Raw genomic sequence first — 57,671 nt, forward strand, 5'->3', positions numbered from 1 at the left:
CCAATAAAGTTAGAGCAGCTAAATCTTTAAGAGAATGGATAAAAAGAGCTGAAGAATCTAATTTAAAAGAATTTAAATCTTGTATCACTGCTTTTAATAACTGGTTTGATGAAATATGTAATTCTTTTGACTATTCTTGGTCTAATGGTCCCCTTGAAGGTACTCATACTAAAATAAAGACTTTAAAGAGGAATTGTTTTGGTATGAAAAATTTCAATTTGTTTAGAAAAAGAATTATGTTTGCATGTAAGTAGTGATAGGAAAACGGGAAAATTTTGCAAAACCCCTAGGGGTTTTGTTTGCCATACCTTTTTTTAGTAATTTTTTTGTTATTTTAGTTTTGATATTCTATTAGCGTCTAAGTATGGATTTTTACATAAAGAAAGAGACTCGAATTAACGAGTCTCCCCAATATTTGACATAGAGCCAAAAAATAGTGCAAGCTAGGAATTGCTTCCTTTCTTACACTATTTTTGCTACTAAAAAGTAGCCGAAGCTACTCTTTTTCATATATAAACTTGGAAATCTTTATTTAAAATAAAATTTTAAATGGAAAGATTTGTTTTTTCCACTGCTGGACTAACATTAATCTCAAATTGACCTACTAAAACAGATGATATTGTTGTAGTAACTAGAGAATAAATTATTCTAGCAAGGGGAATATAAGTTAAGGACATTACTAAGACAATTACGTCCATTAGTAAGTAGGCATAAGAAATATTTATCTTACTCTTATTTGCTACTACAAGAGCCAAGGCGTCGTCTCCACCTGAGGCTCCTCCTTGAGATGCTACAAGTCCACAACCTAGTCCAATTCCAATGCCTCCAAATACAGCTGCCAAAAATGGATAGCTATAAAGATTAGGAATGATTGGTCCCATAAGGGAAAATATTTTATAGAAGATGGCAAAAAATAATGAAGCCAATAAAGTCTTTCTTAAAAAGGCCTTTCCAAAAATATTTATTCCCATAATGATACAAATCACATCCATTATTAAACTTAGAATTGATGGATTTATACCAAAGGTCTTATAAGATAATAATGCCAGGCCTAGGATTCCACCTTCTGTAATTTGAGATGGAATATGAATATTTACAAGTGTAAATGACTCAATCATAGATCCTAAGATAATATTAATTAGTTCTGTTCTTGTTAAATTAAACCAAGCCAGCTTTTGATTTAGCATTTTAACACCTCCTTAATATTTCGCAATATAAGAAGGGTATCCAACCAACAAAAAAAGACTGCTGTCGGTCGTAAGGATAACCCTTCGTACTTTTGCAATCTCGTGGTGTTGATGCTTTATTATTTGCTGATTTTTTCTTGTAAAAACTCTGAGCGTAATAGTTACTTTTTAGCTTTTTATCTACCACATCAGGCATATAGAAGGCTCTTAACTCGTAAACTTTAGCATCAGATAAAAACTACCTGAAAATTTCGGTAACCACCGTAAAATACTTAAATCAACATTTGATATTATAGCTTTTTATTTTTTTAATTTCAAGTTTTTTTCTTAAAAAAATTAAGATTTCATAAAATTGTCACAAAGTTAATTTTAAAAATTTCTCATAAAAAAGGACTTGAGTTTAAACTTAAGTCCATTAAAAAAACCCCTGCTTCATAAGAAGTTGAGGGGTTTATCTTAGGTGTTTTTATTTTTCCATTAATTTTTGTCCATTGATTTTAATTCCAGGACCCATTGTTGATGCAACTGTTACTGATTTTAAATAACGACCCTTTGCAGCTGCTGGTTTTGCTTTTATTATAGCCTCTGCAATTGTCTTAAAGTTTTCAGCAAGTTTATCAACTCCGAAAGAAACTTTTCCGATTGGAACATTAATGATTGCAGCCTTGTCTACTCTGTATTCAACTTTACCTGCTTTAGTTTCTTTTACGGCTTGTTCTACATCAAATGTAACTGTACCTGATTTAGGGTTTGGCATAAGTCCCTTTGGTCCAAGAACTCTACCGATTTTACCAACTACGCCCATCATGTCTGGAGTTGCAATAATTACATCAAAATCAAACCAGTTTTCGTGTTGGATTTTTTCAACTAATTCTTCTCCACCTGCATAGTCAGCACCTGCTGCTTCAGCTTCTTTAATTTTTTCTCCCTTTGCAAGAACAAGAACTCTAATTTGTTTACCTGTTCCGTTAGGAAGTACTACAGTACCTCTTACTTGTTGGTCAGCGTGTCTTGGGTCAACACCAAGTCTTACTGCAAGTTCTACTGTTTCGTCAAAGTTTGCCTTAGCAGTCTTTATAACTAAGTCAAGAGCTTCATTTACATCATATAAATTTGATTTATCTACTAGCTTTGCGCTATCTTGATATTTTTTACCTCTTTTTGGCATATTTACCTCCTTCGTGGTACTTGCGGCCTAGCCTCCCACTTATCTTTCTACTTCTATACCCATACTTCTAGCTGTACCTGCGATCATTTCCATAGCAGCTTCAACGCTTGCTGCGTTAAGATCAGGCATCTTTGTTTTAGCTATTTCTTCTACTTGAGCCTTTGTCAATTTTCCAACTTTTTTCTTGTTAGGTTCACCACTTGCCTTAGCCATATTAAGAGCTTTCTTAATAAGAACTGCAGCTGGTGGAGTCTTTGTGATAAAAGTGAAAGAACGATCTTGATAAACTGTTAGAACAACAGGGATAATCATACCTGCTTGATCTTGAGTCTTTGCGTTAAATTCCTTTGTGAACTGCATGATGTTTACACCATGTGGTCCTAGTGCAGTACCAACTGGTGGAGCTGGTGTAGCTTTTCCTGCAGGAATTTGTAATTTTACTAATGCTATGACTTTTTTTGCCATTTTATTTCCTCCTTGTGGTAATGCGGGTTTACCCTCCCACACATTCCTTACTCTTTAATAATCTGATTGAAATCCAATTCAACAATTGTATCTCTTCCAAACATTGAGATACATACCTTAACCTTAGCTTTGTCGTAATTGAAGCTGTCGATTTTACCTACCAAATCTTTAAATGGTCCATTAATAACTTTGACAACTTCTCCTACTTCGAAGTTATCGAATAACTCTTTGCTATCGGTAACTCCTAGTAGCAACACTTCTTCATCTGTTAGTGGCACAGGTTTTGAAGCTGGTCCAACGAAACCAGTTACTCCTCTTGTGTTTCTCACAAGATACCAAGTTTCGTCGTTCATAATCATGTTGACAAGGACATAAGATGGGAACATCTTTCTTTCCTTTGCCTTGGAAACTCCATCCTTAGTTTCAACATAGTCTTCCATAGGAATTCTAATGTCGAAGATGACATCTTCCATACCACGATTGTGAACCATAGCTTCCATGTTTGCCTTTACCTTTTTTTCATAACCTGAATAAGTGTGAATTACATACCATTTTGAAGCTTCATTGCTATTAAGTTCTTGTGTATCCAACTAAAACACTCCAATCAATAAATAAAACCAAATAAAAACATTATGATTTTATCATATGCTAATAGTAGTAATGATGACAAAATAACTGCAACAATTACTATTATAGAATATTTGATTACAGTATCCTTAGAAGGCCATACAACCTTTTTGAATTCAGATTTCACACCTCTAAAGTATCTACCTAGACCGCCTTTTTTTTCTTCAGTCTTAGGTGCTGTTTTAGTAGCCATAAATCCTCCTTACTTAGTTTCTTTGTGAGTCGTATGTTCTTTACAGAATTTACAATACTTCTTTAGTTCCAATCTTTCAGTAGTATTCTTCTTGTTTTTATATGTCACATAATTTCTGTTTTTACATTGTGTGCATTCAAGTACTACTCTATCTGCCATAAAAACACCTCCAGTGCTAAAAAAAAGAGCCGCCTTTGGCTCCTTCTAATTTACTAAGTAATACTATCACATAAGTCCCTATTTGTAAAGCTATTTGTGATAAATTTTCTCTATTTTTTCTGCTTTTAATTATTTTTTTCGTCATGAAAATTTTTTAAGATTTCACTTATTTCATCTGAGTCCATAAAATCATAAATTTTCCAGTGATTTGGCAGCAAAAATTTGTAGGGTTCAAGGGAAAATCTCTTGTCCATTAAAAGAATCTTGCCCCTGTCATCTTCAGTCCTTATGACGCGTCCTGCCGCTTGCACAACCTTTATCATGCCTGGATAAATGTAGGCGTATTCGTAACCTCTCTTGTACTTTTTTTGAAAGTGGCTCTTTAAAATATTTCTCTCATAGGAAAGTCCAGGTAGACCCACAGTTATTATGGCGACCCCTCTCAGTCTCTCGCCAATTAAGTCTATGCCTTCAGAAAAAACTCCACCCATAACTGCAAAGGCTCTTGTGCTAGAAGAAAAAGTAAACTGGTTTAAAAATTCTTGACGGTCAGCTTCTGTCATGTCCCTATCTTGCTTAACTGCCTCCTGGTCTATGTCAAGGTATCTTTCGTAGACACTTTCCATAAATGCATAGGATGGAAAGAAGAAAATATAATTTCCATCATCATCAGAAAAATTTTTAAGATTTTCAATTATTTCATCAATTGAATCTTCTCTATCCCTGTAAAGTGTGGAGATCTTATTATTTCTAAGGACCAGTAAATTTTCCGGGTCAAAGGGGGATTTTATCTTGTAATAGTTTGTCCCTTCATCTGCCCCTAAAAGTTTTCCGTAATATTTTATGGGGCTTAAGGTTGCTGAGAAAAAGACAGAAGACCTAGGTGTCCTCAAAATATTTTCAAAAATTGGTGCAATGTCAAGGGACTTTATTTTTACAAAGTCTTCGCCTTTTATTGATACAAAATCTTTATTGTAGTATTCCAAAATTTTGATGTACTTAAAAAGTTTAAAGTATATGTCAAGGGCATCTTCATAGCCATCAACATCCTTGTCCTTGGTCAAGAAGTCATTCATGGAAAAAACTGTCTTTTCCACTTCTCCATTAAAGGCTAAAAATTCATCATAGGAATAAAAAGTTTTTTGGCCAAGTTTTTTAAACTCTTCAAGGGCATTTGAGAGATGCTTTCTGACAGCCTTTCTCTTCTTGGGAAGAAGGTCTAAAAGTTTTTCCAAGTCGCCAATAAAAACTTCTGCCGAGTACATTTCTCTCCCCCTCTCCAAGAGGTTGTGGCTCTCGTCAACGAGGAGGGCGAACCTGAGCATGGAGTTTTCAAAAAATCTTTTGAGATATACTGTTGGGTCAAAGATGTAATTGTAGTCACAGACAATGAAGTCAGAGAAGTCCAATAAGTCCAATTGATATTCAAAGGGGCAGACCATGTGAAGTCTTGCAAATTTTTCAATGTTTTCCCTAGAAAAATTGTGGCAGGAGTCAAAAATATCTATTATGGCGTCGTTGACCCTGTCAAAGTGGCCCTTGGCATAGGGACAGTCCTTGGGATTGCAGGAAACTTTGTCATTTAAGCAAATTTTTTCCTTTGCCGTGACAATTGCAAGCTTTAATTTTAATTTTTTATTTAAAAGTCTTTCTAGGGCATCTTTGGCAGCATTTTTCCCCGTAGACCTTGCCACTAGATAAAAGGCCTTGTCGATTTTATCTTCTCCCATGGCTTTAATTGTTGGGAAAATCGTAGAAATTGACTTGCCAATGCCCGTTGGCGCCTCTACAAATAATTTATTTTCCTCATCAATGGTGTTATAAACTGCAACGGAAAGCTCTCTCTGTCCCTTCCTAAAGTTTTTAAAGGGAAAGATTAATTTTTTTATAGATTGGTCGCGAAGGTCCTTCCATTCAACAATTCTCTTGGAAAACTCCAAATATTCCATTAAAGTTCCCATGAAAAAGTCGCGAAGTTCTCCAAAGGAAAAAGTCTTTTTTATGTTTAAAGTTTCTTCTGTTTCAAGTTGGAAGTAGGTCAGCATTACATTTACCCTGTCAAGTTCATGATCTTTTGCATAAATATAGGCGTAGCACTTAGCCTGTGCCCAGTGCATAATATTTTCTTCCTTTTTAAGCTCTTCTAGGTCCCTTGTAGTTGATTTTATTTCGTCAACTGTAACTTCCTCGGAAACTTCAATGCCATCGGCGCGACCTTCCACAGTGAAATTTATGTCTTCAATTTCTTCTGTAGTTCTCAAAAAAACTTCTGTCAAAAAATCTTTGGAGTATTCCCTTTGGATTTTTTGGTGTGCTCTTATGCCCTGGACAGCCCTCTTGTTGGAAAAAAATCTCCTGTCGATGTCGCCAGACCTCTTGACGAATTCTATTAAATTTCTTACAGAGATTTTTACTTCCTTCACGCTAACCCTTCCTTATTTAAAATTATTTCTTAAAAATTATTCTAAATCTAAAAAATCAAGCTGTCTTAAAGCTTCAAACAAAATAATATTTGCAGAATTTGACAAGTTTAAACTTCTGCCATAATCCTTTAACATGGGAATTCTTATAGCCATGTCATAGTTTCCGAAGATCAAATCTTCTGGAAGACCTCGAGTTTCTGGTCCAAAAACTATAAAATCGCCATCCTTAAATTTCACATCAGAATATTTTTTCTTTGCCTTGGTGGAGGCGAGATAAAAATTGCTGTCTGGATATTTTTCCACAAGTTCATCATAGGAATCGTAATAATTTATGTCTACAAGGTGCCAATAATCAAGCCCTGCCCTCTTTAAATGTTTATCGTCAACTTCAAAACCAAGAGGCTTTATAAGGTGAAGCCTCGTCTTTGTAAGGCCGCAAGTCCTTGCAATTGCACCAGTGTTAAAGGGAATTTCTGGCTCATAAAATACTATATTTAACATTTTTTGTCTCCTTCTAAAATTTCTATGGCACATTTAAGTCCGTCAAGGGCAGAAGAAATTATTCCTCCAGAATAACCTGCACCTTCTCCTATGGGAAATAAATTTTCCACTTTTATGCTTCTATAATTTTCTCTCACTATCCTAACTGGCGAAGATGTCCTTGTCTCCACTCCCGTTAAGATTGCGTCGTCACTTGAAAATCCATGGACTCTTTTATCCATTACCCTTAGGGCATTTTTTATGGCGCGATTAATGGATTCTGGATAAATTTCATTTAAATCGGCAAAGACATAGCCTGGCTTAAAAGTTGGCTTCACCTGACCAAGTTTTTCAGTCACCCTATTTTCCATAAAGTCCTTCACTCTTTGGACAGGTGCCTTGCCCTGACCCATGTCATAGGCTTTCTTTTCGATTTCATTTTGAAAATCCATGCCAGCTAGGTTCCCAGCACCAAAAATTTTCTCATCAATAGTGGCAACTATTGCTGAATTTGAATTATCGCCAGACCTATCGTGATAGGACATGCCATTTACAACAAGCTCACCTTTTATTGAAGATGAGTTTACCACATAGCCACCTGGGCACATGCAGAAGGTGTAAACGGAGTGCGCCTGGTCTTTGTCTGTGACATTAAGCTGATAAGTTGCCGCTGGAAGTTTATCTGAGACCATGCCATACTGAGCCATCTCAATATTTTTTCTAAGATGCTCAATTCTAAAGCCTACAGCAAAGGGCTTTTGCTCAAGTAAATTATACTTATCAAGCATAGAAAAAGTATCTCTCGCAGAATTTCCTATAGCTAAGATGTAGGCATCAGCAACATATTCTCCCTTATCTGTTATAATTTTATTGATTTTTCCATTTTTTATGTCAAGATCTAAAAGTTTTTCGCTGAATTTATAAACTGCGCCCTGACTTTCAATCTCACTTCTCATATTTTTTATAACATGGCGCAAAATATCTGTGCCAATGTGAGGTTTTTGCTCGTATAAAATATCTTCTGGTGCGCCATTTTTCACAAAGATGTCAAAAACATGAGAAACCCTCTTATCTTTTGATCTGGATGTTAGTTTGCCGTCAGAAAAAGTTCCTGCGCCGCCTTCTCCAAATTGCACATTGGAATTTTCGTCCAGCTTTCCACTTTCGTGAAGTTCATCTATGTCCTTTACCCTCTCATCAACTGCCTTGCCCCTTTCAATTAGGGTAACCTTTACGCCCTTCTTTGAAAGCAAGTAGGCAGCAAAAAGTCCTGCAGGTCCAGTCCCAACTATGACTGCAGTTTTTATCTTGTTAAGATTATTAACTTCAAGCTTGTCTTCATGAAAGTCGTCAATATTATTTTTAAGTCTCTTGAGAGTTTTCTTGTCAATGTCCTTTAAATCAAGATCTACTAAAACTTGGTAGACATAATTAATTTCACGCCTGGCATCTAGGGATTTTTTGTAAATCTTATAGTCAAAGTCCTTTTTATTTAATTCCTTTTCGATTTTCCCTTTCAAAAATTTTTCGTCCTTGTCGTAGGGAACTTTAATATTTCTTAAAATAATCATATTTTCACCAAAAACATTATAACACGAAAAAATCCCATTTTACCAAATTGTGATTAATGCTATAATAAAAAAGGAGGTTATAATGAAAAAAGATTTATCTTACATAAAAGTTATAGTTATTGCAGTTATACTTGCACTTTTTATGAGAACTTTTCTCTTTAATATAGTTAGAGTTCAGCAAACTTCAATGTATCCAACTGTAAAACCCAATGATATAATTTTGTCATCTTCCCTCTACAGGTTCAAAAAAGATTTTAAAAGAGGCGACATTGTTGTTTTTAAATCTCCTTCAGAAAACAAAATGTTAATCAAAAGAATTGTAGGACTCCCTGGAGAAAAAGTTGAAATTTATGATGGCTCAATTTATATTGACGGGAAACTTTTAGAAGAAAAGTATTTTAAGGAAAAACCCTATACTCTATCTCCTACAATTGAATTTGAAGTCCAAGCCGATGAATTATTTGTGCTTGGTGACAACAGAAGTCCTGACGGATCTGTGGACTCGAGAATCTTTGGTCCAATTAAAATAAAAAACATAAGATCCCATCCTTTTTATAGGATCTTTCCAATAAATTCAAAAAAACTTATAAATGAAATTAACTAAAATAGAGACCTCATAGGGTCTCTTCTTTTATTTTTGGCAAAATTATTTCAAATTCTGTTCCTATAACTTCACCCTTTTCATTTTTGTTGTCTAAAATTTTTATGTCGCCCCTTAATTTTTCCATTATATTTTTCACAAGGTTTAAGCCAATGCCGTAGCCGCCGCTCTTTCGGTTTCTGGACTCATCAACCCTATAAAACAAATCAAAAACTTTATCCTTGTCTTCGTCGCTGATGCCCACGCCAGTATCTCTCACTTCTATAAAATAATTTTCTTCATCTTCTCTGAGGTCAAAGGAAAGACTGCCCCCATCAATGTTATAAAGTATTCCATTTTTGCCAAGGTTAAAGAGGACTCTCTCTAGCAAAATGTCATTGGAATAAATTATTTTATCTCCAAGCTTGGAAATAATCTTCACATTTTTTTCTTCTGCCAAGTCCTCCAAGTCAAAGGCAACTTCTTCCACTAAGTCTCTTAGGTTAAAATTTCTTAAAACTGCATTTTCCCTGCGATTTAAAAACAAAAGGGACTCAATGATTTTTGAAATTCTGTCTATGTTTTCGTCAAAATTATCTAGTAGGTCTTTTAAGTCCCCATCAGAAACTTTATTTTTCATTAGATAAATTTCAAGTGAGGACTTCATTATGGAAATTGGGGTATTTAACTCGTGAGCAATGGCTGATGAAAGGGCCTTTTCCCTGGCATAACTTGAATAAATTTTATCCAGAGACCTTTCAAAGGCAAGGGAAAGCTCTTCAATCTCTTGGGATTCTCCCGGCATATAAATATTTTCTTCACTTTTTATCTTGTCCACATCGATTTCCTGAACTTTTTCCTTTAAGTCCTTTAGGGGCTTTAAAAGTCTTGAAACCAAGACATAATAAACTAGAGACCCAAGGGCAATTGTCCCTGTAATTACAATTAAGGAAAAGTTTTTTATCTCTTTCGTTGATTTTAACTTTGAATCTTCAAGGACAATAAAATAATCATCGCCCTTGTTTTTTTCTTCCTGGACAATTTTTTCGCCAATGTCTAAAATCCTCTTCTCTTGATACTTGCCAATGATGTAATTTGAGGTCGCCGTCATTATTATGAAGATGAGAATTATGGAAAAAATCAGCTTGAAGACCATGGTGTTCTTGGCATTTTTAATTTTCTTCATCAATAATGTAGCCCTTTCCAATTTCATTTCTTATAATATTTTTGCCAAGCCTTGCCTTTAATTTTTTCCTAAGGGCGGACATGTGAACCCTCACAACATTGGAAAATAAGTCTACCTCGTCATTCCAAACATGCTCCATGAGTTCTTCTGTTGTGACATATCTTCCCAGGTTGAAAAATAAATATTCCAAGATACCTGCTTCCTTGGCTGTGAGCCTTAAATTCTCGCCATCAATGCTAAAGGTCCTCTTTGTCGTGTCAAAGCTTATGCCACTTGTCTCTATTACTGCATCTTTTATTGTCGTTTGTCTCCTAAGAAGGGACCTAATCCTTGCCTTTAACTCCTCAAAGTGGAAGGGCTTTAGGACATAGTCGTTGGCACCCAAGTCAAAGCCTCGCACCCTATCGTCAACATCTGATAGAGCTGTGAGCATAATAATATTGACTTCCCTGTCCCTCTCTCTTATTTCCCTTAAAATTTCAAAGCCGTCCTTTTTGGGGAGATTGATGTCTAAGATAATGAGGTCATAATCATTGGTAAAGGCCATAAAGGACCCTTCTTCGCCGTCAAGAGCTGTGTCAACTACATAACCAGAGTGGACCAAGCCCTCTCTTATGGATTCCAAAAGCCTTTCTTCATCTTCAACAACTAAAATTTTCATTTTATCCTCTTCCATCTTTCGTGGTAAACTTTATAAGTTGGATCTTTTATTTCGCTTTTATCAATTAATTCAAAATCATCAAAGGCAGGAATAAAAGTATCTGCACCTTCCACTACTGTGTCAACTCTTGTAACGATTAACTCGTCAAGCCTATCCCACAAGAGCTTTACAATTTCTGCGCCGCCAATTACAAAAACTTCCTTGTCTGGATATTTTTTCATAATCTCTTCCAACTTTTCTATTGAATCAATATAAAACAAATCCTTCTTGTCTTCTCTATTAGACCTAGTGAAGACTACAGAAATTCTGTTGGGAAGCTGCTTGCCTATGGCGTCAAAAGTATGCCTGCCCATGACAATAATATTATTTGTCGTGTAATCCCTAAACATGTGAAGGTCATCATCTACGAACAAAATTTGTTCTCCATCCTTGGCAATGGCATTCTTGTTGTCAACTAATATCAATAATTTCATCTTATCACCTGTAAAAAATTTCTTAACCTAATCATAGCCTAGAGTCAAAATTATTCAAAGACTTTTGAGGCACTTATTTCAAAAAAATTTTACATAAATAAATATAATGTAAAATTCATCTTGAAATTTTTATTTTTCTCTGCTATACTAATGTTGTTATGGCGACATAGCCAAGTGGTAAGGCACGGGTCTGCAACACCCTTATCACCGGTTCAAATCCGGTTGTCGCCTCCATATAATCTACTGATTTTTAGTCAGTAGATTTTTTTTTGCATTTTTTTAACTAGTCTATACTTTCTATTGCTTCTAAAATATTTCCATCGGGATCGTAAAAATAAATTGCCTTGCTCTTTCCAAATCCATAATCACTTGAGTCAAAGGCTTGTGGCTTTGACATAACTCTTACATCCTTCTCAACTAAATAAGCATAAAATTCTTCTATATCTTCCACTGCAAAGCAAAGTTCTGAAATTGAAGTTTTAAAAAGTGAAGGAGTATCCCTTTTAACCTCTCCCCTTTCAAACTCTATTAGCTCCACATCGGGGCATCCAGCGCCTTCCTTTGGACTTAAATAACAAACTTTTGCCCTTATATCTTCTCCATTAAATAACTTGTCTGTGGACTCACCCTCCATGTACATATAACCCTTGTAGGAAAGACCTAAAAGATCTCTATAAAATTTTATGGACCTATCAAGATCTGTGACAGTAAGACCAATGTGTGCAATACTTTTTATCATAAAATCCCTCCAGTTTCTATCTTAAAACAAGAATATCAATAAAAAAATTTTTTGTAAAGTTTGACCTTCTTTAAAGTTTGAGAAAAAATTCCATTAAAAAAAGCAGCCCGAGAGCTGCTAATTTTTATTTTTCATTTATAACTTCTATTGCCTTTTGAAGTTGAGTGTCTGTGTCCTTGTAGTCAATGCCTATTCCCTCTACATCATCTGGAAGGTCAACTTCTATGTCTGGCACTATGCCCTTTTTGTTAATGGACTTGCCACTTGGAGTAAAGTATTCTGAAGTGGTTAGTTTTAGCCCGTCACCACCAGGTAGAGACATTACATTTTGCACTACGCCCTTGCCATAAGTTGTCTTGCCAATAATTTTTGCCCTGTCAAGGTCTCTTATGGCTCCTGCCAAAATTTCTGATGCAGATGCAGAGCCTTCATTTACAAGTACAACCATTTTAATGTCATTGTACTTGTCGTCTAATTTATAATCTTGAACCACTTCTCCCTTGTTGTCCTTTAGGGTAACAAAACTTGTCTTTGGAAGAATTGCATCGCCAATTTCAACTGCAGCGTCAACTACGCCGCCAGGGTTGCCCCTCATGTCGAGGATTATGCCCTTAACGCCTTCACTTGTTAGTTCATTTAAAGCCTTGACAAAGTCCTTGCCCGTTTCTTCATCAAACATAGTTATGCCAATGTAGCCAAGGTCTCCAATTTTATTTTTTAAAATTGAATCGATTTTAATTTCTTCTCTTTTTATTTCAACTTCTTCAGTCTTTAAATTTTTCTTTTTGAGAAGCAAAATCTTAACACTAGTTCCCTTTTCGCCACGCATCTCCTTTGATGCCTCGTTGATTTTTTCAGCGCTAAAGTCCTTGCCATTGATCTTTAAAATTTTATCTCCCGATTCAACTCCAGCCCTATCAGCTGGTGAACCCTTTATAGGTGAAATTACTGTCACAGTTCCGTCTTCGTCAGGGGAAATTATAACTCCAATACCTTGAAATTTTCCCGTAGTTGTTTCAGATAGCTTTGCCATCTCTTCAGCAGTGAGATACTGTGAATAGGGGTCGCCTAAACCTGCAACAAGGCCCTTTAAAAGACCTGCCTCCAAATTTTCATCTTTAATATCTTTGTTGTAAAGATAATTTTCTCTCAAGTATTTTTCTAAGACAATTACCTTGCCAAAATCTTCATTGGAAGATAGGACTTGTCTTACAGTTATCATTCTCGTAACAAAAGCAGTTGTAATTACTAAAAGTACAACTGCTATGATTTTTAAAAATTTATTATTTTTCATTAAACATATCCCAATGGATTTACAGGAGATCCATTAACCCTCACTTCAAAATGCAAATGTGCTCCAGTGGAAAGACCAGTTGAACCAACAAAGGCAATAACATCGCCTGCTTTTACAGATTCGCCTACACCTACATTTAGGGCTGAACAGTGAGCATACACTGTAACTGTGTCGCCATGATCAACCATTACTACATTTCCATAACCGCTCATTAGCTGTGACATAATAACTGTACCAGACTTGGCAGCAACTATTGGCGTGCCACTTGGGGCAGGTATATCCACTCCTGAGTGAAACTTTGAGTATCCAAGTATTGGGTGCATCCTATATCCAAAAGGAGAAGAAATAGAATAGTGACCAGGTAATGGCCAAGTATAGCTTTGTCCATTTCTTGGTCCAGAAGATACAGTGATGTTGCTGTGAACTCTCGTTGCTCTTCTTGCTGCAGCCTCTTCAGCCTTCTTTTGTTCTGAAATTTGTTTTTGAAGTCTCACTATTTCTGCATCCAAACTATCCCAATTTGCTTGAGCTTTTTCAAATTCAGCCTTGTATAAGTCTAAGTTTGACTCCAATACCTTCATGTAATTATTTTTGGCATCAACAGCTGCTTGATAGGATTGCCTTTCATTTTCAACGGCAGCCTTACTTGCAGATACCTTTGCCTTATCTATTTGAAGTCTTTCTTCAGTTTCCTCTATTGTGTCAATTTGTTCTTGTATAAACTCAATTAATTCCCTATCAGCTCTGGCTATAGATGAAATAATTTCGTTGTTTCTAAGTAGTTCTTCTATGTCCCTAGAATTTAAAATGACTTCAAGGTAATTTACATTGCCTCTCTTGTACATTTCCCTAAGTCTCATGCGAAGTGCATCAGTGTTTTCTGAAAGATTTACCTGAGCTTCTTCCAATTTTTCTTGGTTTTCCGCTATGTCCTTGTTAAGTCTTACAATTTCACTTTCAAGAGTGGAAATTTTTGCAGAAGTAACTTGAATTTTTGCATCAAGATTTTCAATATCCGTGCTCACCGATTTTTTTTCATTCTCAGTATTTGAAATATTGCTCTTTTCTTTATTAATTTTATTTTTTATTTGCATTTGTTCTTGCTTTTTTTTGTTTTTCTCAATTGTCAGGCTCTTTGAGCTCTTAGCAAGGGCACCTGTTGGCACAGCCATAAGCCCTGCAAGACATAGAGCAAGAAATTTTTTCTTACTATACATTTTTCTCCTTCACCTACACATCTAAAAATTTCTTAGTTGAGAACAAACTTCCAAAGAAGCCTATTCCTACACCAATACATAAAAATATTATATACAAATCCAATCTAATAGACAAGGCGGACACCAAGTCGACGCCAGTCATGTCGTATAGTTGTGGATTTAATCTTTCAAATAAAATTTCATAAAGCTTTAAAGTTACAAAGCCAGCTATGCCTGCTCCCAAAGCTCCAAAAATTATTCCATCAATGAGGAAGGGTCCCCTAATGTAAGTGTTAGTGGCACCTACATACTTCATTATGTTAATTTCTTTTTTTCTGTTGGAAATGGCAATCTTAATAGTGTTGTGAATAATAAGTATGGACACAAGAACAAGTATGAGAACAATGCCTGCTCCAACTACTTTGACTCCATTTTGTACCTTCATCATTTGAGTGACAAAGTCGTAATAATAATTGTGGTCTTCAACTATGGGAAGGTCCTTATACTTATCTTCAACTTCTTTTCCATAGGAAAGTTCCTTCATCTCAACAGTTACTGATGCAGGTAGGGGATTGCCGCCAGGAATATTTTCCAAAATTTTAGAATTTTCTCCAAAGCCTTCCTTAAATTCCTTTAGTGCCTCATCTCTTGAAACATAGGAAACTTTTTTAACCTTGTCGTTGTCATGAAGCTCATCAATAAAGGCATTTACATCGCTGGGATTGGCATCGTCCTTTAAGAAAAAGACAACCTTATCTAGCTTTTCACCAGTTTGGAAGACAACTCCATTAAGATTTAAGACCATAAGCATTACAACGCCAAAAAGTGTAAGCATTGCAGAAATGGAAATAATGGAAGTGAGAGCCATAGTCTTGTTTCTCCAAAGACCTGAAAAAGATTCTTTCACAACATTAAAGAACTGTCTTATTACTTTCATAATAACCTCCTTCTTTAACATCGGAAACAATTTGTCCCTGATCTAGAGTTACAACTCTCTTGTTAAATTTATCTACGATGTTGACTGCGTGAGTAGCCATGATGACAGTCTTGCCATCGTCGTTAATATTTTTTAGGGCACTCATAATATCCCAAGCAGTGGATTCATCGAGGTTACCCGTAGGTTCATCACAGACAAGATAGGGAGCCTTATTTACTATTGCCCTGGCAATAGAAACTCTTTGGGATTCACCACCAGAAAGTTCAGATGGATAGGCCTTCTTCTTGTCGCTTAAATTTACAAGATCAAGAGCGTAATCAACCTTTTCATTTATTTCTCTTTTTGACTCTCCAAGAATTTCTAGGGCAAAGGCCACATTTTCATAGACAGTCTTTTTTTCTAACAATCTGTAATCTTGGAATACTACAGAAATATTTCTCCTAAGTTTGGGTATCATGTATTTAGATAGTTTAGTTATGTCAGTGTCGCCCATGTAAATTTTGCCACGATTAACTTTTTCTTCTCTAATAAGAAGTTTTATCATAGTAGATTTACCGGCACCTGATGGACCAACTAAAAAAACAAAATCACCACGAGGTATTTCTATACTTACATTTGAAAGTGCAGTTACACCGTTGCTATATTCCTTAAATACATTTTCAAATTTAATCATAATTACACCTTTCTATAATCTCTAATAATTATATTACAAAGTGGTTACAAATGTACAGTGAATTTATTAATTTTCTGTAATTTTTCCAATAATCTGAATATTTTTAAAAGGTGAAAAAATATTTTTTAAAAAATTTTTAAAAATATTTTACATTTCATAGGACTTCGTGTATAATTTTGAAGTAAAAAAGTAATTTATTTATTTGTTTTTAAATGTAGGAGGAAATATGCAAAGATACATTGGAACAGTAGTGCGTGGAATTCGTACTCCGATTGTAAAAAGTGGAGACAATCTAGTAGATATTGTCGTTGATTCCCTAGGCAAGGCTCTTGAATCAGAAAATATTTCTATGAAAGATAGAGATGTAGTGGCAGTAACTGAATCCTTAGTTGCTAGAGCTCAAAATAATTATGTCTCTGTTGATGACATAGCTTGTGATATTAATAAAAAATATGACGGAGAAATTGGAATAGTATTCCCTATTCTTAGCCGTAACAGATTTTCAACTATCTTAAGAGGAATCGCAAAATCAGGAAAGAAAATCCATTTTCTATTCTCCTACCCTTCTGATGAAGTTGGAAACTCACTAATGGATCCAAACCTTCTTTATGAAACTAAGATCAACCCTTTCACAGATGTCTTAGAAGAAAAGGATTATAGAAGAATTTTTGGTGAAGTCGTTAAGCACGAATTCACAGGCATTGACTATGTCACTCTTTACAAGGAAATTTGTGGCGGCAACTGCGACATCCACTTCTCAAATGACCCTAAGACAATTTTAAAATATACAGATGAAGTTCTTGTTGGTTCAACTCACACAAGATTCTCCATCAAGAGACTTTTAAAGGACGAAGGAGCAAAAGTTGTTCTTGGTCTTGACGATATCCTAACTGAATCAATTAATGGCAGTGGTTACAATAAAGACTTTGGCCTTCTTGGCTCAAACTTTGCCTCTGAAAGCAAATTAAAATTATTCCCAAGAGATGGCGAAGAATTTGTAAATGCAGTTCAAAAGAAATTAATTGACAAGTACAATAAAGAAATCGAAGTAATGATTTACGGCGACGGCGCCTTCAAAGATCCAGTTGGAAAAATTTGGGAACTTGCTGACCCAGTAGTTTCACCTGCCCACACTAAGGGACTTGCTGGCACACCTAGCGAACTTAAAATAAAATACATTGCAGACACTGACCTTAAGGATATGGACACAGAACACGCAACTGCTGCAATGAAGGAAAAAATTTCTCACAAAAATAAAGATTTAGTGGGAACTGATGAAACTCTTGGCACAACTCCAAGAAGAATCACTGACCTACTTGGAAGTCTTTGCGACCTTACAAGTGGTTCTGGCGACAAGGGAACTCCAGTAGTTTTAATTCAAGGCTACTTCGACAACTTTGCTACTGAATAATAAATTTAAAAATATAAATTTTTAAGGAGCTTCGGCTCCTTTTTTTTATTTGCTCTTTTACATAAATTTTAAATATATTTTAAATAAATTTTTAAAAAACACCCCTTTTCTTTGATAAAACCTTTTCATTGTATTACAATGGAAAGAGAGGTGATAGTTATGAAGTTTAATACTATGGGTCTAGACAATGCTCTTCTAAAGAGTTTAAAGGACTACATAGACACTTTCGATAATAAGGAAAACAATATTATAAGTATTCTTCACTACGCTCAAGATATTTTTGGCTACCTGCCAAAGGAACTTCAAGTTTACATAGCAAGGCTTACCGGTCTTCCTGCAAGCAGAATAAATGGAATTGTAACTTTTTATTCCTTCTTCAACGAAAAGAAGATGGGCAAGTTTAAAGTTGATGTCTGCCTTGGCACTGCTTGCTTTGTAAAGGGCTCAGAAGAAATTATGAAGGCCTTTAAAGATGAACTTAGCGTTGATGGCGATGGACTTAGCGAAGACGGTCTTTTTAATGTAAATTCTATTAGGTGCGTGGGAGCTTGTGGCATTGGCCCCGTAGTCCGCGTCAACGACAAAATTTATGGTCATGTTGAAGTTAGTGATGTCAAGGAAATTATAAAGGCACACAGAAACGAATTAGCTACAGAAAAAAATTAAATTATAGATTTCAAAGGAGGTAATTATGGCAAAAATAGATTCCTTGGAAAAACTTATTTCTATAAAAGAATCGAGACATCACCAAACTATTTTAAGAGATATTGGCGACATGCCTGACGATGATGTTATAGAAATTTTTATAACTGGCAATGAAAGAGAAAAATATGCAGAGATAGAAAAAGTTTTTGACGACTTAAAGAGCTTTGTCCGCGAGAAGGGCATGCGAAACTGCAAATTTTTATTCAAGGACGACCCAAACCAAAAAGAAAAGTTTAACATTGAAATAAAATTTAATGTCTGCGCCAATGTTAAGAGCAACTCCCTTGACACTGAAGCCATAAAAGATTTTATTTTAAATGTTGCTTCTATGAAAAGTCAAACTCTTGAGTACGAAAAAGAGGTGACCCATGAATAATTTGAGATTACAAGTGCTTATTTGCAAGGGAACTGGCTGTGTCTCTGCAAGAAGTGATTTGATTAAAGAAAATTTTGATAAGGCAATTGAACATTACAAGATAAAAGATGTGGAAGCCATGATAACTGGTTGCTTTGGCTTTTGCGGCGAAGGTCCCATTGTAAAGGTTGAGCCTGACAATGTCTTTTACACTCATGTAAGACCTGAAGATGTAAATGAAATTGTGGCAGAACACATTCTTCACGGTAGACCTGTCAAGAGACTTCTCTACAAAAATCCAAAAAATAAGGAGCCAATTTACAATCAAAGGGAAATGAGTTTTTACGGCAAGCAAACTCGTGTTGCCTTAAAAAACTGCGGCAAAATTGACCCAGAAAATATTGAAGACTACATATCCTACGACGGCTACCAAGCTCTCTTTAAAGTTTTAACTGAGATGACTCCGCAAGAAGTCATAGACCTTATAAAAGCATCTGGACTTCGTGGTCGTGGCGGCGGAGGTTTCCCTACTGGCATTAAATGGCAAAATACATATAATTCTCCAGGTCATGAAAAATATATTTTCTGCAACGCTGACGAAGGCGACCCTGGTGCCTTTATGGATAGAAGTATTTTGGAAGGCGACCCCAACTCCGTTGTTGAGGCAATGACAATTGGCGGCTACGCAACTGGTGCAAACCACGGAGTAGTTTACATCAGGGCTGAATATCCCCTTGCCATTCATAGACTAAAGACTGCAATTTCTCAAGCAAGAGACTATGGCTTCTTGGGAAAAAATATTTTTAATTCAGGCTTTGACTTTGACATTGAAATTAGATACGGTGCAGGTGCCTTTGTCTGCGGCGAAGAAACTGCCCTCATTCACTCTGTGGAAGGCAAGAGAGGAGAACCTACGAGAAAGCCTCCTTTCCCTAGCGTAAAGGGCTATATGGGTAAGCCTACAACTGTAAATAATGTTGAAACCTATGCAAATATTCCAAAGATTATTTTAAAGGGAACTGACTGGTTCACTTCCATGGGAACAGAAAAATCTAAGGGCACAAAGGTCTTTGCCCTAGCTGGCAAGGTAAATAATGTTGGACTTGTTGAAGTGCCTATGGGCATAACTATTCGTGAAATTGTCTACGACATCGGCGGTGGCATTCCTGACGGCAAAAAGTTTAAGGCAGTGCAAATTGGTGGACCTTCTGGTGGGATGATCACCAAGGAAAATATTGACACCCCAATAGATTATGAAAACTTAAAAGAAATTGGTGCCATGATGGGGTCTGGTGGACTAATTGTCATGGACGAAGACAACGACATGGTTGAGATTGCAAAATTTTATCTTGAATTTACCCAAGACGAATCCTGCGGCAAGTGCACACCTTGTCGACTTGGCACCAAGAGGCTTCTTGAAATGCTGACAAAACTTTTAGATGACAAGGGCTCAGAAGAAGACCTGCAAAAAATCGAAGACCTCTGTCACAACATAATAAACTCAGCTGCTTGTGGTCTTGGACAAACTGCACCAAATCCAATTCTATCTACTATGAAATATTTTCCTGATGAATATTTAAAATATGCTAGACACGAAGTGAAGAGAGCCTACAAGATAAATAAGGACAAGTGCATTGGCTGTCACAGATGTGCAAGGGAATGCCCTGTCAAGTGCATATCAGGAAAGCCAAAGGAAAAACACGAAATTAATGAGGACAAGTGCATAGCCTGCGGAACTTGCTTTAAGACATGTCCTGTAGGTGCAGTTGTGGAACCTAAATAGAGGTGAATTATGATAAATTGTGTTATTAATGATAAAAAATTAAAAGTTAAGGAAGGCACGACAATCTTAGAAGCTGCAAAAGAAATTGGCATCGACATCCCTACACTTTGTCATATGAAGCTTCCTAACTTTAATTATGAAAATAAACCTTCAAGCTGTAGAATTTGTATGGTTGAAGTTGTGGGAAGACCAAAACTTTGCACAGCTTGCTCTGAAGAAATAACTGAAGGCATGGTAGTAAATACTGACACGCCAAGGGCAGTTGAAGCGAGAAAGATTAACCTAGAGCTTCTCCTCTCCAACCACCCAAAGGACTGCCTAGTATGTCCCAAAAATTTAAACTGCGAACTTCAAGCCTTGGCAGAAAAAATGGGCATAAGAGAAATTGCCTACAAGGGCGAGAGAATGCAACATAAGGTGGACGCATCTTCCAACTCCATTTACAGAAATCCAAATAAGTGTGTCATGTGCAGAAGATGCGAAACAATGTGTAACGAAGTTCAAACTGTGGGCACACTTAGCGGCATAAATCGTGGCTTTGATGCCATAGTTGCCCCTGCCTTTAACATTCCTCTTGCAGAAAGTTCTTGTACCTTCTGCGGCCAATGTGTGGCAGTTTGCCCAACAGGTGCAATAGTAGAAATTGATGCAACGGCAAAAGTTTTTAATGCCATAAAAAATCCAAAGAAGCATGTAGTAGTGCAAGTTGCCCCATCAATTAGAGTTGCCATTGGAGAGCTCTTTGACATGGAGCCAGGCGAAGTTACAACGGGAAAACTTGTCACAGCTCTTAGAAAGCTCGGCTTTGATGTAGTCTTTGACACAGACTTTTCAGCCGACTTGACAGTTATGGAAGAAGCAAGCGAACTTGTGGATAGAATTAAAAACAATAAAACTCTTCCAATTTTGACTTCCTGCTGCCCTGCCTGGGTTAGATTTATAGAGATGAATTATCCTGACATGTTGGATATTCCTTCAAGCTGTAAGTCCCCACAAATTATGATGGGCTCCATGGTAAAAACTTATTACTCAAATAAAACAGGGATCCCTGCCAAGGACATTGTCATGGTTTCAGTAATGCCTTGCACAGCAAAAAAGGCTGAAGCAGCAAGATCAGAACTTGGAACCAAGGATATTCGCGATGTGGACTATGTCCTTTCAACTAGAGAACTTGGAAGAATGATAAAACTTTACGGCATAGACTTTAACGGACTTGAAGAAGGCAAATTCGATAAATTAATGGGCGAATCTTCTGGCGCAGGAACAATTTTTGGCACAACTGGCGGCGTAATTGAAGCAGCCATAAGAACTGCCAGCGAATGGATGACTGGAGAAGAGCTAGAAAAAATTGAATTTGAGGAACTTAGAGGTCTTAAGGGCATAAGAGGAGCCGAAGTTAAAATTGGTGACTTGAACTTAAAAGTTGGCATAGCTCACGGACTTGGCAACGCCAGAAAATTATTAGACGGCATAAAAAGCAGGAAGTACGACTTCGATGCCATAGAAATTATGGCTTGCCCTGGCGGCTGCATCGGTGGCGGTGGCCAACCTTACCACCATGGTCACGAAGAAGTTCTTTTAAAGAGACAAAGGGCACTTTACGAAATTGACAAAAATAAAAAAATTAGAAAGTCTCACGAAAATCCAATGATAAAAGAAATTTACAAAAATTATCTTGGCAAACCTTATGGCGAAAGAGCCCACGACCTGCTTCACACATCCTATATTCCTAGAGAAAAAATTTAAAATAATTTAATATGTTAAAAAGAAGAAAGGCGGAGACAACATTTTGTTCTCCACCTTTTTTTGAAATCATATATATCAAAAATCGAGTAGGGGCTAATTAATAGCCCCTCTCACACCACCCGTACGTACCGTTCGGTATACGGCGGTTCAATATTTTCTTGTATCATATTATTTATTACTGATGTATCTATTTAACTTTATTCTTTTTGTATCCGAACCTTGAGAAATGAATACGTCATTTCTTGTGTTCCATCAAGTCATAGTACATCCTTTTCAAATATTACAATAAATATCGTTCCTCCCTTCGCTCCATTTCCATTACAGAAACTTCTTCGCTACTATGATTCTGCTGACTTCTCACTATTCGTTGTTACTACTATTTCGATAGCGAGACCTCACGGGATAAGCTCTAATACTTTCATCGTTTACTTGCAGAATTTACGCCTTGGGTTTACGATTGTCTTTTGGGTCTTTGTTATCTATAGCTAACTTGCCCACCTTTTACGCCTTGTATTCTGTTCCTGTTCGTCAAGCCACGATTTCGCTATTGCTTCTTCTCTCCTACACGTCGCCGTGTAAAACTTGCAAGTCGCTATGGGATTCGTCGACAACTACGCTCCTTAAGGAATTTCACCCCAGAATTAGAACATGCCCGTCATACTATAAATAAAGACCTCGGAATTAACCCAAGGTCTTCATTAAATCATTTTAAATTTCTTCAACTTTATAAATGTCTGCTCTTCTGTTTTTTAAAGTTCCTATTTTTCTTCTGATTTCTTCAACATAATCTAAATCGATTTCTGTTAAAATAACACCTTCCCTATCAGACGATTTCGCAATTATATTTCCCCAAGGATCTATAATTATGGTTTTACCATATGCTGCCACAGTTGGTTTTTGACCTATTTGAGCTGGAGCTACTACATAACATCCATTTTCTATAGCTCTTGTTTTTAAAATAGGCTCCCAATGATCCTTACCCGTATTCATTGTGAAATTTGCTGGAACAAATAAAATATTTGCTCCTTTAAGTGTCATTAATCTAAATAATTCTGGGAATCTCATATCATAACAGATAGAAAGCCCAAAGTGTCCATAATCTTTTGTATCAAAAGTTACTATTTTATCTCCTGGATGAACTTTATTAGACTCTCTTATGCTAGGCCCATTTAATACATCAACGTCAAAAGGATGCAATTTATGGTATTTCGTTTTTAATTCACCATCTGGTCCAACTAGGAAATTACAATTATAAGGAATTTCCCCATCCCTATCCTCGTATATACTTCCAGCATGAATCCAGACACTATATTTCTTAGCTAATTCTGAAATCATCTTGAACGTTTTTCCACCAGGAATTTTTTCTGCAACTTGTCTTGAGTCATCTCCTATATAGTTTGAACCTTCTGGAAATGCTATAACTTTTGCTCCTTTTTCAGCAGCTTCTATTATATACTTTTCCATCTTTTTTAAATTTTCTTCTTTATCTTGTTGCGAGTTAAGCTGTACAGCAGCTAGCAAGAATTTATTCATTTTTACCTCCATTATTTATTTATAGTATTTAGAATATTCTTCTGTTACCTCTTCAAGTCCCATTAGGTTATATAGCTTTAAGGCAGGATAAACCATTCTATCCCTAGATTTAAGTGTGGACTTGTTTGTAATAAGATCTTCAAAAACACTTTCTACAGCAAAAGCTGCTGATAACACTGAAGACATAGGATACAATCCTAATTTATAATTAAATTCCACTAATTCATCATAGTTTAAGCTTGCTGGGAACCCTTTTTCGTTTAGATTAATCATGAGTTTTATTTTAGCCTCTTCAGAAACCTTTTTTACCTCATCTAAATCTTTTAATCCATCAACATAAGCACAATCTGCCCCGAGTTCCTTTGCCTTATTAACCCTTTCGATAGCTTCGTCTATTCCGTAATCATACATATTTGCAGCAGTTCTATAAACAATAACAAAATCTTCAGAAACGCTATCTCTTATAGCTTTAATTTTAGGTCCTATTAGAGAAAAATCTATAATTTCATGACTGCTAGGCTTAGTTGCTGGAAGTAATTTATCATCAATTTGTAACCCTGATGCTCCGCATTTTTCATAAAGGCTTGCAGCATGAGCAGCATGAATTGTATTACCAAATCCATTGTCCATATCTGCTATTAGTGGCAATTTTGATGTTTGACAAATATTTAAAATTGTATTTGAAAAATCTGAAATATTAAGAAGGCCAACGTCTGGCAATCCTAACTTTGCATATGCTAAAGATCCGCCTGATAAAAATATACATTTAAAACCAACTTTTTCAGCATACCTTGCTGTTATACAATCGTAAATACCAGGAATCATTATAAACTCATCGTTATTTAAAATTTCTCTAAGCTTTTTAGTTTTGTTCATTTTTTTACTCCTTATCTTAAGTATTGGAAATAAATCATTGCTGTTCCAATCAAGAAAAATATGATTGTAAATGGAAATCCTACCTTAAAATAATCCTTAAATTCATATCCACCAGTTTCCCAAACTAGTAGGTTTGGTCCTGTACCAAAAGGAGTACAGAAAGCTCCAGATGTTCCTATGGCAACACACATTACAAGTGCCCTAGGATCTAAATTTGTTGATTGAGCTACCAATATAGCTATAGGACAAAGTATTGCTGTTAATGATGTACCCATCATAAATTGTGTTCCAATTACTGATATCCCAAGCATAAAAGCAATTACTACTATAGGAGACATTCCACTTAAAGAACCTGACATTTTAGATATTAAATACTCAGCTGCACCTGTTTCACTTAATGCTTTACTTAACGGGAAGATACCAGCCACTAAAAACAATGTTGAAACTGAAAATTGTTTCACGGCATCTTCAGTGCTTATACAACCTGTTAGAACTACAAGTATAGCTCCTAAAGCAGCTGCTAGGTGCATAGGTATAATTTTAGTTGCCATACAAACTACTATAAATATAAATATTACAGCTACAATTACCATCTTTGCAGAATTTTTTTCGGCTAACTTCATATTAGAAGCTTCGTCATCAACATCTTTATTAGGAAGAACTTTAACTCCATAAAAATAAATATATAACAATCCAGCTATAGCAATTGGTAAACCTATAGGTGTAAATTCAAAAAATGAAAAACCTTCAAGTCCAGCGTCTTCTAAAAACCCTTGGGCAACAATATGTGAACCTCCACCTATTAAAGTAACTGTACCACCCATTGAAGCTGCGAAGGCTAAAGCCATGTAAATTTTAGATAATTTAACACCAGATTTTTTACCCATAGCTCCTGCAATCGGCATTAGACATCCAGTTGTACCAGTGTCATTTAGAAAAGAAGATAATAATATTGATACAAATGATGTTCCCAACACCACACTTCTTTCATCTTTTCCAATCATTCCGATAATCTTTTCACCCAAAAAATCAGCAAGACCTGTGTTGAAAATCGTACCGCCAATAACTAATAGTGACATAAAAAATACAACAGTTGTATTTGAAAAGTCAGAAAATGCTGTTTTTGGATCTAAAATATTAAATAGAGCCAATGCTGTTGGAATACTTGCACCTATCAATATTGGATGCAATTTTTTTGAAATTAGTAATATAATAGTTACTATGAAAATAACTATGGTTATAATACCTTTAGTTGTCATATAAAACCCTCCTTAAATAAATTATTTTTCTTATATAAAATTTTATCTGATAAAGCGATATAATAAAAATACTTTTTATTTAATAGTAGGTATAATATTTGTGTTATACTAGTCTTAGGAGGACTACATATATGTTTGATAAAAAATACCTTTATATAAAAACTCTTTACGAAGAAGGTAATATAACAAAAGCATCAGATAAACTGTATCTTTCGCAGCCCGCCTTAAGTGCATATTTAAAAAGACTTGAAAATGAGTTAGGGTGCACCTTATTTGAAAGAGCTAAGACTGGATTAAAAATTACAGACGCAGGCTTGTTTTATTTAGATTATCTACAAAAAATTAAAAACTTAAACGATGACCTTGAAATCTTTTTACAAAAGAAAGACACTAAAGACTTTCCTAATAAAATAAACTTTGGAATTACTCCGTGGGTTGGCGCCTATGTGACATCAGATATTTCTCTAAAATTTGCTAAAATATTTCCAAACATTGATTTAAATTTTATAGAAGGTGAGGGTTTTGTATTAAAAGAACTTTATGAAAACAATAAAATTGATTGTTTTGTTAGTATTGATGTTATTTCAGATTATATGGATATGAAATATACTGAGAAATTGGAATTACGAGATGATTTAATTTTAGTAGTGGCTCCAAAATCTATTCTAGGTAATAAATATGATGTTGCTATGTTAACTTGCAAATTAGATAATCCTCTAAAATTTGACGCTAACGAAATAAAAAACAAAAAAATAATTTCTGGACAAAATACTCAAGCTCTTCATACCTGCATAACAAAAATTATTAAAAACTATAAACTGCATCCAAAATCATTTATGCACTTTAGAAATATAAATAATATTCTTGAACTAGTTAAAAGTGGTCAAGGCATTACCTTTATACCAAAATATTATATAAAAAAAGGCCCTAAAATGAATAACTGTATCTTCTTTACTGAAGATAATGAACTATTCCACTACAGGCGTATGATGTTTTATAGAAAAGACAAATATACTGATTTCTACAAACAATTTGGAGAGTTAATCCTAAAAGATATTTTTAGCAACTTATCCTAAATCCTTTTTCAGTAATTATGTTTTTTATTTTTTGTTAAATAGTTTGCTAATTCAATTAATGTTAATCACAAAAAGATTCCCATAATAAATTTTGGGAATCTTTTTTAAGTAGGTAATTATAATTTAAATAATTTTTGCCATCATTAGGATATTAAAAATCATATTTGATGAAAAACCTGCAAATATACCTCCAATTGTATGACTAATTAAAGCTTTGTTAGTTAATTCTCGCGCATTTATTGATGACATCATTGCAATGTGTGTTGATAAATATCCACTCCAACACATTACTATTGATGTAAATACAGCTAGATCTTTCGCCGTTACTAAACCCTTTTCAATTAAAGATGGTATTAATGCTACAGCCGCTCCTGCACTTCCAAGTGATGTAATAACTACAGATATTGATTGAGATGATTTAAATCCAAATATTGGTTTTATTATAAAATCAAGTTTATCCCCAACAAAAGGAAGGATTGGTACACCTTGATTTATTGAACCATCATATATATTATTCGGTCCTATTCCATTTGTGATTAATAATACAAAACTACAAATAATAAGAACACCTGGTATTATTTGAACTCCAAGATCAACGCCCTTCATTCCACCATCTAATAATGAGTTTATTACCCTTTCAAATAAAGTCTTATTTACTGGATTGTTTTTGGCGTTTGAATATTCTTCTTCTAATTTTAAACTTTTTTCATCTCTTTCAAAGTCTTTAGTAAGTTTAAGCATTATTCTTACGCTTACAACACTACCTAAGATTGCCCCTATATTTCCAATTATGGCTGCAAGTACAGAATGATTAATATTCATACCCATAACTGTGGTTGTCACTATTAGACCCATTCCAAAAGATGTTCCTAAGTTTGTGATTGCAGGAAACTCATTACTTTTAAAATAATTTTTATAACCTTCATTTTTTGCTAATGTTAATACTGCTGGGTTGTCTGACAGATAACACATTAATATTGACCAAGCTGCTGCACCTGGCAGATTATAAATAGGCTTCATTAACCTTGAAAGTTTTTTACTAACCCATTCAATTACATTAAACTCGAATAATAATTCACCTAATCCTCCAGTAATTACAGAGATAGCCATAATATAAAAGCATACATTAATTAATAGGTTATAGGATGTATTAAGGATTGTTTGAATCATATTCACAAACCCCATTTTATATCCAATAAATCCAAAAAGGAGTATGAAACTAATAATAAACAAGCCGTCTTTGTAGTTATTGTCTGTTTTTCTTAAATTAGTTACCACTAAAATCTCCTCTCTTATTAATAAACTTTTATTCCAGTTTTGTCAAAATTTTCTCAATCAACATTCTTAAGTTATCTATTGATTTAATACTGACCTCTTCATGAGTAGTATGTGCCCCGATGATGTTAGCTCCTATGCTAACCATATCTATATTAGGCATTTTTTCCTTAAATACTGCACATTCAAGACCCGCGTGTATTGACTCTAAAATCGGTTTTTCCCCAAATAATTCCTCATAACATTGGGCTGTTATATCTTTGATTTTTGAATCTGTATCAAGTTCCCATGCTGGATAAGAAGATTTTATTTCAAAATTAAATTTAACAAGATTAGCCATGTTTTTAATTTTATTTACAAAATAATCCATTTCGCTTTGCATTGAAGACCTAAATAGTATTTCTAACTCAATCTCATCATCTTTAGTCTTTAATACGGCATTTGTTAAACTAGTTTGAACCATTCCATCAATGCTTTGACTCATCTTTTGAACTCCATAAGGGAGAATTGTGAATAAATCAATAATTGATTTTTCTAGCTCTTTAGAAAAAACCTTATTTATTTTAGTTTTTTCTAAATTAAATTTAATTATATCTTTTTCTTCTGGATGTTCACTCTTTAGTTCATTTTCTACACTCTTAATAATTTTTTTTATCGGCTGATCATCTTTTACTGTGAATAATATTTTTCCGTGTTGAGGAATGACGTTATTAGCTTCTCCACCTTCAAAATCGGATAATCTAAATCCTTTTAATTCTCTTAATTTAATCAAAAGTCTTGACATAGCATGTATTGCACTAAGTCTATTTTTGCCAATATCTAACCCTGAATGACCTCCTAATAGGTTTTTAATAGTCACTTCATAACCCATGGTATCCTGTGCTTCATATGATAACTTTTTTCTTAAAAAGACATTAGTTCCACCAGCGCAGCTTAGCAATATATGACCTGCTTCTTCTCCATCTACATTTATTAGAGTTTTACCTTTTATTTTAGATGTATCAAAATAAGAAGCACCGTCAAGACCAGTTTCTTCATTGGTAGTAAATAATACTTCAAGTGGTGGATGTTTTATATCATTGTTTTCCAACAAATATAAACAGAGTGCTACACCAATTCCGTTGTCTGCTCCAAGAGATGTTTTATTGGCACTTATTTTATCTCCATCTATAATTAAATCTATTGGGTCTTTTGTAAAATCGTGATCTGATTCATCTGTTTTTACACACACCATATCAGTGTGGCACTGAATTATAACAGGGCTTTTTGTATAATTATTTCCATCTTTTTTAACTAAGACATTATATAATTTATCACTACTTGCTTCTAAATTATTTCTTTTTGCAAAATCCAATATATAGTCACAAATTTCTTTTTCATTTCCTGATTCTCTGGGAATCTTTGATATATCTTTAAATAATTCAACTATTCTGCTCATGCTTCCACTCTCGCTTTGCTGTCTTTACTGTGTCTAATTTTCATTAATAATGCATATACAAGTGAGCAAATTAGCATGTTCTTAACAACAGAAGCTATAGGTATCATAGTTGGTATGATTTGGAAATCTAGTACGAACGCATATATTCCACCTAACAACCAAACTATTATAGCTATAGGATTAATGATTTCATTTTTTTGTAAAGATATTCCAGAACTTATTCCTATCTTAGGCAATATAAAGAAGTCTGAGATCATAATTCCAAGAACTGGAACTATAAAACAACCAAAAGCTAACATAATATCTGAATAAAGCCCAATGTTTATGAAAGCTGCGACTACTGATGCTATCACTCCAAGTGTTATAGCCACTGCCCATCTTCTAAGTTTAGGAAACATTTCCGTAAATGCTAATGAGGCACTATATAAGGCGTTATCATTACTAGTCCAAGCTCCTAAAATAACCATTATAAGACCTGCTACGCCACCAATTTGAACCATGACAGTTGCAAATTCTCCTGATTGAACGTGAAGAGCTAAAATAATTGCACATATTGGTTGGCAAATAGCTAATGGTAGACCTATTAAATATAAACCTTTAAAGTTATCAGACTTTTTCTTTGAAAATCTCATAACATCTGGTGCATTAACAGCACCTGCTGCCATTGCTCCAACTAAAACAGAAATTATAACTGACATGTGAACTGGTTCTCCAATAGGAGCTCTCTCCATAAGTTCTATGAAATCTGTCCCATCTTGCATTATTACTCTTATAGCGTTATATAGCATAAATCCAAAAGTATAAATTACTGTTGGCATACTCAATGCTTCTATTCCTTTGTATCCTATAGTTGCTGTAATTATCATCAGAAATCCAAATATGATACACATCACTGGTATATTACCAAACCATATAGCATGAACACTTTCTGCCAATGCTCTAACATTGATAGCAAACCATCCAACATTTACAATTAATGAAATTAATGATACAACATGAGAACCTCTTCTTCCAAAACTTTGTTTTGCAATCATATAGGTACTTAATCCTGTTTCAGTACCTATACTTCCTTGTAAAGCAGTTAATGCTAAAAAAGTAAAGAACGCAATTATTAAAACAATAACACTGTTTTTGAATGATAATCCAGAAATTACAGCTAACCCATCTAATATAGCAGCAATACTAATATAAATACCAGTCCAAACCATTGCTATAGAGTACCATGGCTTACGTCTTTCTCTTGGAATAGGCTGTGTCGGGAAGTCTTCACTTCTATCCATAAATTCCACTATTCTTGACCCTAAGTCTTTCATAAAAACCTCCTATTTATATTTTATGTAGTTAGAGCAAGCGATTTATGCTTGCTCTATTGAATTCTTTTTAAATTATTTCCCCAATTTTTTGCTGTATTCTTTTAATTCTTCGTTTACAACTCTTCCTTTGTCCCAAATTTGTTCTCCATCCATCCATACACTTGAATTTAAACAAATACCATCTAAGTGAGTTTTTGCTGGAATTCCATCTGGTGGACAATCAACTGGGCTTAGATAACCAAATCCCCATTGAGTGCATCCCCAAATTCTTTCGTCTTCACAAATATTTCCTGATAATTGTGCTTTCGGATTTACCCCGTAAGAAATATGAACTGGTCTATACATGTTAGGGTCATCAAAACTCTTTAACCATTCTGAGAATTGAGTTGCTTGTCTGCCACCTTCAATCTTTGTTGCTACACCATTTTCGATAGTAATCTTAACTGGTTCTTCTAGTAATCCACAAGGAGGAGTTAATGATCCATCAAAAACTATAGTTCCATTAATGGTTTCAAATTTAGGGAACCAACAAATTTGTCCTGGCATAAAAGTTAATCCTGGTTTATCAGCTTCTCCAAGGTCACAATAAATTTTTCTAGAAGGTTCATTTTCAAAAGATATATCTGTTCCTGCTGGAGTAGTTACTCTCATTTTCTTAGCATTCTTAGTCATTTCTGTAAGTTTTCTCATATATGCTTCCATGTTTTTGTCAACTTCACCAATTATCTTTACAAATAATTCTTCGTCAAGGTCAACTAAACACATATATCTTAGCTTTTCATTACCTTCAACTGCTTTTTCAAATGGTGTTGAATATAAAAGCCAACCTTTGTTAAACTCAACCCAACAATCAGTGTTAAGTAATGCCCCAGTTAATGCTTCAACGGGTACTTTTGCATCTGTATCTTTTCCAACGCCATCAGGTGTTGCTAACCAAACTACCATAGGTTTTGCTCCACAAGCCTTAGCTGCTGATGCACTTGCTCTAACTATATGTTCATTTGAAGAAGTGTCTGCTGTTATTACAATTGTTTCTCCCTCTTTAATTTGGAACATATCTCTCATTAGTACCATTGCTGCACTAAATACTTCCATTTCTAACTTATACATAATCTCTCTCCTTTTCTAAATATAATTATCCTTGAATTCATTCTTTTCTTCTTGGATTACTAACATTGTGTTTGTGTCTACAACACCTTTGATTTTTAAAATACTGTCATGAAAATCTTTAAATTTTTCTGTAGAACTTGTATGTACTCTAAGAAATATTCCTTTATCTCCTGTTATTCTACACACTGATTCAATATAAATTCCTTTTTCTTTAAGCTTTAAAATGTTTTCAATAGTTTTATTAAAATCTAGAGTACAAACATTAACTAAAACATAGGAGTCTAGTGGAAGCCCTATTTTCGAATAATCAATTATTGCCTCATATCCCTCAATAACTTTCCCTTCTTCTAGTTTAGAAACTCTTTTGTTAATTGCTGGCCTGGAAAAATTTAAAAATTCAGCTATATCCTGATGAGGAGTTTTACCATTTGATTTCAAGATACTTAATATCTTTAAATCAATATCATCCACCTTAGAAAACATTACCACCACCTCTTTAACCTTTATTTATATATAATAAGTTACCATACCGTAAGTTTAATTGCAAATATTTGCCAAATTTTTCACATTTTGTAACCATTATTATCCACTTCATCGCATTTTTTAAATGAATTATTGCTTTTTAGAAATAATTAATAAAGTATCGTTTTCATCGTGTTTATATTATTAATGTCTTTTATCTGTTTTGTTATTAATATTTTTAATTTGTTTCAAATTTTCTTGTTTATATACTGATCATATACTCACAGTTAAAATATAATAAACCCTAATAATGGCTCTTAAGTATTGATTTTTAAATGAAAAGAGAGACTCGAGTTAACGAGTCTCCCCAATATTTGACATAGAGCCCTTTTTTTGAAATCATATATATCAAAACATAAAAAAACCGCAACATATGCTGCGGTTTTTAGTCATTTTATTAAGCTTGTCATTTAAGCCTTAGGATTAATACCATCCTCTTAGTTTCATAGCTTTATCGATAGATTGGATAGCGTACATGTAAACTCCTTCTCTAGGAACTACATCGTATTCGTCACAAATTCCAAATACACCTTCGATAGCTTTCATCATGTCAGCTTCTTGTTTTTCTTCAACTTCAGCTTCAGTCCAGTACATTCCGTATTGGTTTTGAACCCATTCGTAATAAGAAACAAGAACTCCACCAGAGTTAGTTAAAATGTCTGGAGTTAGAGGAATTCCTCTTTCAACAAGAACCTTGTCTCCTTCTGGAGTAGTAGGTCCATTAGCTGCTTCACAAACTAATTTAACATTAAGTTTTTTAGCAACATCACCAGTGATTACATTTTCTAGAGCTGCTGGAATTAAGATATCCCATTCGCCTGTCCAGAAATCATCTGCAGAAATTTGTTTTGCATCTGGGTAACCAATTAGTGTGTGGTGTTCGTTCTTATAAGCAATAAGTTTTTTGAAGTCTAGTCCATTTTCATTGTATAGAGCGTAGTTTCCTTCTTTTTTGTCCCATTCAGCTAGAGCGTAAACTTTTCCGCCTTGTCTTTCAATGTTTTTAACTGTGAAAGATCCAACATTACCGAATCCTTGAACTGCAATTTTAGCTTTTGAGAAGTCAATTCCTTCACGCTTAGCAGCTTCTCTAGTTACTACAGCAACACCAAAACCTGTTGCTTCGTTTCTTCCTTCAGATCCGCCAAGTCCAACTGGTTTACCAGTTAACATTCCGATATCTTGTCTGTCTCCGTTAACTTTGATCCATTCATCAAGGAACCAAGCCATGATTTGTCCATTAGTGTTAACGTCTGGTGCTGGAATATCAATTCTTTCACCAAGATATTTGTAAAGTCCTCTTATCCAACCTCTTGAAAGTTGTTCTAATTCTCTATCAGATAGTTCAGATGGATCTACACAAATACCACCTTTTCCTCCACCGTATGGAAGACCAAGTGCTCCACCTTTGAAAGTCATCCAAAGAGAAAGAGCTTTAACTTCATCAAGGTTTACATTTGGATGGAATCTAACTCCGCCCTTAGAAGGACCAACTGCTGATGAGTGAGCTGATCTCCAACCTTTGAAAACTTTTACTGAACCGTCATCCATTTTTACTGGAATAGAAATTTCAATAACTCTTTCAGGTTCTTTTAGAAGTTCATAAACTGCTGGGTCGCAACCTAGCTTGTCACATGCAGCCTTAACTTTTTGTTGAGCTGCTACTAACGGATTTAAAGTATCTGTCATTTTTTACACTCTCCTTTATGTATATTCATGATAACCATTTCTTACAGTCATAATTATATCAAATAGAAATATTAAGTTCAAGTTGTGGAATTAACTTTAACGAATTGTTTATATTTGTACTTATAGCTTTAATTTTTAATTTTTTTTGGCAAATAATAATTCAAATCGTAAACAATGGTAAAAATTTTTTTCTTTTGATTCTATCACCACAAGCTACTTCTTATTTCCATTTATGTGAATTATTTTAGCACTTTTTTAGGTAATCATTTTCATTAAATTCAAGTAAATTTTTTAAAAGAAATTCCCTATACAATAAATTTTTTAAAATTTTTTTAAAGTTTTTATTTTAATTTTTACTTATAATTCTTCTGCGTTTAGTGTATCATAGCTTATGAGGTGATTTTATGAACTCAAATACATTGAGTTTAAGAAAATGGATTTTTTCAAAGACCTTTCAAAGAAAACTTCTGTCAGTAATTGTCTGCACTTTAATAGTTTCCTTTTCCATTGTTTACATAATAAAACCAAATTTATTGATATCAGGTGGCTTGACTGGTCTAAGTATTTTGACATCAAATGTCACAGGCATAAGTCTTCCCCTCTTAATATTTATACTTAATATACCTACATCTGTTTTGAGCTTTTTCTTTTTAGATAGGGATTTTACATTTTTCTCTACTCTATCGATTTTGCTCCTATCTATCTTTGCATCCTTTTACCAAAAAATCTTGCCAGGTTTTTATCTCACAAAGGAACCCATCCTTGCCTGCATCTTTGGTGGTCTCTTAAATGGTATAGGCATGGGCATCGCCTTTCGTAACGGAACATCAACGGGAGGTCTTGACATAGTGGCGGCAATTCTTAAAAAGAAATTTAACATCACTATAGGCAGTGTCCTCATGGGCATCAACTTTATTATCGTAAGTTCCCTTGGCTATTTCTTTTCCATAGACAAGGTCCTCTTCACTTTAATCTTGATGTTTATAAACTACAATGTTGTAGATAAAATTCAACTTGGTGTTGGCAAGCAAAAGCAAGTCCTCGCCATTTCTGAAAAAAACGAAGAGATTGCAAGAGAAATTTACAAGGAAGTTCACAGAGGCGCAACTTACATCAAGGGCGTAACTTCTTACAAAAAGAAGGATGTCTACATCTTATATGTTGTATGCTCTTCCAAGCAACTTGTTAAGATTAGACAAATTATAAAGGAGATCGACCCCGATGCTTTTGTCTCTGTCTCTGACACTTCAGAAATTTTGGGCAACGGCTTTAAGGAGCTTTCAGTTTAAGCTATATTCAATTTAAAATTCATTTTTCGTGCAAAAAACCACGGGCTTTGTAAATCAAAACTCGTGGTTTTATTTATTGTATCATTTGTCTTGCAGCCAGATAAATTATAATTAAGCTCCAATCGTAAATTATGTGAATGATATAAGTGACACTTAAATTTTTTGAAAGGACATAGGATAGGGATAGGCCCGTCCTTATTATTGAAATTATAAGGACTGCTTGCAAGAGATTAAAGTCATAGGTTGAAAGGTGCATTGCCCCAAAGATTACAGAAGAAAGAAGAAGGGCAAAAATTGTCTTTAAAATATTATTTTCCGTCTTCATTTTATTTATGACAAACAAAAAGGGAATAATAAAAATTATTTCTTCTGCAATAAATTGAATTGTGGTTGAGACAAAAAAGCTCTTGAAATTATCTGGCGTTAGCACATCAAATATTGGGTTAGTTGCACCCTCTATGCCAAGATTTGTGACGACAATAGATGAAATTACAACAGCCACAATGGAAAATCCAAGTCCAATAATTATATAAAGTATGTCCTTCATCTTTAATGGCAAAAATATTTTTTTGATGAATTTTTTGTCCACCACTAAAAGTGAAAGTAGACATAAAATACTTATGGCAAGGGCGTAGATAATTTCATTTTTTACCTTTAGTGCGTAAAATAAAAAGCTAACTCCATAAAAGGATCCAATGGCTAAGACAAGGGCGAGGATCCATCGCCAGGTCTTAGCTTCTATCTTTGGGTAGTGTCTTTTCATTTAGCACCAAACTCGATTAAGCCCTTATCTGTCAAAAGATAAGATAATTTTTTGTCGTAATCTTCATGAGGGACTTCTTCCACAATTTGATCAGAATAGCCAATGCCCATTCTTATAGTGTCCACTTTGGCAAAAAATTTGTCATAGTAGCCTCCGCCGTAGCCAAGTCTGTAACCCTCGCTGTCAAAGGCAAGGCCTGGCGTAATAGTTAGGTCTACATCAAGGACTTCTTCACCAGACTTTGGTTCAAGGATGCCCATTTTATTTGGCTCTAAGTCTTCTATTCCCCTTACTTCAACGGCAATCATGTCCTTGCCCTTTACCAGTGGCACCAAAAGTTTTTTGCCATCCTTAATTATGTCCTCAATGATTTTTTTGGTATCAACTTCACTTTTATAGGAAATAAAAACAAAAACAGACTTTGCATTTTTATAAATTTCTAAATTTTTAAGATTTTCCCTAATTATTTTATTTTTTTCATCTCTATCTTGAATTTCTGCTCTAACTTTTGTATATTTTTTCCTTACTTCTCTTTTATCCATTTAAATCTCCTTGTTCTCGCAAATTTCTCTGTAGTCGCAATTGTCGCAAGTGCTAGTGGAAGTATAATCCCCTGCTCTTATGCTATTGGTCATTCTTCTTATTTCCTTTTCCACATTTTCTAAAAGAAGGGACAAGTCTTCCTCAGTAAAATAATTTCTCTTCTTGTCGTCTCTTGGCAATAGGTCAGAATTTTTTATGACAGTGGAAATCTCTCCCCTCTTCACAGAACCATAAGTGGCACTTGCTATTTTCTTACCCAGATTTTTTCTCGCTATAGCATAAAGTGGCATTTGAAAAGATTTTAAATCTAGAATTTCCTGTTTCGTCCTGCCCTTGGACCTCTTGTAGTCAATTAAAATCTCCTGGTCTCCCAGGGCATCAATCCTGTCGATTCTGCCCTTTACCCTTAGTCCACTGACATCTGTTACAAAACCCTCTTCAAAGTATTTTGGAACAAAGCCATATTTTTTTTGCTCTTCCAAGTCCTTTTCAAGGTAATTCTTTAAGATGTTAAAGGAATTTATTACAGAAATTTTTTCTAGGAAGGACAAATTTTCATAGTCCCCCAAATTTTCTTCCTCTAGAATCAATTCTTTGAGAACTTCAACATTTAAATCTCTTTCCCTCTTAAAATATTTCTCCAAAATGTGGTGGAACTTGTCCCCTTCATTTAAATAATATTTTTCCTCATATTCTTTTTCCAATCTTTCAATTTTGTAAACTCTCTCAAAGAGAAATCTCCTTGGGCAGTCCTTTAAAATGTCAAAATCTGTTACAGAATAATTTCTCTCCTTAATTTTTTTGTTGATGCCAATTAATTCAGCGGCAGAAACCTTGTAGTCTAGTTCTTGACTTTCATAGTCCAGGTCAAGTTTTGATGTGGCATAAATTTTCTCCTGATCTTGAATTTTTAAGTCCAAGTCGTAAATCAAGGTGTTTAAAAGCTTTGAAAGTCCCTTGTCCTTGTCCTCTATTAAAATAAAAATTTCCTCTGATGAAAGCAAATCGTAGATTAGATAGATGTAATCCCTCTGGAAATTCTCCCTTATGAGTCCAATTCTCTCCATGTCCTTTTCTGTTTCCCTATTGTAAAGGAAGTTGTTCTTATTTTTTCTCTCAAAATTTTTGTCAAAGCCAATTAAAATTAAATTTTTAAAGTCCCTATAATAGTTTGCAGCATAAGATGCAATTTCTATTGCCTCTAGGTTTTGAACCTCATCAAGCTTTGACTTTTCAAGGTATTTTTTCGTGATTAAGACAAATTCAAAAAGTGAAATCTCCTTATAAAGTGAGGAGAGATTTTTCATCTTCAAAAAATTTTCTTCCATTTTGTCAAGAAATCTCAGGTCACGAAGTGCCAAAGTCTCTGGATTTTTTTCTACCTCTTCCCTTATTTTTTCTCGACCACCCTCTAAATAATTTTCAAAAAATTCCATGTAATAATCTAAAGTCCCAAGGTCATCTATTTTTTCTTTTTGTAAAAAGTCCACGCCAGCAAAAAAATTCTCTGGAGAATCTGTATTTACTTCAAGGTTTTTTACTTTTGAAAAGTCTATGTCAGATAAATTCTTAAAATCATAGGTCATCAGTGCCTTTTCCAGTGAAATTTCGTCTACATCCAGAGGAAAATACATGAGTCTCACTCTTTTTAGGGTGTTTTCCTTGTTTTTATTTAAAAAATAGTCCATGAAGACCAAAAATTCACTTTCAAGAAGAGATTTTTCACTACTTTTTACATTAAATTCAAGGCCTTCAAGAATTTCCCTAGCTTTTATCTTTTCAGCAAGACTTTTTGATCCACTTAAGATGCCAAGGTCTTGGACCTCCTTGTCCCTTAACAAGAGTTTTAGCTGAGAAAAAAATAAATTGTAAAAATCCTTATCTGATGAAATAATTTTTATATCCTTGCCCCTTAAGTCTTCTTTGTAGTCCAAAAATTCTGACTCTTCCAAGACAAAGCCAAGGCCCTCTAGGCTCCTTATAGTGGATGAAATCAAATCAGATTTTATAAAATTAAAGGGCAGGTCAAGATAAATATTTTTGTCTGGAAGGTCAGCAAGTTTTTTTATAATTTCCTCTTCATTTTTTCTAAATTCCAAAAAGCCAGAGATAATTATGCTGTCGTAGGCACTCTTTTCCAGAGAAGAATCCTTTAGCCTTCCATAAAGGTCGTAGCCCCTTTCATCAAAATATGCCTTATAAAGCTGGAAAACTTTAGAAAGCCCCTTAAAAATTTCTCCATCAATCTCTAAAATGTCTTCACAAGACAAATTATTTTCGCAGATGTCGTCAAAAAAATCTAAAATAATATCCACAGTCTCAGGAAAAATTTCCATGTCAAGAAAATTATCTTTTAAAATTTTTGATAGGATGATGTATTTTAAAACAGAGTCAGGCCTCTTTCTCCTATTCTTTTTGCCAATGCCGTCAAAAGTTTCGAAGTCTGTTTTTGTTACGTCAATGCCCCTTCTCAGCATGTCCCTTATGTAAAAATTTATGGCAGACTGAGATGGCAAGATGACAAGAGTCTTCTCGCCCTTTAAATTTTCAAAATTTAATTTTTCCCTTGGGTTTCTAAAAATTATTTTTTTCATTTAACAAATCACCTAAATTTATGCCAAAAATTTCTTCAGCTATATTTGTCATCTTTTCTCCTGGTAGATAAATAAATTTTTTGCCCTTGACATTTTCAAGCCCATCACACTCAAAAACTATAGAATAATTGTGGAGGAATTGACTGTCCAGTCCCTTTTCCCTAAAAATTTTATTGACCCCTTCATGACCATACTTTCTGTCGCCAATGATGAAGAGGTTTTTTTCCTTTAGGGATGCCCTAATTTGGTGGGTCCTTCCCGTTATTAAGTCCACAGCAAGTAGGGAGTAGTCCCCCTTATTTTTTAAGAGGTGAAATTTTGTGATAGACCTCTTGCCCTCATCTTCCTTTGATTTTTTCATGACATTATTTGCAGTTTTCACTAAATTTATGTCCACATCAAAATCTTTTTTCACCCTGCCAGAGACAAGAGTCACATAATATTTTTTAATCTGACGACTTTTTATGGCTTCATTTAAAATTTGCAGTGCCTTTAAATTTTTTGCCCCAATTAAAATCCCAGAAGTGTTTCTGTCAAGCCTATTGACAAAGGCAGGTCTAAAGGATTTTTCCAGCCTTGGACTGTAGTCCCCCTTGGCTATTAAATAGTCCACCATCCTGTCTAGGGCATTGTCCTGGTAAGCCTTGCTGTCGTTGTGAGTGAGCATGTTAACTGGTTTTTTTACCAAAATAATATCATCGTCTTCGTACAAAATATCTGGCAGCTTAGAATTTTTTGACTTCTTAATATCTTTTTTGAATTTATTAATTGTCTCCTCTGACAAAAATAATTTAATTTCATCTCCCTCAGACAAAATATCTTCAGGCTTTGCCTTTTTCCCATTTAGGACAATATTTTTCTTCCTCAAATTTTTATATATGAAGGACAGTGGCGCCTTCTCAAAATAAATTTTTAAGAACCTGTCCAGCCTTCTACCCTGGTCATTTTTATTTACAATAATTTCTCGCATAAGATCTCCAAACTTTTCATTTTTTAACTTTACTGATATAATTATATCAAAACAAGTTGAAAAGAGGTTTATTTTGAAAAATATTAACAGAGGCAAACTCTTTTTTATTAAATTTTTGCAAGTTTTCTTGTCAATATTATTTTTCCTCTTCTTGGTTTTCGTAATCAAGTGGAGAATGGATTGTCTTTATGTCAATTCAATTTCCCACCGCAATGTAAGCATTGGTATAGGCGACGAGCTTTCTAAGACTACTAACGAAATTTTAGTTGCCACTGGTCTTAGAGAAGAAGAATTCGTAAAACCAATTGTTGTAATTGACAATGAAGAAGAAAAAGAAGAGACAGCAGAAGATATGGCTACAAGTAAAATAACAATTCCTGAAGGCACAAATGCCGACGGACTTGGCAAAATTTTAATGGAAAATGGGCTAATAAAAGATTTAAATGCCTACAAGGCACTAATTGACGATATGCAAATTGGAGATAAAATTGTACCTGGCACTTACGACCTTAGCAAGGAACTAACTGTGCGTGAAGTCCTAGCCATAGTTTCAAACACAAGTCTTCAATCATACAAGGTAAACATTGCTGAAGGCGCAAGTCCAGCTGACCTTGCCAACACCCTAATGGAAATTGGCGTAATTAAATCGCCTGATGACTTTATAGCTACCTGCAATAATCTTGGAGTGACAAAATTTGCTCCAGGAAGTCACGAAATACTCATGCCATCAAAGGTGGCAAATATAATTAAATCATTGGAAGCAAAATAATCTGTGGGAAACCGCAGATTTTTTTTGAAAAATTTTATTCCTGGCTCTAGTCCATGGATATTATAAGCATTTTGTGATATATTTTAAAAAAGAATGGAGGATATTATGCACAAAAATAGAATTGATAGACTAATAAAAAAAATGGAAGAAAATAATTTGGCTCACATGATCATAAGCGATCCCTATGCAATTTTTTATCTACTTGATAGAAAAATTGAGCCAGGCGAAAGAGCCCTTGCCCTTTACCTTCACAGAGATGGTGACCTAAAACTTTTGATAAACGAACTCTTCCCACAAGATGGCGAAGTTGGCGTAGACCTAATTTGGTACAACGATGTGGAAGATGGCATTGAAAAGTTGTCAAAATACATCAAGGAAGATGAAGTCATTGGCATTGACAAATTTTGGTCTGCAAAATTTTTGCTTCGCCTTCAAGAAATTTTCCCTGACAAAAAATATATAAACGGGTCAGATATAGTTGACGCAGTAAGACGAGTTAAGGACGAAGAAGAAAAACAGCTTATGCGTGAATCTTCCGCCATAAACGACAAGGTCATGGAAGAACTCATCCCTTGGGTTGTCAAGGGACTAAATGAAAAAGAACTTAGCGCCAAGCTAAAAGAAATCTACAAGGCTCATGCCGTTGAAGAAGTTTCCTTTGAACCAATTACAGCCTACGGAAGATCAGCTGCTGACCCTCACCACTCCACAGACGACACTTGTGGAAAGCTTGGCGACTGCGTAGTCCTTGACATTGGCGGAATGTATAAAAATTACGCATCAGACATGACTCGCACAGTTTTCATTGGTGAAGTAAGCGACAGGGCTCGTGAAATTTATGAAATCGTAAAGGAAGCCAACCTTCGCGGCATAAAAGCTGCAAGACCTGGCAACAAGATGTCTGATGTAGATAAGGCGGCAAGGTCCTACATCGAAGAAAAGGGATACGGCAAATACTTCACTCACAGAACGGGCCACTCCATTGGGCTTGAAACACACGAAGCAGGCGATGTATCATCAGTAAACGACAGCATCATAGAAGTTGGACAAATCTTTTCAGTTGAGCCAGGCATTTATCTCTTAGATGAAGGCATTGGCGTCCGCATAGAAGACCTTGTCCTAATAACAGAAGATGGCTGCGAAGTATTAAACCATGTATCAAAGGACTTAAAAGTAGTTCCTGTAGAATAAAATTTCTTATCCCATTAATAGGTCTCCTATTAGTGGGATATTTTTTACAAATTGCAAAAATTTTTTCAAGCTTATAAAAATTTTCTAGTATATCCATGACTTTGTAATTTTTTGTCTTATACTATACAATATTACTTATTCACAAGAGGAATTTTTACAAAATGAATTTAAATTAATGGAATGATAAAAGTGAAAGATAAAGAAATTACAAATATCGAAAAAAATTTAATGACTGAAGGAAGCATCTGGAAGACAATTCTCATCTTCTCCATACCCCTAATCCTTGGCAACCTTCTTCAACAGACCTACAACACCATTGACTCCATGATAGTTGGAAACTTCGTAGGAAGTAATGCCTTGGCGGCAGTTGGATCAAGCACAGCCCTTATAAACCTACTCATATCCTTTGCCCAGGGCATAGCTGTTGGCTCTGGCATAATTCTTGCCCAATCCCTTGGCTCTAATCAAAGAAAGGATGTTAGAGTATCCATCCACACTTCCCTGGCCCTTGCCCTAGTTCTTGGCATCTCCATTTCCATCTTGGGATACATCTTTGCCCCCTGGTTTTTGGAAAAGATGCAGACGCCAAGTGAAGTCATGCCCGAGTCTATCGAATATCTAAGAGTTTTTTCTCTGGGTCTAGTCTTTAATGTCATCTACAACATGGAGGCTGGCATCTTAAATGCTGTGGGAAATTCAAAACGCTCCCTTCTATACCTTTTCATTGCATCAGCTACCAATGTAGTCCTAGATTTTTTATGCATCAAAAATTTTGCCATGGGCGTAAAAGGTGCAGCCATTGCCACAAACATCAGCCAATTTATTTCTGCCCTATTGGCACTTTTATTTTTGCTCCGAGTTCCTGAAATCTATAAAGTTCGCTTGAATAAAATAAAAATTCAGGCTGACATGGCACTTCGCATAATAAAAGTTGGCATACCAACAGCAATTCAAGGGGCAGTAATATCTCTATCCAATGTAATAATGCAGTCTAGCGTCAATGCCTTTGGGCCCATGCCCATGGCAGGCTTCGGCGCCTTTGTAAAGATTGACGGCTTTAACATCTTGCCCGTCCTAAGCCTAAGCCTTGCCATAACAACCTTCGCTGGGCAAAACTACGGGGCAGGCAAAATTGACAGGGTGAAGAAGGGAATGTGGACTACCCTTCTTATGACTATCATCTACACAATAATTTCTGGCACCATGCTTTACAAATTTGCACCAAGGGTCATTGCCCTCTTCACTCAGGAGCCTGATGTAATTGCAGCAGGAGTTCTCGCCACGAAATTTTTCTGTCCCTTCTACTTTCTCCTTGCCATCCTCCACTCCCTGGCAGGCACAGTGAGGGGCACTGGAAGGACAGTGCCACCAATGATAATAATGCTCTTGTCCCTTTGCCTCTTTAGGATTCTCGCCGCAAAATTTGTAATTCCACATTACATGGCAATAGAGAATGTCTACCTTCTCTATCCCATCTCCTGGACTCTAGGCGCAGTCCTCATGATTGCCTACACCCTAAAGGCAGATTGGACAAAATAAATTATAAAAGGCAATAAAAAAACATTGTTTGAAATTTATCTTCAAGCAATGTTTTTCTTTTTGCAAATATTTATTTATTTTCCTTGAAACCTTCGTAAAGATTTCCTTCTTCTTCGTCAATATACTTTTGTGCATTCATGGCAGCAACTGCACCGTCACCAGCTGCGTTGACAACTTGGCGAACAGTCTTCTTTCTTATATCTCCTGCTGCAAAAACTCCTGGCACATTTGTCCTCATCTCTTCGTCAGTCTTGATGTAGCCATCATCTGTTAAGTCTACCTTACCCTTAAACATATCAGTCTTAGGAACATAGCCGATAAAGACAAAGATGCCGAAAGGATCGTCAGCCTTAATTGACCTTTCCTCGCCAGTCTTAGTGTCCTTTAAAATCATTTCATTGACAATCTTGTCGCCCTTGATTTCCTTTACAGTTGTGTTCCAAATAAAATCAATCTTGTCGTTCTTAAAGGCCTTTTCTTGAAGGACCTTTGAAGCCCTAAGCTCGTCTCTTCTGTGAATGATGTAAACTTTCTTGGCAAAATTTGTTATGAAAATTGCCTCTTGAACAGCAGAGTCGCCCCCGCCCACAACATAAACAGTTTCATCTTCATAGAAGGCAGCATCACAAGTTGAGCAGTAGCTTACGCCACGACCCTTGTATTCTTTTTCACCAGGCGCACCAATTTCTCTTGGAGAAGCACCAGTGGCAATGATGACTGCCTTGGCTTCGTAAGAATCAACATGACCCTTGATCTTTTTGACCTTGCCTTCAAGTTCAATGTCTTCCACTTCGTCCATGACAATTTCTGCCCCAAACTTTTTCGCTTGGTCAGCCATTCTCTTTCCTAGTTCAACGCCATCAATGGCATCAATCCCAGGATAATTTTCAACATTAGTAGTCTCAGCGATTTGTCCGCCTTCGATTCCCTTTTCTATAATTAAAGTTTTCTTTTTACTTCTAGCCGCATAAAGACCTGCAGATAAACCAGCAGGACCTCCACCAATTATAATAATATCGTACATTCAATCCCTCCAATATAAATATTATACCCAAAAAAATTTTTTTGTATATAATAGAAAGAGGTGATTAAATGGAATTAAAAATGAACTTATCAAGCACATACTTTTTGACAATAAATATCTTGCTCATAGTCTTGTCCCTCTTCATGGCATATCTTTTAGCCAAGAAAAAAGAAGGCCCAGCAAAAGATAGAAATCTAAACCTAAAATATTACGAGAAAGGTTACCTCTACAAGGGTCCAAACTTTATCTACAACACAATAATAGCCATGATAGTAAAAGTTATTGGCGAGGGTCATGTAGAAATTGAAAAAAATTTTTACACTACAAAATCTGGCGAAGAAAAAATTTCCTTCAAGCTTAAAAATTTAAGAGAAGATGGACTAGACCCTGGAGAGAAAAAACTTTTTGACACCCTCTTTTCCTTTGGCGAGGGAGAAATTTCAACTCGAACTTTGGATAAAATGAGAAGGCGAGAGCCCGACAACTATAACAAAAAATTCAACGACTTTATATATTACTTGGAAGAAAAAATGGTGGCAAAAAAACTTTTTACTAGAGAAAAAAAGACCCTTAAAATCCTATTGTCCTTTGTAGTCTTTTCCCTCTTATTTTTCGTGGGCATAGTCACAGTCTACAACGAAAAATTCTTTGGCATAATAAGCATAGTCTTGGCTCTAGTCTTTTACGCAAGGCTCATAACGACCTTCTCAAAGATGACAGAGCTTGGCAACAAAAAATATAGAGAATTAGAAAAAGTAGAAGAAGAACTACTTAAGGGTTTGGGAGATGAAGAAGAAGACTTTCTCCTTGCCATTGCCTTTGGACTAAAGGCAGAAAACATAAGGGCGATTTATGAAAATATAATCGTGAAGGATCCAGAAATAAGGGATTGGCAAATCTTTTTCGAAAAAGATTTTTATAAAAACTTTAAAGTTGCCCTAGTGGGAGATCATTTGTTAGTTAGGAACTAAAGGAAAAATAAAAAAAGCTTCGCTTTTAAATTCTTTTTAAGGAGGGGGCATAGGGGGCGGCAATGCCCCCTCTACCCCCTCCTTTGACCTCCCCCACACCCCTGTGCCCTGGATCAACAAGTATAAAGCTTCGCTTTAAGATCAGATTAAAAAATTTTTTCTTTATAAAATATATTTCTATTATTAAATTTCTTTTTTTATTATTGGAGGGGCTTAGGGGCGTCTTAATGCCCCTTGCCCCTCCAAACCTCCCCTTTCACCCCACGCACTGGAAGTCCAAAAAAATCGGTCATGCTAAATTTTCAAAACTCGCTCTTCGAGCTCAAACAGTTGAAAATTTTTAACGCATAACCGATTTTTTTGCTTATCTTATACACTCTCATTAGTCTACTGTTCTGGCTAAAGATGTTTTCTTTAAAAATTAATTAAAAGTTTGCATCAGATAAAAGTCTTGTGGAAAAAAATTAGCTTTGCAAGAGTGCCCAGCTTGTTGTTATAGATGTAAGGCAGTTATCTTTGCCAATATGCCGTAGAAGCCATAAGGCAGTAAGCAAAAAGTTCGAAGGCGTTAAAAAATTTTGCTGTTTGAGAGAGCGAAGCGAACGAGTTGACATGACCTAACCCAATTTGCGAAGCAAATTGATGGTAGGTCAGTTCGCAAATTGTTGCTTGCAACAATTTACGCTTCCTATTTCTTTTTAGCCGTAGAACTTTTTGCTTAGCCGTGGGTCGAGGCCCCTGCCAGGGCACGGGGGTGTGGGAGAGGTTATAGGAGGGGGTAGAGGGGGCATTGCCGCCCCCTATGCCCCCTCCTTAAAAACAATTTAAAGCGTAGCTTTAGAAAAATTTTATATTAAAAATAAAACTCAAATAGAAAAAAATTTTTTCTGCTTTTTTAAAAGCCTTTTTTTACAATAAAAAAAAAGGCTTGCGCCCCACATATGTACCTTATTATTAATAATAATAAAAATTAAATTTAATTTAAAACCAATAAACTTACTTTTTAAAATCCTCAATAGCATTACTTAGCTCTACTATTACTTCCCTTAGCTCCTCCATCTTTTTCTCCAACCTCACCAAAAGGTAGCAAGAAATTGCAATGGGAAAGCCAATGTTTGAAATATTAGACAACAAATCTTCCATAATCAAAGCGCCCCTTCAGTTCTAGTAATAATAGTAGCGCCGTTAAAAGTCTTGATGTGACCCATTTTGCCATTGACAAGATTGTTGTTAGTGATAGTGCCGGCAACAGCCTCTGCATCAGCTCTTTCGACATTCTCTCTAGGGTTTACAATATTAAGACTCCAAGGATTACCACCCTCATCAACAAAACTCATTCTAAGTGTTTTACTTTCTTTCATACTCATATCTCCTTTCATAAATAACATAAAACTAAGAGCCATCTTAGGCTTGCTCTTCAAAAACTTCTTCAGTAATCTTAGAAGAAGAAGCAAGACTGCCATCAACTAAAGACTTGATGCCCTTGGACAAAGCATAAAGAGAATCATTAGTCGCATTGTTATCAATGTTTCTAACAGTGATGTTTCTCTTCTTAGTTTTGCCATCAGGACTTGTACTAGAAGTAACAGTCTTTAGCATGATCTTCTTATCATTAACATTAACTGCCATTATTTTCACCTCCTACTATATATATAGAAAAAAAAGCCAAAAGTTACTATGGAAAAATGAAAAAAATTTAAAAATTATAAACTTTCCTTAAACTTCCACCAAGCCCCCCAGTTGTTGGCGCTCATAGAGTGAGGACAAAGCTTGTGTGACGCATCAAAATGACGGACAACTCTCTTAAGAGGAATATTGTAAAAATCCATGAGAAAGCGAATGACAACTCGTGCATTCTCTAGCGCCTTATCATAATCACCGTCACTGTTTACGCAGATCTCCACACCAATAGAATTAGAATTAGTGATGCCATACCTGCCATGGCCGTCGCCGCAGTGCCAAGAAGCATTAACAGTCTCAACAGTCTCCACTATCCTCTTGTCATCCACAAAATAATGAGCAGAAGCCTTTCTGTTGCCCCCATTAAAATACCTATAATGAGCAAGAGCATCAGCACCGGCTCTAGGATTGCCTGTGTCGTGAACAACGATAAAAGTAGGTCTTACCATACCCTCTCTCTTAGAAAAATTAAACTTAATAAGTCTCTTCTCAATTAACATAAAATCACCTCCTCACCTATAGTGACAAGAAATATATTGCCTCATATTATTAATAGCATTGACCTTAAGATTAATGACAGTCCTCTTAGAAATGCCAAGGAAATCAGCAATCTCCGAAAGACCAAGCCTTTCATAAAAAAATAACCTGACAACAGTCTCCTGCCTTGGAGTGAGAGAATCAATAGCATCCTTTAACATCGCCAGCCTCTCACCCTCCAAAAAGTCTCCCTCAATATCCACCCCAGCATCAAGACTATCAAAGATGCCAAGACTTTCCTCATCATCAGAAGGACTATCGTGAATATCACTATTCACATCCCTTAAATACTTGTAAGTGTTCATATAAAAAAACTTCAAATACGACTTGACATATTTTAGGAAAGATCTCTTGTTGTCGAAGTCCTCAATGCAGGATAAAACCATTGCCCTCCCGTCAGAATAGAGGTCCTCGTATTCACTTGGAATGTGGCAATATTTGTTAATAGATGAGCGAATAAGGGGGTCCAGCATATCAAGAAGCTTTACCTTTGACCTCTCCTCACCTACTAGGGCAGACCTCAAAACTCTGTTAAAATCTTTATAATCATTCATCATAGAAGCCTCCTCTTTTTAATCTATGAGATAATTATAAAACTTTTGTTTATATTTGTCAAACATAAGTTTAAATTTATTTTCTTAATCAAGAAAAAAAATAAAGAAGCTTTTTTGAAAAGCTTCAAGTAAAAAGTTTTTATTTCAAAGCCTGCGCCTTTAAGGCTAAAAAAATAGGATTTTTTCTTTTTGAATTTATTTTTTTATTTTTTTTTATTTATTTTTTATTTAAGGAGGGGGCATAGGGGGCGGCAATGCCCCCTCTACCCCCTCCTTTGACCTCCCCCACACCCCCGTGCCCTGGCAGGGGCCTCGACCCTCAGCTACGCAAAAAGTTCTACGGCTAAAATTTTGAACTCGCTCATTTCATTCGCTCAAACAGCAAAATTTTTTAACGCCTCCGAACTTTTTGCTTACTGCCTTACAGCTTCTACTGTTTATTATCAAAGATTGATTCCTTACCACACATCAACAAGCTGGACATTGTTGCCAAGTTTATTTTTGAAGATAAAATTAAAACTCGATAACTTTTTGAAAGTTGTTGCTAAGTTTATTCTGGCGAATAAATTTTTTTCTTGAAGAGAGCTTAATCGTAGCCTTAAAAGTTTTCGGATACTTGTAACGAGGATTCTTTGTAAAGGTAAAACCATACTGTAGTCTTTTAAAACCCCGTAAAGCAAGACAGCCGTTAAAAAATTCAACTGTGAATGAGCGATTGATATTTGCGAAGCAAATTCAGTCGCTCAACCGACGAACCCTAACAACGAAAAGGAGCGAAGCGAACTTTGAGTTGATTAGGTTCGCGCGACGGTCGCGATAAAAAAATAGAGTTAGTCAAATAACTAACTCCAGTTAATAAAAAATTTTCAGTTTTAAAAGTTTGAGCGACCTAGTTTTGAATTTTAGGCTGGCTGCTGCTCGGGGTTGTTGGCAAAGGCCCCTGCCAGGGCGTGGGGTTCAAAGGGGGTGGTTTAAGGAGGGGGAAAAGGGGCCTCGCAATGCCCCTTAACCCCCTCCTTATAAGTGCATAAAGCCGCGAGGCTTTAAAATAAAATTCTTAATTTTTTCTTATAAAGAAAAAAGAAGCCTAATCTGCTTCTTTCTTAACTCGTGTCCAAACTTCTCTAAATATTTTTGTAAATTCTTCTGAAACTTCTTCTCTTAAAAGAGAAATTTCTTTTGGCAACTCATTTTCATCTATGTCATTGTCTTTGTTTTTATCTTTAACTTCTGCTGTTAATATATTTTCCAGTTCCTCATTTTTTATAAGATCTATTAATTTTTTCCTTTCACTTTCATCCTTTATTTTTAATAAAAGTTCATCTTCATCTCCAGGAAGAGCCAGAAGTTCTAGCTTTATGTCTTCTGTTAGAGCTAGGCTAAGGGTAATTTTGTCAAGTTCTCCAAGGACAAGACTATTGTAGATTTTTATGGTATTATAAGCGACCTTATCATTTTCGTGGTTTATGTTAAAGATAATTTCATAATAAAGTTTATTTATCTTATCTCTATCAAGATACATAAGATAATTAGGTTTTGTAAGCACCAGGTATTCTGAAAGATTGTCCTGCATCTTATGTAACCAATTTATTCTCTCTTTAGTGACAATTTCCTTGTACTTTTCCCTTTTGTTGTAAGAAAATCCTGCAAAAACACCAGCTACAGCTATAAGAGCAGAAAGGACTTTAGCTACAAGATCAGAACTAAGTGCCTTGTAGTGAAGTATTAAAAGAAATAAAATAACAAGAATCAAAAGATTAAAAAAGCAAATTTTTATCAATCTATGTAAAATTTTTTCTTCAGATGATAGATTTTTATCAAAAGTTTTTTTATTCATAATAACTTTATCTTTACTATCTTTTTTCTTATCGCACATACTACCACCTCCTGCCCTAATTTTACCAGAAAAAAACTTTTATGTAAAAAGAAAAACCCGAGGTTTCCCTCGAGTTTTATCTTTAAAGTTTAACTAAACTTATTTTGTTTTAACAGCCATATTGAAAGTTGCAATAGCTTTATTTAAATCAGTGTTAGCTTTTTCTACATCTGCTTTAACATCTTTTTTAGCTGCTTCTTTAGCAGTTTCAATAGCTGCATTTAGTGCAGTAAAATCTGCTTGTTTTGCATATCTTTCTTTAGCTTGTAAATCAGCACCGTCTTCTGATACTTTAACGCCTTCTTTAGCTTTTCCAGCTGCAGTGATAGTAGCGTTTAGAACTTCTTTAGCTTCAGCTAAAGCTTTAGCTTCAGCTTGTTTAGTTTCTTCAGCTTTAATAGCATTTTTTAAAGCTTCAATATCTGCTTTTGGTGCATTATATTTTGCGTCTGTCCAAAGAATTTTTTGTCCAGCGCTCATTGAATCTTCTAAGCTTTTAATTTCAGCTTCAAGAGCTTTTGCATTCTTTAGATTGTTTTCGTTAACAATTCTAAAGTTTTTAGCTGCAAGATTAGCTTTTTCAACTAATAATTCAATGTTATCTTTTTCAGCTGTGTAAAGAATAGCTGCGCCAGTTTCATTGTCGTGGAAGTTAACTGCATAGTGTTGTCCGTGTGCGTTAACAGATTCAAATACTTTGAAGTCTACTCTTCTTGTTGGGTAAGCTCTGAACCAAGCGTCAAGTGCTTTAGCTACATCGTTAGCTACGCTGTAAGTTGCATATCCGCTTGCATCAGCTGCATCAAAGATATTGTAGTCAACTCTTACAGTAACTGTAGGGTTAACAGTGTCAATACCTTGGATAGAAATAATTCTACCAACTTCTTGAGACTTGTCAGCTGCAGGAATTACATTTACAAGTGATCCTTCAAGCTTAGTATCTTTTCCAAGAAGTGAAATGATTTCAGCAGTGTTGTTCGCTGCTTGTGCGTAAACTTGAGATTTTCCGAAGTCTTCTACTCTAAATTGAAGAGTATTGCCAACTTCAACTTTACCATATCTCTTAGCTGAGAAGATGTCTGCGTCTCTAAGATCAAGCATTGATCTTTCGCCGTTTTTATCTTCAACGTAGATAACTTTTCCGTCTTCTCTTACGTCAGTAATTCTAACGATTGGGAATACAGAAGTCTTAGAGTGGTCAATTAGTGTTGCATAGAAAGATCCAGTTCTAACTGTATCTAATTCGATAACATCAAGTTTGTCACCATATTCTAGTGGGAATCTTGAAGTATCATATACGTTATCTCTGTCAACTAGAGTACCGTCAGTCTTTTCTAAAGTAGTCATAAACTTAGAAGAAGATGTTTCGATTACTCTGTATTTTTCGCCACTAGCTGATTTGTTTACAAAGTTGAATACTACAACTTTTGCAGTGTGTCTATCAGCTGTGTCAATTCGGATTGCTCCGTAGTTTCTAGTGATTCCATCAGTGTCAAATCCAGCGTATACGCCAGCGATCTTGTAGTTATTGTAGTTATGGAAACCAATAAGTGCAAGTGCTTCGTTTACGTTAGCAACTTTCTTCATTTGGTTGTTAGCTGGGTTAGCTACATAGAATTCAGTCTTATCATTAATCTTTAATGTAAGATTGTTGTTAACCTTATTAATGTTGTGGAATACGATTTTCTTAGCATCAATGTTGTTAGAGTTAAATTCAATTGTTGCGTAAGAATCGTTAGTTCCGATTGCTTTTTGAGCTTCAGCTGCTGATTTTGCTACTGGGTTAATAGTTTCAACAGTGTTATCAGCAACGCCTCTCCAAATATCGTTACCTACTGCCATACCTGCTGCATTGTTCTTTGCAAGTTCAGCTGGGTTACCAAGTTCGATAATGTGAGTTACTTCGTTCTTGTCATTAACAAGAATTCTTACTAATGATCCTAGGTAGTAATCTCTTACTTTAAGATCAAGCATTCTAATTTGTTGAACTTGTTGTCTAGTTGCGTTCATACCAGTTACAAATACAGTATCGCCTGTAACCTTGTATTCCATTTTAGAATCTTGGTTAAGTTGTAACATGTCTTTAGAGAAGTTAGAAATAATTCCTCTTGTTTCGTTAGCTGGTACTCTCTTGAATTCTTGCATTTTGTAAAGTGCATTGTAAACCATAGTGAATGCATCTGCTCTGTTAGCTGCTTTGTTAGAATCAACAACGTTAACGTCATCAAGAATTCCTAGTTCAGCTGCCCATGTCATCCAAGATGTTGCCCAGATAGCGTTTTTAACCATGTCAGCAGTTAAGTCTTTTTTAGCAAGAACTACTAACATTTTAGCTAATTCAGCGTAAGTTACATCGTTTTCTGGCTTGAATGATCCATCTGGATATCCTGCTAGCATTGCAATTCCGTTAGCGTCAGATGGAACTGTAGTTCCTACTGAGATAACTCCGTTTGCCCAGTGCTTAGTATCTACGTCAGAGTAGATCTTCATAGCTCCTTGTAGTTTTTTAGCTAGGTCTTCGTTACCATTAGCTAATACAAGTAGTCTTGTGATTTCGGATCTCTTGATGTTCTTATCAAGTCCGTAGCTTCCATCTTCGTAGCCTTCAACAAGTTTTTTGTCGATGATATATTGGATTTTGTTATCTTTTCCAACAATCTTTTCAACTTTTTCAGAAGCTGCTGGTTTTTTAGCTTCTTCTTTCTTTGCTGGTTCAGCGGCGAAGACACTTGTGAATGTTCCTAGTACCATTACTAGTGCTAGTACTAGAGAAATAATCTTTTTGTTCATTTGTCTTTCGACCTCCTTAAAAATTTTGTAGATTCTACAAAAGTCTCAAACTTTTGTCGCCGAGACTGAACAATCTCGACTCAGAGGTGACAAATAAATATCGCCTTATTTCTGGTTTTATTTAATTGTCATGTTCCTCTTATGTTTCTATTATACACTACATTCTTCCTTTGTAAAATTACAATTACATTACATAAATTTTCTTGTATCTGGGCTTTTGAAATATTTATGTAACATTGTTTTACTTGGGTGCTTTGTGGGGATAATAGAAAGGGTCTTGGGAATATGGGTCTTTAGTATCCCTTGTCTTTGGGTTTTTGCCTTTTGACATGGGGACTTATCACTTTTAGTCAATCTGTTTGTTGCAATACTAGCTCTCGCTCTTTGGTTTTTGGCTTTACCTTTCATTTTTGGTTTCGCCTTTTGTTTTGGCTTTCGCCTTTGACTTAAGTGCCCTTTGCCTTGGACTCTTGCCCTTTAACATGGGGATCTTAGACCTTGTAATCCAAAACCGTATGTAAAATTATAACAAAAGGGTTACATTTTTGCAATTTCTTTTTCTAGTAAAGGAGTTTTGCTGGAAAGCCTGCGGCTTTATCGCTAAATAATATAAAAAGAAATTTTCTTTATAAATTATTTTTTTCTTATTAATTTTCTAAATCTATAATGACAACGTGTTGACCATGCACGAAATTAATTTTATAATTTAGAAAAGGGGATGTGTTTATGTCTACTACAAATTTAAATATTAGAACGGATAAAAAAGTGAAGGAAGATGCTGAAAAGATTTTTGCAGAACTTGGTCTTAATATGACAAGTGCTATTAATATTTTTCTGAGAGCAAGTATAAGAGAGAGTGGCATTCCTTTTGCCTTAAAGCTTGATGTGCCTAATGAGGAGACAATCCTCGCCATAGAAGAAGCAAAAAGAATCGCAACAGATGATGGTGTGGATGCTTTTGATAATATGGATGATTTAAGGAAAGCTCTTGATATATGAAATATAAAGTAAAGTTTACAAGTAGCTTCAAGAAAAATTTGAAGTTAGCAAAAAAGCAAGGAAGGGATATTGAGAAACTTTTTTATGTAATAGAGATGATTGCAGATGGAAAGGTTCTTGATGAGAAATATAAGGATCATTCTTTAGGTGGAAGTTATAAGGGAACGAGAGAGTGCCATATTGAGCCTGACTTTTTATTAATTTATGAAAAGTTTGATGATTTGTTGATTTTATCTTTAATCAGAGTCGGTTCTCACTCAGATTTGTTTAAATAGTATTTTTAAGCTGGGTATTGTTGCCTAGTTAACTATTGACCTTAGAGGTCTTTTGGAATAATATTACTTTATAAAAGTAAAGGGGGTTTTTATGAGAGCTTACCATGTTTATAAGAAAGAAATTCTAAAAAACAATGAAATCAGGGCTGAATATGATGCCCTCGAGGAAGAATATGAAAAAATTGAGGAAAAAATCAAATTTAAACAAAATAATGAGGATTTTTCCTATAAGGGTGACAAAAATAAGTTAAAAATGATTTGATAAACAAAAAAGCTAGGCTTTTGTTTTCATTTGCGAAAACATCCTAGCTTTTTTTGTCCCTCAAATTCGAAGGGATATAATTCTAACTTTGAAACTCTTCTATGATACTCAACTCGTAGTCCTCTACAAGTTCTTGGAATTTTTCGAGACTTCCTTCTTTTCCGTACTGATCTAAGGCTTCATAGTATATAGGTCTTTGTTTTGCTTCTATTATTATTGGTAGAAATTCGTTTTTCATTAGGACATAATTTAAAAGTAGTCTTGCGCACCTTCCATTTCCATCTTGGAAGGGATGGATTCGTATAAATTCTGCGTGTACCCAGGCTGCTAGTTGTACTGGATGGATCTTGCCTTTCTTCTCATTGTAGGAATATATGAAATATTTCATTTCATCGCGGACTTTTTCCCATGATGGTGGGGCAAAACTTGCACCAGTGATTCGCACATTGCCACTTCTATAAATGCCACCTTGAAAAATGTTCTCCATTAATATTTCGTGAATGTCCTTTATAAGATTCTCGTCAAGGTCATCATCAGGAGACAAATGAGCTTTTACATAGTCGAAAGCTTTGTGATGGTTGACAACTTCATAAATTTCCCTCAAGCTCTTGCCACCAACAGAAATGCGATCCACAAGCAAGGTCTTTACCTCATATATTGATAGAGTGTTACCTTCGATTTTTGTGGACTCGTGAGAAAATCTAATTGCAAAATCTTCTTCAAACTTTTTAAGAATTTCTGGCAATATATCCTTTTTATTAATATTAAATTTTCGAATAGCCTCATCAATTTGCTTTAACTTATCCATATAAAACGCTCCTTAAGTTTTGATAAAATTTTTGCTTTCTTTATCCTTAATTAAGCCTTGTATCTAACTATAGATTTTTTAACCTTTTTTCAGCTTCTTTATAAACTTCGGAATCAGCCCTTGCCCCTATAATGATAATTAATATGACATCATCTTGTCTTATAAGTTTATATACAATTCTTATACCTGCATTTTTTATCTTTATTTTCAAAAGCCCCGCTAGTTCAGAACTGTTTTGGTTTCTAAGAGGTTTGCCATATCCCCCTTCTGTGTTAGGTAGTGGGTTTAACATGATTTTATTTATGGCTTTATCTACTACTTTTCTTTGTGAGCCATCAAGAGATCTATAATCTTCAATTGCTTTTTTTATAAAGGATAATTTATACATCATTCAATCTCATCATCACTAAGTGGCTCAACTTCATCTAAACTTATACTAAATAGTTTTTCAAATTCCTCTTTGGAAACAATATCATCTTCGGAAATAGATTCAAGTCTTGATTTTGCAAGCATTAGATCTTTTGCATCTTCAAGTTCATCTATTAGTTTTGAGTATTCGTCAGGAGAAATCAGAACACATTCAGGTGTGTTGTTTTTTAATACAACTTTAGAACCGTTAGATTTAACATCATCAAAAATTCTACCAGCAAGACCACGATTAAAATCAGAAATAGAAACTGTTTTATTTGAAATTTGTTTTACAAAATCCATATAATCACCTCGAAAACATTATATCATGAAAGCAGAAAAATTGATATATTTGTAGATAAAATAGTTGATAAATATATTGTTATTTGCTTTTGTAGGGGTTTTACATCTTAGCAAAAACCATAATCTTATCATGTGAACCCATAAAGGGAGGAAGCCGTTAAAAAATTCAACTGTGAATGAGAGATTGATATTTGCGAAGCAAATTCAGTCGCTCAACCGCAGAACTCTAAGAACGAAATGGAGTTAAGCTTTTAAAATTTTATTTTTGACCTTCATTTTCACCCTCATTTTTCCCCTCATTTTTCACCCTCATTTTGACCGTCATTTTGACCCTCATTTTGACCGTCATTTTGACCATCACTTTTGAGTGACATTTTTGGTGACATTTTGGGTGACATTTTAGGTGACACTTTTGGGTGACATTTTAGGTGACACTTTTGGGTGACATTTTAGGTGACACTTTTGGGTGACATTTGTTTCGTCTTGGTCAATAAATTATTTATATGATTTTTGATAAGTCAGTTAAAAAGTTTTTTGCTTTTCAAATGCAATTTTCTCACTTCATGAGTTCTACAAATCTTTCTTTTAAGGAAATTTTAGTTTCTATTCCCAACTCTTCAAATACTTCGTCCAACTTTTCATATAATTCTAAAAAGTTTTCGTAGGATATGTTGTTGCCCATGTGGCCTATTCTAAATACTTTCTCGAAGATGTTGCCTGCACCCTTGGATATTAATATGCCTTTCTTTTTTAGGGCTGTAAGGATGTCATCTGCTATGAAGCCTTCTGGCACCATGACTGCTGTTAGGGTGTTGGATCTGGAGTCCTTGGCGTAAAGTTCGAAGCCTGCTTCTTCGAAGATTTGTCTTGTTACTTCTGCGTATTTTTTGTGAAGGGCAATGGAATCCTTGGCAAAGAGTTTGTCTAGGGCAAGGTCTAGGGCATAGGTCAAGTTCTCGTTCATTGTGTATGGGAAGGCAAAGCCGTCGGAGTAGTCGTAGTAGTTTAGGAAGTTCATATAATATGATGGAACTGGTTTTTTCCTGTTGGCTATGGCTTCTTTTGCCCCGTCTGATATTGTAACCATGGTTAGTCCTGTTGGTGCTGAAATACATTTTTGGCTGCCGCCAAGGGCTATGTCAACTTTGTAATCGTCAAAATCAAATTCTTCTCCGCCCATGCCTGATACTGTGTCCACTACTGTGAGGATGCCATAGGAGTTAAGCAAGTTGCAGATGCTTTTTACATCGTTAGTGATGCCTGATGGTGTCTCGCAGTGGACCATAGTTGCTACTTTAAAGTCGTGGTCTTTTTCTAGGAAGGCTTTTAGTTTTTCTAGGTCGAAGCCGCGTCTGAAGTCGTCTTCGAAGATTAGTGGCTCGCCGTCGTAGTATTTTACGAAGTCGGCAAAGCCTGCGCCGAA

Annotated in this window: 58 protein-coding genes and 1 tRNA gene (1 of these 59 running past the window's edge); 17 read left to right on the forward strand and 42 right to left on the reverse strand. The window is 35.2% G+C overall.

The window, feature by feature from the left end:
- Positions 1-254: transposase (locus WMO19_RS02485; protein ID WP_349170072.1), on the forward strand; the 254-nt coding region annotated here is incomplete at its 5' end.
- 291 nt (positions 255-545) lie between these two features.
- On the opposite strand, the gene WMO19_RS02490 is transcribed toward WMO19_RS02485, so the two are convergent.
- The 9 genes from WMO19_RS02490 to WMO19_RS02530 all read right to left on the reverse strand — a co-directional run bounded on the left by WMO19_RS02490 (position 546) and on the right by WMO19_RS02530 (position 8,273).
- On the reverse strand, positions 546-1,187 hold the full coding sequence (locus tag WMO19_RS02490; protein WP_349170073.1) for a YitT family protein: 642 nt from the start codon (positions 1,185-1,187) through the stop codon (positions 546-548).
- Positions 1,188-1,653: 466 nt separating this feature from the next.
- Entirely contained in the window at positions 1,654-2,355 is a 702-nt protein-coding gene (rplA, locus tag WMO19_RS02495; RefSeq protein ID WP_019125657.1) for a 50S ribosomal protein L1, read from the reverse strand.
- Positions 2,356-2,394: 39 nt separating this feature from the next.
- Positions 2,395-2,820, reverse strand: coding sequence for a 50S ribosomal protein L11 (gene rplK / locus WMO19_RS02500; protein WP_019125658.1), 426 nt, complete (start codon positions 2,818-2,820; stop codon positions 2,395-2,397).
- A gap of 47 nt (positions 2,821-2,867) precedes the next feature.
- Positions 2,868-3,410: a transcription termination/antitermination protein NusG gene (gene nusG, locus WMO19_RS02505; RefSeq protein WP_019125659.1), complete on the reverse strand. Its 543-nt coding sequence runs from the start codon at positions 3,408-3,410 to the stop codon at positions 2,868-2,870.
- Between the two features lie 14 nt (positions 3,411-3,424).
- A complete protein-coding gene (secE, locus tag WMO19_RS02510) occupies positions 3,425-3,640 on the reverse strand; it encodes a preprotein translocase subunit SecE (RefSeq protein WP_070610459.1) in 216 nt (71 codons plus the stop codon).
- A gap of 9 nt (positions 3,641-3,649) precedes the next feature.
- Complete coding sequence (gene rpmG, locus WMO19_RS02515; protein WP_010242627.1) at positions 3,650-3,799, reverse strand: 50S ribosomal protein L33; 150 nt, start codon at positions 3,797-3,799, stop codon at positions 3,650-3,652.
- A gap of 125 nt (positions 3,800-3,924) precedes the next feature.
- Complete coding sequence (locus WMO19_RS02520; protein WP_349170074.1) at positions 3,925-6,222, reverse strand: ATP-dependent DNA helicase; 2,298 nt, start codon at positions 6,220-6,222, stop codon at positions 3,925-3,927.
- Positions 6,223-6,258: 36 nt separating this feature from the next.
- Positions 6,259-6,723: a tRNA (cytidine(34)-2'-O)-methyltransferase gene (locus WMO19_RS02525; RefSeq protein WP_019125663.1), complete on the reverse strand. Its 465-nt coding sequence runs from the start codon at positions 6,721-6,723 to the stop codon at positions 6,259-6,261.
- Positions 6,717-8,273, reverse strand: coding sequence for an NAD(P)/FAD-dependent oxidoreductase (locus WMO19_RS02530; RefSeq protein WP_349170075.1), 1,557 nt, complete (start codon positions 8,271-8,273; stop codon positions 6,717-6,719). The genes WMO19_RS02525 and WMO19_RS02530 overlap by 7 nt, the downstream gene beginning before the upstream one ends.
- Before the next feature lie 82 nt (positions 8,274-8,355).
- On the opposite strand from WMO19_RS02530, the gene lepB reads away from it, so the two are divergent.
- On the forward strand, positions 8,356-8,877 hold the full coding sequence (gene lepB, locus WMO19_RS02535; RefSeq protein WP_349170076.1) for a signal peptidase I: 522 nt from the start codon (positions 8,356-8,358) through the stop codon (positions 8,875-8,877).
- Between the two features lie 10 nt (positions 8,878-8,887).
- Here the strand turns inward: lepB and WMO19_RS02540 are convergent, their stop codons facing one another.
- Genes WMO19_RS02540 through WMO19_RS02550 form a run of 3 tightly spaced genes read right to left on the reverse strand, consistent with a single transcriptional unit; the run spans position 8,888 to position 11,173 of the window.
- Positions 8,888-10,039 carry a sensor histidine kinase gene (locus tag WMO19_RS02540; protein WP_349170077.1) on the reverse strand — a complete coding sequence of 384 codons (1,152 nt, stop codon included), beginning with the start codon at positions 10,037-10,039 and terminating at the stop codon, positions 8,888-8,890.
- A complete protein-coding gene (locus tag WMO19_RS02545; RefSeq protein ID WP_349170078.1) occupies positions 10,026-10,700 on the reverse strand; it encodes a response regulator transcription factor in 675 nt (224 codons plus the stop codon). The genes WMO19_RS02540 and WMO19_RS02545 overlap by 14 nt, the downstream gene beginning before the upstream one ends.
- Positions 10,697-11,173 carry a dihydrofolate reductase gene (locus tag WMO19_RS02550; protein WP_349170079.1) on the reverse strand — a complete coding sequence of 159 codons (477 nt, stop codon included), beginning with the start codon at positions 11,171-11,173 and terminating at the stop codon, positions 10,697-10,699. The genes WMO19_RS02545 and WMO19_RS02550 overlap by 4 nt, the downstream gene beginning before the upstream one ends.
- Positions 11,174-11,333: 160 nt before the next feature.
- Between WMO19_RS02550 and WMO19_RS02555 the strand changes: the two genes are divergently transcribed.
- Positions 11,334-11,407, forward strand: a tRNA-Cys gene (locus WMO19_RS02555).
- A 49-nt stretch (positions 11,408-11,456) separates the two neighbouring features.
- Here WMO19_RS02555 and WMO19_RS02560 read toward each other — a convergent pair.
- The 5 genes from WMO19_RS02560 to ftsE all read right to left on the reverse strand — a co-directional run bounded on the left by WMO19_RS02560 (position 11,457) and on the right by ftsE (position 16,012).
- Positions 11,457-11,912: a VOC family protein gene (locus tag WMO19_RS02560; protein WP_349170080.1), complete on the reverse strand. Its 456-nt coding sequence runs from the start codon at positions 11,910-11,912 to the stop codon at positions 11,457-11,459.
- 124 nt (positions 11,913-12,036) lie between these two features.
- Positions 12,037-13,206, reverse strand: coding sequence for a S41 family peptidase (locus WMO19_RS02565; RefSeq protein WP_349170081.1), 1,170 nt, complete (start codon positions 13,204-13,206; stop codon positions 12,037-12,039).
- Complete coding sequence (locus WMO19_RS02570) at positions 13,206-14,423, reverse strand: murein hydrolase activator EnvC family protein (RefSeq protein ID WP_349170082.1); 1,218 nt, start codon at positions 14,421-14,423, stop codon at positions 13,206-13,208. The genes WMO19_RS02565 and WMO19_RS02570 overlap by 1 nt, the downstream gene beginning before the upstream one ends.
- Positions 14,424-14,436: 13 nt before the next feature.
- Positions 14,437-15,339: a permease-like cell division protein FtsX gene (ftsX, locus tag WMO19_RS02575; RefSeq protein WP_349170083.1), complete on the reverse strand. Its 903-nt coding sequence runs from the start codon at positions 15,337-15,339 to the stop codon at positions 14,437-14,439.
- Positions 15,314-16,012: a cell division ATP-binding protein FtsE gene (ftsE, locus tag WMO19_RS02580; protein ID WP_288166754.1), complete on the reverse strand. Its 699-nt coding sequence runs from the start codon at positions 16,010-16,012 to the stop codon at positions 15,314-15,316. Before ftsE ends, ftsX begins: the two co-directional genes overlap by 26 nt.
- 226 nt (positions 16,013-16,238) lie before the next feature.
- On the opposite strand from ftsE, the gene WMO19_RS02585 reads away from it, so the two are divergent.
- The 5 genes from WMO19_RS02585 (at position 16,239) to WMO19_RS02605 (ending at position 22,012) form a co-directional block, all read left to right on the forward strand.
- Positions 16,239-17,423: a coenzyme F420-0:L-glutamate ligase gene (locus WMO19_RS02585; protein ID WP_019125674.1), complete on the forward strand. Its 1,185-nt coding sequence runs from the start codon at positions 16,239-16,241 to the stop codon at positions 17,421-17,423.
- 159 nt (positions 17,424-17,582) lie between these two features.
- On the forward strand, positions 17,583-18,089 hold the full coding sequence (locus WMO19_RS02590) for an NADH-quinone oxidoreductase subunit NuoE family protein (protein ID WP_083303700.1): 507 nt from the start codon (positions 17,583-17,585) through the stop codon (positions 18,087-18,089).
- Positions 18,090-18,114: 25 nt separating this feature from the next.
- Entirely contained in the window at positions 18,115-18,504 is a 390-nt protein-coding gene (locus WMO19_RS02595) for a hypothetical protein (protein WP_070610470.1), read from the forward strand.
- Positions 18,497-20,266 (forward strand): NADH-quinone oxidoreductase subunit NuoF, encoded by a 1,770-nt coding sequence (locus tag WMO19_RS02600; protein WP_349170084.1) that lies wholly within the window; start codon positions 18,497-18,499, stop codon positions 20,264-20,266. Before WMO19_RS02595 ends, WMO19_RS02600 begins: the two co-directional genes overlap by 8 nt.
- A 9-nt stretch (positions 20,267-20,275) precedes the next feature.
- On the forward strand, positions 20,276-22,012 hold the full coding sequence (locus tag WMO19_RS02605) for an NADH-dependent [FeFe] hydrogenase, group A6 (RefSeq protein WP_349170085.1): 1,737 nt from the start codon (positions 20,276-20,278) through the stop codon (positions 22,010-22,012).
- 708 nt (positions 22,013-22,720) lie between these two features.
- Here the strand turns inward: WMO19_RS02605 and WMO19_RS02610 are convergent.
- Genes WMO19_RS02610 through WMO19_RS02620 form a run of 3 tightly spaced genes read right to left on the reverse strand, consistent with a single transcriptional unit; the run spans position 22,721 to position 25,680 of the window.
- Positions 22,721-23,545: a carbon-nitrogen hydrolase family protein gene (locus WMO19_RS02610; protein ID WP_349170086.1), complete on the reverse strand. Its 825-nt coding sequence runs from the start codon at positions 23,543-23,545 to the stop codon at positions 22,721-22,723.
- 15 nt (positions 23,546-23,560) lie between these two features.
- The gene (locus tag WMO19_RS02615; protein WP_349170087.1) at positions 23,561-24,421 is read right to left on the reverse strand and encodes an isocitrate lyase/PEP mutase family protein; all 861 of its coding nucleotides are present in this window, start codon (positions 24,419-24,421) and stop codon (positions 23,561-23,563) included.
- Between the two features lie 11 nt (positions 24,422-24,432).
- Positions 24,433-25,680: an SLC13 family permease gene (locus WMO19_RS02620; protein WP_349170088.1), complete on the reverse strand. Its 1,248-nt coding sequence runs from the start codon at positions 25,678-25,680 to the stop codon at positions 24,433-24,435.
- A 131-nt stretch (positions 25,681-25,811) separates the two neighbouring features.
- Here WMO19_RS02620 and WMO19_RS02625 point away from each other — a divergent pair, with 131 nt between their 5' ends.
- Complete coding sequence (locus tag WMO19_RS02625) at positions 25,812-26,756, forward strand: LysR family transcriptional regulator (protein ID WP_349170089.1); 945 nt, start codon at positions 25,812-25,814, stop codon at positions 26,754-26,756.
- Positions 26,757-26,879: 123 nt separating this feature from the next.
- Here the strand turns inward: WMO19_RS02625 and WMO19_RS02630 are convergent, their stop codons facing one another.
- The 6 genes from WMO19_RS02630 to WMO19_RS02655 form a co-directional block, all read right to left on the reverse strand.
- Complete coding sequence (locus WMO19_RS02630) at positions 26,880-28,034, reverse strand: CD0519/CD1768 family membrane protein (protein WP_349170090.1); 1,155 nt, start codon at positions 28,032-28,034, stop codon at positions 26,880-26,882.
- Positions 28,035-28,062: 28 nt separating this feature from the next.
- A complete protein-coding gene (pepD, locus tag WMO19_RS02635) occupies positions 28,063-29,469 on the reverse strand; it encodes a beta-Ala-His dipeptidase (protein ID WP_349170091.1) in 1,407 nt (468 codons plus the stop codon).
- Positions 29,466-30,782 carry a purine-cytosine permease family protein gene (locus tag WMO19_RS02640; protein WP_349170092.1) on the reverse strand — a complete coding sequence of 439 codons (1,317 nt, stop codon included), beginning with the start codon at positions 30,780-30,782 and terminating at the stop codon, positions 29,466-29,468. The genes pepD and WMO19_RS02640 overlap by 4 nt, the downstream gene beginning before the upstream one ends.
- A gap of 72 nt (positions 30,783-30,854) precedes the next feature.
- The gene (locus WMO19_RS02645) at positions 30,855-31,892 is read right to left on the reverse strand and encodes a hypothetical protein (protein WP_316719249.1); all 1,038 of its coding nucleotides are present in this window, start codon (positions 31,890-31,892) and stop codon (positions 30,855-30,857) included.
- 15 nt (positions 31,893-31,907) lie between these two features.
- Positions 31,908-32,375, reverse strand: coding sequence for an Lrp/AsnC family transcriptional regulator (locus WMO19_RS02650; RefSeq protein WP_349170093.1), 468 nt, complete (start codon positions 32,373-32,375; stop codon positions 31,908-31,910).
- Between the two features lie 462 nt (positions 32,376-32,837).
- The gene (locus WMO19_RS02655; protein WP_349170094.1) at positions 32,838-34,103 is read right to left on the reverse strand and encodes a Glu/Leu/Phe/Val family dehydrogenase; all 1,266 of its coding nucleotides are present in this window, start codon (positions 34,101-34,103) and stop codon (positions 32,838-32,840) included.
- A gap of 404 nt (positions 34,104-34,507) precedes the next feature.
- Between WMO19_RS02655 and WMO19_RS02660 the strand changes: the two genes are divergently transcribed.
- Positions 34,508-35,392, forward strand: a complete 885-nt coding sequence (locus tag WMO19_RS02660; protein WP_349170095.1) for a YitT family protein — start codon at positions 34,508-34,510, stop codon at positions 35,390-35,392.
- A gap of 73 nt (positions 35,393-35,465) precedes the next feature.
- Here the strand turns inward: WMO19_RS02660 and WMO19_RS02665 are convergent, their stop codons facing one another.
- The 4 genes from WMO19_RS02665 to WMO19_RS02680 are packed head-to-tail and all read right to left on the reverse strand — an operon-like array spanning position 35,466 to position 40,262.
- A complete protein-coding gene (locus WMO19_RS02665; RefSeq protein ID WP_349170096.1) occupies positions 35,466-36,155 on the reverse strand; it encodes a CPBP family intramembrane glutamic endopeptidase in 690 nt (229 codons plus the stop codon).
- A complete protein-coding gene (locus tag WMO19_RS02670; protein ID WP_349170097.1) occupies positions 36,152-36,697 on the reverse strand; it encodes a 5-formyltetrahydrofolate cyclo-ligase in 546 nt (181 codons plus the stop codon). The genes WMO19_RS02665 and WMO19_RS02670 overlap by 4 nt, the downstream gene beginning before the upstream one ends.
- Positions 36,698-39,292, reverse strand: a complete 2,595-nt coding sequence (locus WMO19_RS02675) for a PD-(D/E)XK nuclease family protein (RefSeq protein ID WP_349170098.1) — start codon at positions 39,290-39,292, stop codon at positions 36,698-36,700.
- Positions 39,273-40,262: an RluA family pseudouridine synthase gene (locus WMO19_RS02680; RefSeq protein ID WP_349170099.1), complete on the reverse strand. Its 990-nt coding sequence runs from the start codon at positions 40,260-40,262 to the stop codon at positions 39,273-39,275. The genes WMO19_RS02675 and WMO19_RS02680 overlap by 20 nt, the downstream gene beginning before the upstream one ends.
- A gap of 73 nt (positions 40,263-40,335) precedes the next feature.
- Between WMO19_RS02680 and WMO19_RS02685 the strand changes: the two genes are divergently transcribed.
- From WMO19_RS02685 to WMO19_RS02695, 3 genes are all read left to right on the forward strand, one after another.
- Entirely contained in the window at positions 40,336-41,031 is a 696-nt protein-coding gene (locus WMO19_RS02685; protein WP_349170100.1) for an endolytic transglycosylase MltG, read from the forward strand.
- A 105-nt stretch (positions 41,032-41,136) separates the two neighbouring features.
- Positions 41,137-42,222, forward strand: a complete 1,086-nt coding sequence (locus WMO19_RS02690) for a M24 family metallopeptidase (RefSeq protein ID WP_349170101.1) — start codon at positions 41,137-41,139, stop codon at positions 42,220-42,222.
- Positions 42,223-42,411: 189 nt separating this feature from the next.
- Positions 42,412-43,761, forward strand: coding sequence for an MATE family efflux transporter (locus WMO19_RS02695; protein ID WP_349170102.1), 1,350 nt, complete (start codon positions 42,412-42,414; stop codon positions 43,759-43,761).
- Between the two features lie 70 nt (positions 43,762-43,831).
- Here the strand turns inward: WMO19_RS02695 and trxB are convergent, their stop codons facing one another.
- Positions 43,832-44,785 (reverse strand): thioredoxin-disulfide reductase, encoded by a 954-nt coding sequence (trxB, locus tag WMO19_RS02700; RefSeq protein ID WP_316719935.1) that lies wholly within the window; start codon positions 44,783-44,785, stop codon positions 43,832-43,834.
- Positions 44,786-44,853: 68 nt separating this feature from the next.
- Between trxB and WMO19_RS02705 the strand changes: the two genes are divergently transcribed.
- Positions 44,854-45,756, forward strand: coding sequence for a DUF2207 family protein (locus tag WMO19_RS02705; protein ID WP_349170103.1), 903 nt, complete (start codon positions 44,854-44,856; stop codon positions 45,754-45,756).
- A gap of 996 nt (positions 45,757-46,752) precedes the next feature.
- Here the strand turns inward: WMO19_RS02705 and WMO19_RS02710 are convergent.
- The 7 genes from WMO19_RS02710 to WMO19_RS02740 form a co-directional block, all read right to left on the reverse strand.
- On the reverse strand, positions 46,753-46,899 hold the full coding sequence (locus WMO19_RS02710; protein ID WP_083303705.1) for a YvrJ family protein: 147 nt from the start codon (positions 46,897-46,899) through the stop codon (positions 46,753-46,755).
- A 2-nt stretch (positions 46,900-46,901) separates the two neighbouring features.
- Positions 46,902-47,123: a DUF2922 domain-containing protein gene (locus tag WMO19_RS02715; protein WP_349170104.1), complete on the reverse strand. Its 222-nt coding sequence runs from the start codon at positions 47,121-47,123 to the stop codon at positions 46,902-46,904.
- Positions 47,124-47,160: 37 nt separating this feature from the next.
- The gene (locus tag WMO19_RS02720; RefSeq protein ID WP_349170105.1) at positions 47,161-47,385 is read right to left on the reverse strand and encodes a hypothetical protein; all 225 of its coding nucleotides are present in this window, start codon (positions 47,383-47,385) and stop codon (positions 47,161-47,163) included.
- A 74-nt stretch (positions 47,386-47,459) separates the two neighbouring features.
- Positions 47,460-47,936 (reverse strand): peptidoglycan recognition protein family protein, encoded by a 477-nt coding sequence (locus tag WMO19_RS02725; RefSeq protein WP_349170106.1) that lies wholly within the window; start codon positions 47,934-47,936, stop codon positions 47,460-47,462.
- A gap of 12 nt (positions 47,937-47,948) precedes the next feature.
- On the reverse strand, positions 47,949-48,530 hold the full coding sequence (locus tag WMO19_RS02730) for a sigma-70 family RNA polymerase sigma factor (RefSeq protein WP_349170107.1): 582 nt from the start codon (positions 48,528-48,530) through the stop codon (positions 47,949-47,951).
- A gap of 1,084 nt (positions 48,531-49,614) precedes the next feature.
- A complete protein-coding gene (locus WMO19_RS02735; RefSeq protein ID WP_349170108.1) occupies positions 49,615-50,403 on the reverse strand; it encodes a hypothetical protein in 789 nt (262 codons plus the stop codon).
- 99 nt (positions 50,404-50,502) lie between these two features.
- The gene (locus tag WMO19_RS02740) at positions 50,503-53,193 is read right to left on the reverse strand and encodes an S-layer homology domain-containing protein (RefSeq protein WP_349170109.1); all 2,691 of its coding nucleotides are present in this window, start codon (positions 53,191-53,193) and stop codon (positions 50,503-50,505) included.
- A 726-nt stretch (positions 53,194-53,919) separates the two neighbouring features.
- Between WMO19_RS02740 and WMO19_RS02745 the strand changes: the two genes are divergently transcribed.
- The 3 genes from WMO19_RS02745 (at position 53,920) to WMO19_RS02755 (ending at position 54,729) form a co-directional block, all read left to right on the forward strand.
- Entirely contained in the window at positions 53,920-54,192 is a 273-nt protein-coding gene (locus tag WMO19_RS02745) for a type II toxin-antitoxin system RelB/DinJ family antitoxin (RefSeq protein WP_349170110.1), read from the forward strand.
- On the forward strand, positions 54,189-54,467 hold the full coding sequence (locus WMO19_RS02750; protein ID WP_349170111.1) for a type II toxin-antitoxin system YafQ family toxin: 279 nt from the start codon (positions 54,189-54,191) through the stop codon (positions 54,465-54,467). The genes WMO19_RS02745 and WMO19_RS02750 overlap by 4 nt, the downstream gene beginning before the upstream one ends.
- Positions 54,468-54,558: 91 nt before the next feature.
- On the forward strand, positions 54,559-54,729 hold the full coding sequence (locus WMO19_RS02755) for a hypothetical protein (protein ID WP_349170112.1): 171 nt from the start codon (positions 54,559-54,561) through the stop codon (positions 54,727-54,729).
- Between the two features lie 82 nt (positions 54,730-54,811).
- Here WMO19_RS02755 and WMO19_RS02760 read toward each other — a convergent pair whose 3' ends face one another.
- The 4 genes from WMO19_RS02760 to WMO19_RS02775 form a co-directional block, all read right to left on the reverse strand.
- Positions 54,812-55,537 carry a Fic family protein gene (locus WMO19_RS02760; RefSeq protein WP_349170113.1) on the reverse strand — a complete coding sequence of 242 codons (726 nt, stop codon included), beginning with the start codon at positions 55,535-55,537 and terminating at the stop codon, positions 54,812-54,814.
- A gap of 67 nt (positions 55,538-55,604) precedes the next feature.
- Entirely contained in the window at positions 55,605-55,928 is a 324-nt protein-coding gene (locus WMO19_RS02765; RefSeq protein ID WP_349170114.1) for a type II toxin-antitoxin system RelE family toxin, read from the reverse strand.
- On the reverse strand, positions 55,925-56,248 hold the full coding sequence (locus WMO19_RS02770; RefSeq protein WP_349170115.1) for a type II toxin-antitoxin system Phd/YefM family antitoxin: 324 nt from the start codon (positions 56,246-56,248) through the stop codon (positions 55,925-55,927). Before WMO19_RS02770 ends, WMO19_RS02765 begins: the two co-directional genes overlap by 4 nt.
- Positions 56,249-56,804: 556 nt before the next feature.
- Positions 56,805-57,671, reverse strand: partial view of a pyridoxal-phosphate-dependent aminotransferase family protein gene (locus WMO19_RS02775; RefSeq protein WP_349170116.1) — the 3' portion only. 255 nt of this gene lie beyond the right edge of the window; only the last 867 of its 1,122 coding nucleotides appear in the window; the start codon falls outside the window, past its right edge; it ends in the stop codon at positions 56,805-56,807.

Origin of the sequence: Peptoniphilus hominis (ex Hitch et al. 2025), from assembly GCF_040096015.1 — a bacterium.
Classification (GTDB): Bacteria; Bacillota; Clostridia; order Tissierellales; family Peptoniphilaceae; genus Peptoniphilus_A; species Peptoniphilus_A hominis.

Coding starts and splice junctions, on each gene's coding strand:
- WMO19_RS02490 (WP_349170073.1), bottom strand. CDS start 1,187: ATGCTAAATCAAAAGCTGGCTTGGTTTAATTTAACAAGAACAGAACTA.
- rplA (WP_019125657.1), bottom strand. CDS start 2,355: ATGCCAAAAAGAGGTAAAAAATATCAAGATAGCGCAAAGCTAGTAGAT.
- rplK (WP_019125658.1), bottom strand. CDS start 2,820: ATGGCAAAAAAAGTCATAGCATTAGTAAAATTACAAATTCCTGCAGGA.
- secE (WP_070610459.1), bottom strand. CDS start 3,640: ATGGCTACTAAAACAGCACCTAAGACTGAAGAAAAAAAAGGCGGTCTA.
- rpmG (WP_010242627.1), bottom strand. CDS start 3,799: ATGGCAGATAGAGTAGTACTTGAATGCACACAATGTAAAAACAGAAAT.
- WMO19_RS02525 (WP_019125663.1), bottom strand. CDS start 6,723: ATGTTAAATATAGTATTTTATGAGCCAGAAATTCCCTTTAACACTGGT.
- WMO19_RS02530 (WP_349170075.1), bottom strand. CDS start 8,273: ATGATTATTTTAAGAAATATTAAAGTTCCCTACGACAAGGACGAAAAA.
- lepB (WP_349170076.1), top strand. CDS start 8,356: ATGAAAAAAGATTTATCTTACATAAAAGTTATAGTTATTGCAGTTATA.
- WMO19_RS02540 (WP_349170077.1), bottom strand. CDS start 10,039: ATGAAGAAAATTAAAAATGCCAAGAACACCATGGTCTTCAAGCTGATT.
- WMO19_RS02545 (WP_349170078.1), bottom strand. CDS start 10,700: ATGAAAATTTTAGTTGTTGAAGATGAAGAAAGGCTTTTGGAATCCATA.
- WMO19_RS02550 (WP_349170079.1), bottom strand. CDS start 11,173: ATGAAATTATTGATATTAGTTGACAACAAGAATGCCATTGCCAAGGAT.
- WMO19_RS02560 (WP_349170080.1), bottom strand. CDS start 11,912: ATGATAAAAAGTATTGCACACATTGGTCTTACTGTCACAGATCTTGAT.
- WMO19_RS02565 (WP_349170081.1), bottom strand. CDS start 13,206: ATGAAAAATAATAAATTTTTAAAAATCATAGCAGTTGTACTTTTAGTA.
- WMO19_RS02570 (WP_349170082.1), bottom strand. CDS start 14,423: ATGTATAGTAAGAAAAAATTTCTTGCTCTATGTCTTGCAGGGCTTATG.
- ftsX (WP_349170083.1), bottom strand. CDS start 15,339: ATGAAAGTAATAAGACAGTTCTTTAATGTTGTGAAAGAATCTTTTTCA.
- ftsE (WP_288166754.1), bottom strand. CDS start 16,012: ATGATTAAATTTGAAAATGTATTTAAGGAATATAGCAACGGTGTAACT.
- WMO19_RS02585 (WP_019125674.1), top strand. CDS start 16,239: ATGCAAAGATACATTGGAACAGTAGTGCGTGGAATTCGTACTCCGATT.
- WMO19_RS02590 (WP_083303700.1), top strand. CDS start 17,583: ATGAAGTTTAATACTATGGGTCTAGACAATGCTCTTCTAAAGAGTTTA.
- WMO19_RS02595 (WP_070610470.1), top strand. CDS start 18,115: ATGGCAAAAATAGATTCCTTGGAAAAACTTATTTCTATAAAAGAATCG.
- WMO19_RS02600 (WP_349170084.1), top strand. CDS start 18,497: ATGAATAATTTGAGATTACAAGTGCTTATTTGCAAGGGAACTGGCTGT.
- WMO19_RS02605 (WP_349170085.1), top strand. CDS start 20,276: ATGATAAATTGTGTTATTAATGATAAAAAATTAAAAGTTAAGGAAGGC.
- WMO19_RS02610 (WP_349170086.1), bottom strand. CDS start 23,545: ATGAATAAATTCTTGCTAGCTGCTGTACAGCTTAACTCGCAACAAGAT.
- WMO19_RS02615 (WP_349170087.1), bottom strand. CDS start 24,421: ATGAACAAAACTAAAAAGCTTAGAGAAATTTTAAATAACGATGAGTTT.
- WMO19_RS02620 (WP_349170088.1), bottom strand. CDS start 25,680: ATGACAACTAAAGGTATTATAACCATAGTTATTTTCATAGTAACTATT.
- WMO19_RS02625 (WP_349170089.1), top strand. CDS start 25,812: ATGTTTGATAAAAAATACCTTTATATAAAAACTCTTTACGAAGAAGGT.
- pepD (WP_349170091.1), bottom strand. CDS start 29,469: ATGAGCAGAATAGTTGAATTATTTAAAGATATATCAAAGATTCCCAGA.
- WMO19_RS02640 (WP_349170092.1), bottom strand. CDS start 30,782: ATGAAAGACTTAGGGTCAAGAATAGTGGAATTTATGGATAGAAGTGAA.
- WMO19_RS02645 (WP_316719249.1), bottom strand. CDS start 31,892: ATGTATAAGTTAGAAATGGAAGTATTTAGTGCAGCAATGGTACTAATG.
- WMO19_RS02650 (WP_349170093.1), bottom strand. CDS start 32,375: ATGTTTTCTAAGGTGGATGATATTGATTTAAAGATATTAAGTATCTTG.
- WMO19_RS02655 (WP_349170094.1), bottom strand. CDS start 34,103: ATGACAGATACTTTAAATCCGTTAGTAGCAGCTCAACAAAAAGTTAAG.
- WMO19_RS02660 (WP_349170095.1), top strand. CDS start 34,508: ATGAACTCAAATACATTGAGTTTAAGAAAATGGATTTTTTCAAAGACC.
- WMO19_RS02665 (WP_349170096.1), bottom strand. CDS start 36,155: ATGAAAAGACACTACCCAAAGATAGAAGCTAAGACCTGGCGATGGATC.
- WMO19_RS02670 (WP_349170097.1), bottom strand. CDS start 36,697: ATGGATAAAAGAGAAGTAAGGAAAAAATATACAAAAGTTAGAGCAGAA.
- WMO19_RS02675 (WP_349170098.1), bottom strand. CDS start 39,292: ATGAAAAAAATAATTTTTAGAAACCCAAGGGAAAAATTAAATTTTGAA.
- WMO19_RS02680 (WP_349170099.1), bottom strand. CDS start 40,262: ATGCGAGAAATTATTGTAAATAAAAATGACCAGGGTAGAAGGCTGGAC.
- WMO19_RS02690 (WP_349170101.1), top strand. CDS start 41,137: ATGCACAAAAATAGAATTGATAGACTAATAAAAAAAATGGAAGAAAAT.
- trxB (WP_316719935.1), bottom strand. CDS start 44,785: ATGTACGATATTATTATAATTGGTGGAGGTCCTGCTGGTTTATCTGCA.
- WMO19_RS02705 (WP_349170103.1), top strand. CDS start 44,854: ATGGAATTAAAAATGAACTTATCAAGCACATACTTTTTGACAATAAAT.
- WMO19_RS02710 (WP_083303705.1), bottom strand. CDS start 46,899: ATGGAAGATTTGTTGTCTAATATTTCAAACATTGGCTTTCCCATTGCA.
- WMO19_RS02715 (WP_349170104.1), bottom strand. CDS start 47,123: ATGAGTATGAAAGAAAGTAAAACACTTAGAATGAGTTTTGTTGATGAG.
- WMO19_RS02720 (WP_349170105.1), bottom strand. CDS start 47,385: ATGGCAGTTAATGTTAATGATAAGAAGATCATGCTAAAGACTGTTACT.
- WMO19_RS02725 (WP_349170106.1), bottom strand. CDS start 47,936: ATGTTAATTGAGAAGAGACTTATTAAGTTTAATTTTTCTAAGAGAGAG.
- WMO19_RS02730 (WP_349170107.1), bottom strand. CDS start 48,530: ATGATGAATGATTATAAAGATTTTAACAGAGTTTTGAGGTCTGCCCTA.
- WMO19_RS02735 (WP_349170108.1), bottom strand. CDS start 50,403: ATGTGCGATAAGAAAAAAGATAGTAAAGATAAAGTTATTATGAATAAA.
- WMO19_RS02740 (WP_349170109.1), bottom strand. CDS start 53,193: ATGAACAAAAAGATTATTTCTCTAGTACTAGCACTAGTAATGGTACTA.
- WMO19_RS02745 (WP_349170110.1), top strand. CDS start 53,920: ATGTCTACTACAAATTTAAATATTAGAACGGATAAAAAAGTGAAGGAA.
- WMO19_RS02750 (WP_349170111.1), top strand. CDS start 54,189: ATGAAATATAAAGTAAAGTTTACAAGTAGCTTCAAGAAAAATTTGAAG.
- WMO19_RS02755 (WP_349170112.1), top strand. CDS start 54,559: ATGAGAGCTTACCATGTTTATAAGAAAGAAATTCTAAAAAACAATGAA.
- WMO19_RS02760 (WP_349170113.1), bottom strand. CDS start 55,537: ATGGATAAGTTAAAGCAAATTGATGAGGCTATTCGAAAATTTAATATT.
- WMO19_RS02765 (WP_349170114.1), bottom strand. CDS start 55,928: ATGATGTATAAATTATCCTTTATAAAAAAAGCAATTGAAGATTATAGA.
- WMO19_RS02770 (WP_349170115.1), bottom strand. CDS start 56,248: ATGGATTTTGTAAAACAAATTTCAAATAAAACAGTTTCTATTTCTGAT.